This window comes from Ottowia sp. VDI28 (assembly GCF_049532675.1).
Taxonomy (GTDB): domain Bacteria; phylum Pseudomonadota; class Gammaproteobacteria; order Burkholderiales; family Burkholderiaceae_C; genus Ottowia.
Map to the genome: position 1 here is coordinate 912,430 of NZ_CP149820.1, position 57,208 is coordinate 969,637.

The 57,208-nt window shown below is 61.4% G+C and carries 49 protein-coding genes and 1 tRNA gene (2 of these 50 running past the window's edge); 36 read left to right on the forward strand and 14 right to left on the reverse strand.

The features are described 5' to 3' along the window. The 5 genes from rpoB to WJU18_RS04295 all read left to right on the forward strand — a co-directional run. Positions 1-1,599, forward strand: the 3' end of a protein-coding gene (rpoB, locus tag WJU18_RS04275; protein WP_423458902.1) for a DNA-directed RNA polymerase subunit beta. It extends 2,514 nt beyond the left edge of the window; 1,599 of the gene's 4,113 nt are visible here — the last part of the coding sequence; its start codon lies off the left edge, out of view; the stop codon is at positions 1,597-1,599. 21 nt (positions 1,600-1,620) lie between these two features. After that, the gene (gene rpoC / locus WJU18_RS04280; RefSeq protein WP_423458903.1) at positions 1,621-5,859 is read left to right on the forward strand and encodes a DNA-directed RNA polymerase subunit beta'; all 4,239 of its coding nucleotides are present in this window, start codon (positions 1,621-1,623) and stop codon (positions 5,857-5,859) included. Between the two features lie 98 nt (positions 5,860-5,957). Beyond that, positions 5,958-6,581 carry a LemA family protein gene (locus tag WJU18_RS04285; protein ID WP_423458904.1) on the forward strand — a complete coding sequence of 208 codons (624 nt, stop codon included), beginning with the start codon at positions 5,958-5,960 and terminating at the stop codon, positions 6,579-6,581. A 165-nt stretch (positions 6,582-6,746) separates the two neighbouring features. Next, a complete protein-coding gene (soxC, locus tag WJU18_RS04290) occupies positions 6,747-7,994 on the forward strand; it encodes a sulfite dehydrogenase (RefSeq protein ID WP_423458905.1) in 1,248 nt (415 codons plus the stop codon). Beyond that, complete coding sequence (locus WJU18_RS04295) at positions 7,981-8,562, forward strand: c-type cytochrome (protein WP_423458906.1); 582 nt, start codon at positions 7,981-7,983, stop codon at positions 8,560-8,562. Before soxC ends, WJU18_RS04295 begins: the two co-directional genes overlap by 14 nt. A 32-nt stretch (positions 8,563-8,594) precedes the next feature. On the opposite strand, the gene WJU18_RS04300 is transcribed toward WJU18_RS04295, so the two are convergent. From WJU18_RS04300 to WJU18_RS04315, 4 genes are read right to left on the reverse strand one after another with little or no spacing between them, the layout of a single operon-like run. Further along, positions 8,595-10,145 (reverse strand): acyl-CoA carboxylase subunit beta, encoded by a 1,551-nt coding sequence (locus tag WJU18_RS04300; RefSeq protein WP_423458907.1) that lies wholly within the window; start codon positions 10,143-10,145, stop codon positions 8,595-8,597. 51 nt (positions 10,146-10,196) lie between these two features. Beyond that, complete coding sequence (locus WJU18_RS04305; protein WP_423458908.1) at positions 10,197-11,420, reverse strand: CaiB/BaiF CoA transferase family protein; 1,224 nt, start codon at positions 11,418-11,420, stop codon at positions 10,197-10,199. Positions 11,421-11,436: 16 nt separating this feature from the next. Next, positions 11,437-12,870, reverse strand: a complete 1,434-nt coding sequence (gene accC / locus WJU18_RS04310) for an acetyl-CoA carboxylase biotin carboxylase subunit (RefSeq protein WP_423458909.1) — start codon at positions 12,868-12,870, stop codon at positions 11,437-11,439. 8 nt (positions 12,871-12,878) lie between these two features. Continuing rightward, positions 12,879-13,853 (reverse strand): Bug family tripartite tricarboxylate transporter substrate binding protein, encoded by a 975-nt coding sequence (locus WJU18_RS04315; protein WP_423458910.1) that lies wholly within the window; start codon positions 13,851-13,853, stop codon positions 12,879-12,881. A gap of 90 nt (positions 13,854-13,943) precedes the next feature. Between WJU18_RS04315 and WJU18_RS04320 the strand changes: the two genes are divergently transcribed. From WJU18_RS04320 to WJU18_RS04345, 6 genes are all read left to right on the forward strand, one after another. After that, complete coding sequence (locus tag WJU18_RS04320) at positions 13,944-14,165, forward strand: acetyl-CoA carboxylase biotin carboxyl carrier protein subunit (RefSeq protein WP_423458911.1); 222 nt, start codon at positions 13,944-13,946, stop codon at positions 14,163-14,165. Beyond that, the gene (locus WJU18_RS04325) at positions 14,165-14,887 is read left to right on the forward strand and encodes a GntR family transcriptional regulator (RefSeq protein WP_423458912.1); all 723 of its coding nucleotides are present in this window, start codon (positions 14,165-14,167) and stop codon (positions 14,885-14,887) included. The genes WJU18_RS04320 and WJU18_RS04325 overlap by 1 nt, the downstream gene beginning before the upstream one ends. A 225-nt stretch (positions 14,888-15,112) precedes the next feature. Next, a complete protein-coding gene (locus WJU18_RS04330; RefSeq protein WP_423458913.1) occupies positions 15,113-15,685 on the forward strand; it encodes a DUF4390 domain-containing protein in 573 nt (190 codons plus the stop codon). Then, on the forward strand, positions 15,682-18,003 hold the full coding sequence (locus tag WJU18_RS04335) for an ATP-binding protein (RefSeq protein WP_423458914.1): 2,322 nt from the start codon (positions 15,682-15,684) through the stop codon (positions 18,001-18,003). Before WJU18_RS04330 ends, WJU18_RS04335 begins: the two co-directional genes overlap by 4 nt. 35 nt (positions 18,004-18,038) lie before the next feature. Then, positions 18,039-18,746, forward strand: coding sequence for a response regulator (locus WJU18_RS04340; RefSeq protein WP_423458915.1), 708 nt, complete (start codon positions 18,039-18,041; stop codon positions 18,744-18,746). 37 nt (positions 18,747-18,783) lie between these two features. Beyond that, a tRNA-Phe gene (locus tag WJU18_RS04345) sits at positions 18,784-18,859 on the forward strand. A 294-nt stretch (positions 18,860-19,153) separates the two neighbouring features. Here the strand turns inward: WJU18_RS04345 and WJU18_RS04350 are convergent. Then, the gene (locus WJU18_RS04350) at positions 19,154-20,506 is read right to left on the reverse strand and encodes a type II toxin-antitoxin system HipA family toxin (RefSeq protein ID WP_423458916.1); all 1,353 of its coding nucleotides are present in this window, start codon (positions 20,504-20,506) and stop codon (positions 19,154-19,156) included. 3 nt (positions 20,507-20,509) lie between these two features. Beyond that, positions 20,510-20,776: a helix-turn-helix transcriptional regulator gene (locus tag WJU18_RS04355; protein ID WP_423458917.1), complete on the reverse strand. Its 267-nt coding sequence runs from the start codon at positions 20,774-20,776 to the stop codon at positions 20,510-20,512. Positions 20,777-21,622: 846 nt separating this feature from the next. Between WJU18_RS04355 and WJU18_RS04360 the strand changes: the two genes are divergently transcribed. The 10 genes from WJU18_RS04360 to WJU18_RS04405 all read left to right on the forward strand — a co-directional run bounded on the left by WJU18_RS04360 (position 21,623) and on the right by WJU18_RS04405 (position 30,906). Beyond that, entirely contained in the window at positions 21,623-22,756 is a 1,134-nt protein-coding gene (locus WJU18_RS04360) for an ABC transporter substrate-binding protein (RefSeq protein ID WP_423458918.1), read from the forward strand. A 35-nt stretch (positions 22,757-22,791) separates the two neighbouring features. Next, entirely contained in the window at positions 22,792-23,664 is an 873-nt protein-coding gene (locus WJU18_RS04365) for a branched-chain amino acid ABC transporter permease (RefSeq protein ID WP_423458919.1), read from the forward strand. After that, entirely contained in the window at positions 23,661-24,653 is a 993-nt protein-coding gene (locus WJU18_RS04370; RefSeq protein WP_423458920.1) for a branched-chain amino acid ABC transporter permease, read from the forward strand. The genes WJU18_RS04365 and WJU18_RS04370 overlap by 4 nt, the downstream gene beginning before the upstream one ends. Next, entirely contained in the window at positions 24,650-25,450 is an 801-nt protein-coding gene (locus WJU18_RS04375; RefSeq protein ID WP_423458921.1) for an ABC transporter ATP-binding protein, read from the forward strand. Before WJU18_RS04370 ends, WJU18_RS04375 begins: the two co-directional genes overlap by 4 nt. 20 nt (positions 25,451-25,470) lie before the next feature. Beyond that, complete coding sequence (locus WJU18_RS04380) at positions 25,471-26,214, forward strand: ABC transporter ATP-binding protein (protein ID WP_423460932.1); 744 nt, start codon at positions 25,471-25,473, stop codon at positions 26,212-26,214. A 120-nt stretch (positions 26,215-26,334) separates the two neighbouring features. After that, complete coding sequence (locus tag WJU18_RS04385; protein WP_423458922.1) at positions 26,335-27,570, forward strand: FAD-dependent monooxygenase; 1,236 nt, start codon at positions 26,335-26,337, stop codon at positions 27,568-27,570. 15 nt (positions 27,571-27,585) lie between these two features. Continuing rightward, positions 27,586-28,365 (forward strand): maleate cis-trans isomerase family protein, encoded by a 780-nt coding sequence (locus tag WJU18_RS04390; RefSeq protein WP_423458923.1) that lies wholly within the window; start codon positions 27,586-27,588, stop codon positions 28,363-28,365. After that, positions 28,362-29,186, forward strand: coding sequence for an alpha/beta fold hydrolase (locus WJU18_RS04395; RefSeq protein WP_423458924.1), 825 nt, complete (start codon positions 28,362-28,364; stop codon positions 29,184-29,186). The genes WJU18_RS04390 and WJU18_RS04395 overlap by 4 nt, the downstream gene beginning before the upstream one ends. Before the next feature lie 24 nt (positions 29,187-29,210). After that, on the forward strand, positions 29,211-30,293 hold the full coding sequence (locus WJU18_RS04400; protein ID WP_423458925.1) for a 2,5-dihydroxypyridine 5,6-dioxygenase: 1,083 nt from the start codon (positions 29,211-29,213) through the stop codon (positions 30,291-30,293). Then, complete coding sequence (locus tag WJU18_RS04405) at positions 30,286-30,906, forward strand: N-carbamoylsarcosine amidohydrolase (protein ID WP_423458926.1); 621 nt, start codon at positions 30,286-30,288, stop codon at positions 30,904-30,906. Before WJU18_RS04400 ends, WJU18_RS04405 begins: the two co-directional genes overlap by 8 nt. A 27-nt stretch (positions 30,907-30,933) precedes the next feature. Here the strand turns inward: WJU18_RS04405 and WJU18_RS04410 are convergent, their stop codons facing one another. Further along, complete coding sequence (locus tag WJU18_RS04410; protein ID WP_423458927.1) at positions 30,934-31,620, reverse strand: TetR/AcrR family transcriptional regulator; 687 nt, start codon at positions 31,618-31,620, stop codon at positions 30,934-30,936. Positions 31,621-31,873: 253 nt separating this feature from the next. On the opposite strand from WJU18_RS04410, the gene WJU18_RS04415 reads away from it, so the two are divergent. Beyond that, entirely contained in the window at positions 31,874-32,551 is a 678-nt protein-coding gene (locus WJU18_RS04415) for a GntR family transcriptional regulator (RefSeq protein WP_423458928.1), read from the forward strand. Between the two features lie 27 nt (positions 32,552-32,578). On the opposite strand, the gene WJU18_RS04420 is transcribed toward WJU18_RS04415, so the two are convergent. Genes WJU18_RS04420 through WJU18_RS04430 form a run of 3 tightly spaced genes read right to left on the reverse strand, consistent with a single transcriptional unit; the run spans position 32,579 to position 35,068 of the window. After that, complete coding sequence (locus WJU18_RS04420) at positions 32,579-33,556, reverse strand: Bug family tripartite tricarboxylate transporter substrate binding protein (protein ID WP_423458929.1); 978 nt, start codon at positions 33,554-33,556, stop codon at positions 32,579-32,581. A 25-nt stretch (positions 33,557-33,581) separates the two neighbouring features. Then, the gene (locus WJU18_RS04425; RefSeq protein ID WP_423458930.1) at positions 33,582-34,385 is read right to left on the reverse strand and encodes an RraA family protein; all 804 of its coding nucleotides are present in this window, start codon (positions 34,383-34,385) and stop codon (positions 33,582-33,584) included. Next, positions 34,382-35,068, reverse strand: coding sequence for an RraA family protein (locus tag WJU18_RS04430; RefSeq protein WP_423458931.1), 687 nt, complete (start codon positions 35,066-35,068; stop codon positions 34,382-34,384). Before WJU18_RS04430 ends, WJU18_RS04425 begins: the two co-directional genes overlap by 4 nt. 186 nt (positions 35,069-35,254) lie before the next feature. Between WJU18_RS04430 and WJU18_RS04435 the strand changes: the two genes are divergently transcribed. The 5 genes from WJU18_RS04435 (at position 35,255) to WJU18_RS04455 (ending at position 43,491) form a co-directional block, all read left to right on the forward strand. Further along, positions 35,255-35,962, forward strand: coding sequence for a gluconate 2-dehydrogenase subunit 3 family protein (locus WJU18_RS04435; protein WP_423458932.1), 708 nt, complete (start codon positions 35,255-35,257; stop codon positions 35,960-35,962). A 16-nt stretch (positions 35,963-35,978) separates the two neighbouring features. Further along, positions 35,979-37,739 carry a GMC family oxidoreductase gene (locus WJU18_RS04440; protein ID WP_423458933.1) on the forward strand — a complete coding sequence of 587 codons (1,761 nt, stop codon included), beginning with the start codon at positions 35,979-35,981 and terminating at the stop codon, positions 37,737-37,739. 29 nt (positions 37,740-37,768) lie between these two features. Then, a complete protein-coding gene (locus WJU18_RS04445) occupies positions 37,769-38,965 on the forward strand; it encodes an MFS transporter (protein WP_423458934.1) in 1,197 nt (398 codons plus the stop codon). Positions 38,966-39,062: 97 nt separating this feature from the next. Further along, entirely contained in the window at positions 39,063-42,551 is a 3,489-nt protein-coding gene (locus WJU18_RS04450; protein ID WP_423458935.1) for an indolepyruvate ferredoxin oxidoreductase family protein, read from the forward strand. 19 nt (positions 42,552-42,570) lie between these two features. Further along, positions 42,571-43,491: an SDR family oxidoreductase gene (locus WJU18_RS04455; RefSeq protein ID WP_423458936.1), complete on the forward strand. Its 921-nt coding sequence runs from the start codon at positions 42,571-42,573 to the stop codon at positions 43,489-43,491. A 66-nt stretch (positions 43,492-43,557) separates the two neighbouring features. Here WJU18_RS04455 and WJU18_RS04460 read toward each other — a convergent pair whose 3' ends face one another. Beyond that, on the reverse strand, positions 43,558-44,613 hold the full coding sequence (locus WJU18_RS04460) for an AraC family transcriptional regulator (protein WP_423458937.1): 1,056 nt from the start codon (positions 44,611-44,613) through the stop codon (positions 43,558-43,560). Positions 44,614-44,866: 253 nt separating this feature from the next. Between WJU18_RS04460 and WJU18_RS04465 the strand changes: the two genes are divergently transcribed. From WJU18_RS04465 to WJU18_RS04475, 3 genes are read left to right on the forward strand one after another with little or no spacing between them, the layout of a single operon-like run. Continuing rightward, positions 44,867-45,667, forward strand: coding sequence for an SDR family oxidoreductase (locus tag WJU18_RS04465; protein ID WP_423458938.1), 801 nt, complete (start codon positions 44,867-44,869; stop codon positions 45,665-45,667). 13 nt (positions 45,668-45,680) lie between these two features. Further along, complete coding sequence (locus WJU18_RS04470) at positions 45,681-47,225, forward strand: flavin-containing monooxygenase (RefSeq protein WP_423458939.1); 1,545 nt, start codon at positions 45,681-45,683, stop codon at positions 47,223-47,225. A gap of 33 nt (positions 47,226-47,258) precedes the next feature. Further along, positions 47,259-48,485, forward strand: coding sequence for a dienelactone hydrolase family protein (locus WJU18_RS04475; protein ID WP_423458940.1), 1,227 nt, complete (start codon positions 47,259-47,261; stop codon positions 48,483-48,485). Between the two features lie 15 nt (positions 48,486-48,500). Here the strand turns inward: WJU18_RS04475 and WJU18_RS04480 are convergent, their stop codons facing one another. Continuing rightward, a complete protein-coding gene (locus WJU18_RS04480; RefSeq protein WP_423460933.1) occupies positions 48,501-49,499 on the reverse strand; it encodes a Bug family tripartite tricarboxylate transporter substrate binding protein in 999 nt (332 codons plus the stop codon). Between the two features lie 86 nt (positions 49,500-49,585). After that, positions 49,586-51,082 (reverse strand): AMP-binding protein, encoded by a 1,497-nt coding sequence (locus tag WJU18_RS04485; RefSeq protein WP_423458941.1) that lies wholly within the window; start codon positions 51,080-51,082, stop codon positions 49,586-49,588. 118 nt (positions 51,083-51,200) lie between these two features. Here WJU18_RS04485 and WJU18_RS04490 point away from each other — a divergent pair, with 118 nt between their 5' ends. Beyond that, complete coding sequence (locus WJU18_RS04490) at positions 51,201-52,091, forward strand: LysR substrate-binding domain-containing protein (protein WP_423458942.1); 891 nt, start codon at positions 51,201-51,203, stop codon at positions 52,089-52,091. Positions 52,092-52,501: 410 nt separating this feature from the next. Next, positions 52,502-52,795 (forward strand): hypothetical protein, encoded by a 294-nt coding sequence (locus tag WJU18_RS04495; RefSeq protein WP_423458943.1) that lies wholly within the window; start codon positions 52,502-52,504, stop codon positions 52,793-52,795. Between the two features lie 61 nt (positions 52,796-52,856). Here WJU18_RS04495 and WJU18_RS04500 read toward each other — a convergent pair whose 3' ends face one another. Then, positions 52,857-53,786, reverse strand: coding sequence for a LysR family transcriptional regulator (locus WJU18_RS04500; RefSeq protein ID WP_423458944.1), 930 nt, complete (start codon positions 53,784-53,786; stop codon positions 52,857-52,859). 94 nt (positions 53,787-53,880) lie between these two features. On the opposite strand from WJU18_RS04500, the gene WJU18_RS04505 reads away from it, so the two are divergent. The 4 genes in view from WJU18_RS04505 to WJU18_RS04520 are tightly spaced (at most 28 nt apart) and all read left to right on the forward strand, a layout consistent with a single transcriptional unit that may run on beyond the window. Beyond that, entirely contained in the window at positions 53,881-54,525 is a 645-nt protein-coding gene (locus tag WJU18_RS04505) for a VOC family protein (protein WP_423458945.1), read from the forward strand. After that, positions 54,522-54,782: a hypothetical protein gene (locus WJU18_RS04510; protein ID WP_423458946.1), complete on the forward strand. Its 261-nt coding sequence runs from the start codon at positions 54,522-54,524 to the stop codon at positions 54,780-54,782. The genes WJU18_RS04505 and WJU18_RS04510 overlap by 4 nt, the downstream gene beginning before the upstream one ends. A gap of 28 nt (positions 54,783-54,810) precedes the next feature. Next, positions 54,811-55,677: a fumarylacetoacetate hydrolase family protein gene (locus tag WJU18_RS04515; protein ID WP_423458947.1), complete on the forward strand. Its 867-nt coding sequence runs from the start codon at positions 54,811-54,813 to the stop codon at positions 55,675-55,677. Beyond that, positions 55,674-57,208: the 5' portion of a bifunctional 3-(3-hydroxy-phenyl)propionate/3-hydroxycinnamic acid hydroxylase gene (locus WJU18_RS04520; protein WP_423458948.1), read on the forward strand. Its footprint extends 61 nt past the window's final position; only the first 1,535 of its 1,596 coding nucleotides appear in the window; the start codon lies at positions 55,674-55,676; its stop codon lies off the right edge, out of view. The genes WJU18_RS04515 and WJU18_RS04520 overlap by 4 nt, the downstream gene beginning before the upstream one ends.

The window sequence follows — 57,208 nt, forward strand, 5'->3', positions numbered from 1 at the left end:
ATCCACATCGAGGAACTCGTGGTGATGGCGCGCGACACCAAGCTGGGCGCCGAGGAAATCACACGCGACATCCCGAACCTGGCCGAGCAGCAGCTCAACCGCCTCGACGAATCCGGCATCATCTATGTCGGCGCTGAGGTGCAGCCGGGCGACACCCTGGTCGGCAAGGTCACGCCCAAAGGCGAAACCACGCTGACGCCTGAAGAAAAACTGCTGCGCGCCATCTTCGGCGAGAAAGCATCCGACGTGAAAGACACGTCCCTGCGCGTCGACCAAGGCTCGCAAGGCACCGTGATCGACGTTCAGGTGTTTACTCGCGAAGGCATTCAGCGTGACAAGCGCGCCCAGCAGATCATCGACGACGAACTCAAGCGTTACCGCCTGGATCTGAACGACCAGTTGCGTATCGTCGAGGCCGATGCCTTTGACCGTATCGAGAAGCTGCTGAACGGCAAGACTGCCAACGGTGGCCCGAACCGCATCGCCAAGGGTACCAAGATCGACAAGGCCTACTTGGCCTCCGTCGACAAATACCACTGGTTCGACATCCGCCCGGCGGAAGACGATGTGGCTTCCCAACTGGAAAGCATCAAGGCCTCCATCGAGCAGCAGCGCCACAGCTTCGACCTCGCGTTCGAAGAAAAGCGCAAGAAGCTCACGCAAGGCGACGAACTGCCCGCTGGCGTGCTGAAGATGGTCAAGGTGTACCTGGCCGTCAAGCGCCGCCTGCAGCCCGGTGACAAGATGGCCGGCCGCCACGGTAACAAGGGTGTGGTGTCCAAGATCGTTCCGGTCGAAGACATGCCCTACATGGCAGATGGCACTCCCGCCGACATCGTGCTCAACCCGCTGGGCGTGCCTTCGCGCATGAACGTGGGTCAGGTGCTGGAGGTTCATCTGGGCTGGGCCGGTAAAGGCATTGGCCTGCGCATCAATGAAATGATGCAGGCTGAAGGCCGTGTCGCGAAGCTGCGCCAGTTCATGGAAGAGCTCTACAACAGCACGGGCCGCAAGGAAGAGCTTGACAAGCTGAGCGATGACCAGATTCTCGAAATGGCCGGTAACCTGGTGAACGGTGTGCCGTTCGCCACCCCGGTGTTCGATGGCGCTTCCGAAGAGGAAATCCGTGCCATGCTGAAACTGGCCTACCCGGACGACATCGCCAAGGCGAAAGGCCTCACCGCCACGCGCACGCAGGCGAATCTCTACGACGGGCGTACCGGCGAAGCGTTCGAACGCTCCACCACCGTGGGTTACATGCACTTCCTGAAGCTGCATCACTTGGTCGACGACAAGATGCACGCCCGGTCCACCGGTCCATACTCGCTCGTCACGCAGCAGCCTCTGGGCGGCAAGGCGCAGTTCGGCGGTCAGCGTTTCGGGGAGATGGAAGTGTGGGCGCTGGAAGCCTACGGTGCTTCCTACACTCTGCAGGAAATGCTCACGGTCAAGTCCGACGACGTGCAAGGCCGTACCAAGGTGTACGAAAGCATCGTCAAGGGCGAGCACTCCATCGACGCCGGCATGCCCGAGTCGTTCAACGTGCTGGTCAAGGAAATCCGCTCTCTGGGTCTCGACATCGAGCTCGAGCGCTCTTAATTTTTGAAGGGAAAGAGTCATATGAAATCGCTACTCGACCTGTTCAAGCAATTCACGCCGGATGAGCATTTCGATGCCATCCGCATCGGCCTGGCTTCGCCCGAGAAGATCCGTTCCTGGTCTTTCGGTGAAGTCAAGAAGCCGGAAACCATCAACTACCGCACCTTCAAGCCCGAGCGTGACGGCCTGTTCTGCGCCAAGATCTTCGGCCCGATCAAGGACTACGAGTGCCTGTGCGGCAAGTACAAGCGCCTGAAGCACCGTGGCGTGATCTGCGAGAAGTGCGGCGTTGAAGTCACCCAGACCAAGGTGCGCCGCGAGCGCATGGGCCACATCGACCTGGCCGCGCCTTGCGCCCACATCTGGTTCCTGAAGTCGCTGCCGTCCCGTCTGGGCCTCGTGCTCGACATGACGCTGCGCGACATCGAGCGCGTGCTCTACTTCGAAGCCTATGTGGTGACCGACCCTGGCATGACCCCGCTGAAGAAATTCAGCATCATGAGCGAGGACGACTACGACGCCAAGCGCAAGGAGTATGGCGACGAGTTCATGGCCCGCATGGGCGCCGAAGGCATCAAGGAACTGCTGCAAGGCATCGACCTTGACATCGAGATCGAGCGCCTGCGCGGTGACCTTACCGGCTCCGAAGTCAAGGTCAAGAAAAATGCCAAGCGCCTGAAAGTGCTCGAGGCATTCAAGAAGTCGGGCATCAAGCCCGAGTGGATGGTGCTGGATGTGTTGCCTGTGCTGCCACCCGATCTGCGCCCGCTGGTGCCGCTGGATGGTGGCCGCTTCGCCACGTCCGATCTGAACGACCTGTACCGCCGCGTCATCAACCGCAACTCGCGTCTGCGCCGCCTGCTCGAGCTGAAAGCGCCCGAGATCATCGCGCGCAACGAGAAGCGGATGCTGCAGGAAGCGGTTGATTCGCTGCTGGACAACGGCCGTCGCGGCAAGGCCATGACGGGTGCCAACAAGCGTGCCCTGAAGTCCCTGGCCGACATGATCAAGGGCAAGAGCGGCCGCTTCCGCCAGAACTTGCTGGGCAAGCGCGTCGACTACTCCGGCCGTTCGGTCATTACCGTAGGCCCGACGCTCAAGCTGCACCAGTGCGGTCTGCCCAAGCTGATGGCGCTGGAGCTGTTCAAGCCCTTCATCTTCGCCCGCCTCGAGGCCATGGGTATCGCCAACACCATCAAGGCGGCGAAGAAGGAAGTCGAATCCGGCACGCCGGTGGTGTGGGACATTCTGGAAGAGGTCATCACCGAGCACCCCGTGCTGCTCAACCGCGCTCCGACGCTGCACCGCCTGGGCATCCAGGCGTTCGAGCCGATCCTGATCGAAGGCAAGGCCATCCAGCTGCACCCGCTGGTCTGCGCCGCCTTCAACGCCGACTTCGACGGCGACCAGATGGCTGTGCACGTGCCCCTGTCGGTGGAAGCACAGATGGAAGCGCGCACGCTGATGCTCGCTTCCAACAACGTGCTGTTCCCCGCTTCGGGCGAACCCTCCATCGTGCCGTCGCAAGACGTGGTGCTGGGCCTGTACTACACGACCCGCGAGCGCATCAACGGCAAGGGCGAAGGCCTGATTTTCTCCGACATCGGTGAAGTCCAGCGCGCGCTCGATGGCGGTGCAGTCGAGCTCACGGCCAAGATCAGCGTGCGCCTGACCGAGTGGAACAAGGACAAGGCCTCGGGCGAGTTCCTGCCTTCCACCAGCCTGGTCGACACCACTGTCGGCCGTGCGTTGCTGTCCGAGATCCTTCCCAAGGGCCTGCCGTTCGCGCTGATGAACAAGGCACTGAAGAAGAAGGAAATCTCGCGCCTGATCAATGCTTCGTTCCGCAAGTGCGGCCTGAAGGAAACCGTGGTGTTCGCAGACAAGCTGCTGCAGAACGGCTTCCGCCTGGCTACGCGCGCTGGTATCTCGATCGCCATCGACGACATGTTGGTGCCGACCGAGAAGCAGGGCATCATCGAGCGCGCCGAGAAGGAAGTGAAAGAGATCGAGCAGCAGTACGTCTCGGGCCTGGTCACCTCCGGCGAACGCTACAACAAGGTGGTGGACATCTGGGGCAAGGCCGGCGACGAAGTGTCCAAGGTCATGATGGCCCAGCTGGCCAAGCAGAAGACCACCGACCGCAACGGCAAGGAAGTCGATCAGGAGTCCTTCAACTCCATCTACATGATGGCCGACTCCGGCGCCCGGGGTTCCGCGGCTCAGATTCGTCAGCTGGCTGGTATGCGGGGCCTGATGGCCAAGCCTGATGGCTCGATCATCGAGACGCCGATCACGGCGAACTTCCGCGAAGGCCTGAACGTGCTTCAGTACTTCATCTCGACCCACGGTGCTCGTAAAGGCCTGGCCGATACCGCGCTGAAAACCGCCAACTCCGGTTACCTCACGCGCCGTCTGGTCGACGTGACCCAGGATCTGGTGGTCACCGAGATCGATTGCGGCACCAGCGATGGCTCGCTGATGCGCGCCATCGTCGAGGGCGGTGAAGTGATCGAATCGCTGCGCGACCGTATTCTGGGCCGCACGGCTGCGGAAGACCTGGTCAGCCCCGAAACCCAGGAAGTGGTCATCAAGGCCGGCCAGATGCTGGACGAAGATGCCATTGACGAGCTGGAAGCAGCCGGCGTGGACGAAGTGCGCGTGCGCACTGCACTGACCTGCGCCACGCGCTTCGGTATCTGCGCCAAGTGCTACGGCCGCGATCTGGGCCGTGGCGGCCTGGTGAACCAGGGCGAGGCCGTGGGTGTGATCGCTGCACAGTCGATCGGTGAACCCGGCACGCAGCTGACCATGCGTACGTTCCACATCGGTGGCGCGGCGTCGCGTGCGGCGGTGGCCTCCAGCGTCGAAGCCAAGAGCAACGGCCTGATCGGCTTCAACCCCACGATGCGCTACGTGACCAACAGCCGTGGCGAGTTGGTCGTGATTTCGCGTTCGGGCGAGATCATCGTTCATGACGAACACGGCCGCGAGCGTGAGCGCCACAAGGTGCCTTACGGCGCGACGCTGACCGTCAAGGCCGACCAGCAGATGAAAGCCGGCACCATTCTGGCCAACTGGGATCCGCTGACCCGCCCCATCATCACGGAATTCGCCGGTCAGGTGAAGTTCGAGAACGTGGAAGAAGGCCTCACGGTAGCCAAGCAGGTGGACGAAGTCACCGGCCTGTCGACCCTGGTGGTGATCGATCCCAAGCGCCGCGGCTCTGCCAAGATCGTGCGTCCCCAGGTGAAACTGGTGGATGCCGGCGGCAACGAGGTCAAGATCCCCGGTACCGACCACTCGGTGACCATCGGCTTCCAGGTGGGCGCGCTGATCCAGGTGCGTGACGGCCAGGAAGTGGGCCCTGGCGAAGTGCTGGCGCGTATTCCGGTTGAAGGCCAGAAGACGCGGGACATCACGGGCGGTCTGCCGCGCGTGGCCGAGTTGTTCGAAGCCCGCAGCCCGAAAGACAAGGGCATGCTGGCCGAGATCACGGGTACCGTGTCCTTCGGCAAGGAAACCAAAGGCAAGGTGCGTCTGCAGATCACCGATCCTGATGGCAAGGTGTGGGACGACCTGATTCCCAAGGAAAAGAACATCCTGGTGCACGAAGGCCAGGTGGTCAACAAGGGCGAATCCGTGGTCGACGGCCCGGCCGATCCGCAGGACATCCTGCGCTTGCTGGGCATGGAAGAACTCGCGCGCTACATCGTCGACGAAGTGCAGGACGTGTACCGCTTGCAGGGTGTGAAGATCAACGACAAGCACATCGAGGTGATCGTTCGCCAGATGCTGCGCCGCGTCGTGGTTGAAAACCCAGGCGATTCCAGCTACATCGCCGGCGAACAGGTGGAGCGCAGCGAAATGCTCGACACCAACGACGCCCTGCGTGCCGAGGACAAGATCCCGGCCACTTACACCAACCTGCTGTTGGGTATTACCAAGGCATCGCTGTCCACCGACAGCTTCATCTCGGCCGCGTCGTTCCAGGAAACGACCCGCGTGCTGACCGAAGCCGCCATCATGGGCAAGCGCGACGACCTGCGTGGCCTGAAGGAAAACGTCATTGTCGGCCGCCTGATTCCCGCGGGCACCGGCATGGCCTACCATCAGGCTCGCAAAGTGAAGGATCAGATGGACGAGGACGAGCGCCGCTCCATCGCTGAAGCCGAAGCTGCAGAGCTGGCCAGTGCGACCGAAGGCGGCGAAGCCACCGAAGCCGCGCCCGCTGATGAAGGAGCCTCGGCCGCGGATTGATCCGCTCTCACCGTGTGAGAATGACGCCTGCCGCGCTGGTCCAGCGCGGCAGGCGTTTTTTATTTGACTTCATGTGACGGAGAGAGATCCTCGGGGCCATGCTCAGTTCTTCCCTCATATTCTGGCTAGCTTGCGCAGTCACTTTTTTCTGGGCCGTTGGTGCCTACAACCGGCTTGTGCGCCTGCGCGCAGGGGTGCGCAAGGCATTCGCCGCGTTGGATGAGCTGCTTCTGCGGCAGGTGGTCTGGGTGCAGGGCTGCCTGCCGGCTTCCATGCGCAGCGGTGCCATGCCCGAAGAAGACGAAGGGAACGCCGCGATGCCGAGCGAAACCGAGGCCGTCTGGAGCCGGCTGTCCGCTGCCAGCGAACAGTTTTCAGTGGCTTTGGCTCATCTGCGCGCGCAACCGATCGACGGGGTGACCACGGCCAGCCTGGCCATGGCCCACGAGATGCTTCTCGCAGCATGGGATGGCGCCATGGAGAATGCGGTCGCTCCCGATGCCGACCCTTCGGCTGAGCGCCTGAATGCGCGCTGGATGACCTTGTTGCACCAGGCCGTGCCGCCGCAGGAGGCATTCAACTCAGCCGTCAATGCATACAACGGCGCCATCAGACAGTTCCCGGCCATTCTCCTGGCCAAGCTTTTCAGCTTTCGGCCGGCTGGCCAGATTCATCTTCTGAACTCATCTCGTTCGGCCGAGACGATCGGCCCACTGGTCTGAGTTTCACCGAGTTGCGCAGGTTTTCCTGCGGGTTTATCGGGGTTTTAAAAAGTCAACAAAGTTGACTTCATGTGTTAGGCTAATGATCAACCACCCTTCAGGACAAGGATGGGTGGTCGGTTCCTCGGTTCATTCGCTGTGCAACCCAGCTTTCGGAGGTAAGCCTTGAAAGATCATTCCCTGCTCTCGCGCCGAACGATTTTGCGGAGGTCGACTGCCATTCCGGCGGCCTCGATCGCACTCGGAGGTTCGGCATTTGCCCAGTCTTCCAGTTCCCCGCCGGGCATTCCCGAATCCATGAAGATACCGGGCGGCCCCTTTGTCAATCCGCCCTATGGTGTGCCGTCGGCCTTTGAGAAAGATGTGGTTCGCGTGCTGCCAAGCGCGCCGAATCCGTTTCCCACGGGGTCACGGTCTCCTCTGCAGTCGCTCTACGGCATCATCACGCCCAATGGGTTGTTCTTTGAGCGCCATCATGCGGGGGTACCGACGATCAACCCCGATCAGCATCGCCTCATGGTCCATGGCCTCGTGGAGAGGCCTCTGGTCCTGGATATGGAAGACATCGTCCGCTTTCCGTCCGTGAGCAAGATCCACTTTCTTGAATGCTCCGGGAACAGTTCGTCCCAATACGTGGGCCCTTCAGGCAAGACAGCCCAGGAAATACACGGCTTGCTGAGTTGCGGGGAATGGACGGGTGTCAAGCTGTCCACTATCCTGGCGGAAGTGGGTGTGAAGCCGAAAGCCAAATGGATTCTGGCTGAAGGTGCAGACGCCGCTGCCATGACGCGCAGTATCCCCATGGATCTGGCCATGAGCGAAGGCATTCTGGTCTACGCGCAAAATGGCGAGAAGCTGCGCCCGGAACAGGGTTACCCGCTGCGCCTTCTCCTGCCTGGTGTCGAAGGCAACATGAACATCAAGTGGCTCCGCCGACTCAAAGTCGGTGAAAAGCCTTTCTATACGAGGGAGGAAACCTCCAAGTACACCGACATTCTTCCAGATGGAAGCTCTTACGAATTCACATTTGCCATGGATGTGAAGTCGGTCATTCTCTCCCCCTCCGGTGGCCAGAAAATCCGTACTGGCTATCATGAAATCACCGGTGTGGCCTGGACAGGGCACGGGCGCATCAAAGGCGTGGATGTTTCCACGGATGGCGGCCGCACCTGGCGCCAGGCCGTGCTGCAGGAGCCTGTGCTCAGCAAGGCTCTGACGCGTTTCCGGCTGCCCTGGCAATGGGACGGTGCGCCCACCATCATTCAAAGCCGGGCCATCGACGAGGCTGGGCGTATCCAGCCGACCAGGAAGAAACTCGTGGAGCGGCGCGGCCCCAACTACGTGTATCACTACAACGCCATCCAAAGCTGGAAGGTGTCCGATTCTGGTGAGGTGTCCAATGTTCACGCCTGATCGTTTCTTCCATTCCTTCGCGGTCGCCGTCGTGCTGGCTACCGCTGTGGCGTCAGGAAGCGCAAGCGCCCAAACACACTACGGCTTTGGAAAACCCGCCACCCCGGAAGAGATTTCCGGTTGGAACATCGATGTAAGCCCTGATGGATCAGGGCTTCCCCAGGGCTCGGGCAGCGTCGAGCAAGGAAAGGCTCTCTATACCCAACTGTGTCTGTCATGCCATGGCGAGGCTGGCAAAGGCGGCACCGCCCCTGCATTGGCGGGCGGCGAGGGGACCTTGGCAACGCCGAAACCCAAGCGCACCATCGGCAGTTTCTGGCCTTATGCCACCACGGTTTTCGATTACATCAACCGGGCCATGCCTTGGGACAAGCCTCAGTCGCTCAAGTCTGACGAGGTATATGCCTTGACCGCCATGCTGCTGAACGCCAACAAGCTGGTGCCTGACGACGCAGTGATGAACGCTGAAACGCTGCCCAAGGTACGCATGCCTAATCAGAGTGGCTTCAAGAGCGCCAGAAAAGGCGAGAATGTGGTTCAAGGCTCCCGCTGCATGAAGTCCTGCTGATCTTGTCGGCCCCGTGGGGCCGCTCAAGGTCTTCAATAGGTGGACGGCCAAGTCTGCATCAGGTGCTTGCCGACACCGCCGGAGAGGCGGAGGCGGTGTACCTGTAGTGTCCTGATGAGGTAGTCCCGGGTCTGGTGCGGAAGGATCACGTTCTGCACCCCATAGATGGAAGCGATGTCGTAGACGTTGTTTCCTTTTTCCATTTCGGCTAGCTTTTCCTCGAAGCCCGGATCGCCGGGGTTGAGGCCGTGCACGATGTTGACGGCGAAGCTCGGGGTCATGAAACTCACTTCCGCCGTCGGCCATGCGGCGACTTCGTCGGAGTTGCGCCCCCCTCCCATGTTCAGGTAAGCCTGCCCATAGCTCTTCCTCAGGATGATCGAGATCTTCGGGACGGTCACCAACTGCAGGGCTGTCATGAAATTCATGATTTTCCCCGGCGCCCGCTTTCGTTCCGCATCCACGCCGATCATGAACCCGGGTGTGTCTACCAGCAGCACCAGGGGGATATTGAACGAATCGCACATCACGATGAAGCTGGTGATCTTTTCGCAGGCGTCCGTGTCCAGCGCACCGCCCTTGTGCAGAGGATTGTTCGCGATGACGCCCACCGTGTGCCCGTCCAGTTTCGCGAGGGCCGTGACCGCCACTTTGCCGAAGCGCGGTTTCATCTCGAAAACACTGTCCTTGTCGAAGATGGTCTTGACCACCTTGCGCATGTCATACACCTGAGTCCGGTTCACCGGCACGAGATCCAGGATCTTGCTCATGCCCTCGCCAGAGCCTTCCGGCACAGTTGCCACTGGGGGCGCCTCGTTGTGGTGGCTGGGCATGTACGCCAGGTAACGCTTGATTGCCTCAAGGGCCTCTTCGTCCGTATCCACCACCATGTCGACGAGGCCGGTCATATCCGAGTGCAGCTTCCAGCCACCGATCTCCTCAGGATCGATCTGCTCCTTGACTGCCATGGAAACCAGGCGAGGACTGGAGACGGCCATGATCGCGCCTTTGCGCATGACGCTGAAATCACAGAAGCCGGTGTACCAGGTCGAGGAACCATAGCAGTACCCCAGCACCGCGCCTGCCCAGGGTGTTTCACGAAAACGCATGTACTGGGTGGGATCGCTGCCCAGCATGGTGCCCATCCCGCGTGCGCCCATGGTGTCGGGCATCCGCGCACCGGACGACTCGCCCAGGAAGATCAGTGGAAGGCCGCGCGAGGTGGCCGTGCGCTTCATGTGGCTGATTTTCTTCGCGTTGGTGGCGCTGCTGGAGGCGCCCATGACCGTGAAATCGTTCGAGACCACGGCCACGTCGCGATCATCGATGCGAGCATAGCCGACGACCTTGCCATCGCCTGCCGAGCGGTCCCGCATGGACTCAACCACCGACGTGGCGAAGAGCCCGGATTCGATGAAGCTGCCTGGATCAACCAGCTTTTCGATGCGCTCGCGCGCATTCAGCACGCCAGCCGCTTTGCGCTCAGCCAGCTTGGCTTCTCCCCCCATGGCCATCGCCAACGCCTGGCGCTTTTCAAATTCCGCTTGCAGTTCCTCCGCAGCGCTCATCTTTACATCCAACATTTGCTTTCCTTGTCCTTTTTTGCTTGATGGTCCGTGCTTGCCTCGTTTGAATCAGGAGGCGCAATTGACGATGCCGCTTTCTTGAAGCCGCTGAACGCTGGCCGCATCCAGGCCGGCCAGCTCCGTCAAGATGCGCCTGGTGTCTCTTCCCACCGAGCCCCCTGCTTGCCGCAACTGTCCGGGCGTGCGTGAGAGCTTGGGAACCACACCGGCCATCGTCACCTGCTGCAGTGCCTCGTGCGGCACCTCGACAAGCATCTGACGATCCTTGAAATGCCCGTCGGCGAAGATGTCGGCCATCGTGTAGATGCGAGTGGCTGGAACCGCTGCCTTCTGCAGAAGCAATTCGAGATCGCTGAGATCATGCGCTGCTGTCCATTCGGAGATCAGCCGATCCAGATCCTCATGGTGCTCGGATCTGGCACGCGCGGACGCATATTCAGGCTGTTCCATCAATTCGGGACGTCCCATCGCCGCCGCCAGCCGGCGGAACACTGCTTCGCCCATGGCAGTGATATGAATATGGGACCCATCGCGGGTGGGGTAGAGATTGTTCGGTGTGCTGTCCGGGAGCCGCGAGCCGGCCCGGTTGGCGATATAGCCCAGCTTTTCATACGCAGGAATATGTGGTTCCATGAAGCTGAAGGCACACTCATAAAGCGCCGCGTCGACGCATTGGCCCTTTCCTGTGCTCTGCCGCTCCAGCAAGGCCATCACCGCGCCATAGGCGGCGTAGAGCCCCGTGAAGTAGTCGGTGAGAGAAACGGCCGCGCGCGTGGGGGGCCGATCCGGATCTCCCGTCACATGGCGCAGTCCGCCGACTGCTTCGCCGATCACCCCATAACCGGGCCGCTCGCGGTAGGGGCCTGTCTGGCCGAAACCGCTGATACGCACCATCACCAGCCTGGGGTTGATCTCCGACAACTCCTCATAACCCAGTTCCCACTTCTCCAGGGCACCAGGCCGGAAGTTTTCCACCAGCACGTCGCATTGCCTGACGAGCTGACGCACGATGTCGCGGCCTTCCGGGCTCCGAAGATCCAGTGCAACCAGGGACTTGTTGCGCAGGATGCTGGCGGCGTAGAGCGATTCCCCTTCGTAGCGCTTTCCCATCGTGCGCACCGCGTCACCCTCCATGGGCTCGACCTTGATGACCTCTGCACCGAAGTCCGCCATCAGCCGGCCGCAGAAGGGCCCTGCCACGGTCGATCCCAGTTCCAGCACGCGATATCCGGCTAAGGGGCCGAAGGCGGCAGGGCGTTCACTTTCTTTCAATTTCCTTCTCCTGAATCTATGCTTCGGTGGCCGCTGCCTTGGCGGCTTCCGCCTCGGCTCGCAGGCGGGCTTTGCGATCCGGAAGAAAGCGCTGCTCCACCCAGCGCGTCGTGACGCGCGCCTCAATGAACGCGGGGTCTTGAAGCACTTCCTGATGGAACGGGATCGTGCTGGGAATTCCTTCGATACGGAGACTTGCCAACGCTTCTCGCATGCGCTCGATCGCAGTCGAGCGGTCTGGCGCATGCACGATCAACTTGGCCAATAGCGAGTCATAGTTCGGTGGCACCGCGTAGCCTGGATAGCAGTGCGAATCAAGCCTGACGCCGATACCTTCTGGCGAGACCCAGTTCGTAATCAAGCCTGGCTTCGGCAGGAAGTTCTTGTTGAAATCTTCCGCGTTGATGCGGCACTCGATCGCATGGCCCTGCAATGTGACGCCTTCCTGCGCGAACGACAAGGGAAGCCCCTGTGCAACCCGGATTTGCTCTGCCACGAGATCGATTCCAGTCACCAGTTCGGTGACAGGGTGCTCCACTTGGATGCGCGTGTTCATTTCCAGAAAATAGAAGCGGCCTGCGGCCTCATCGAGTACGAACTCGACCGTTCCCGCGCTTGTGTATCCAACGTTGCGCGCCAATTGCACGGCACACCTGCCCATTTCCTCACGCAGCTTTTGTGTGACCACCGGAGAGGGGGACTCCTCGATCAGCTTTTGATGGCGGCGCTGTGTGGAGCATTCGCGTTCGCCTAGGTGAACCACGCTGCCGAACTGGTCTCCCAGCACCTGTATTTCGATGTGGCGTGCATGTTCGATGAATTTCTCGAGATACAACGTCCCGTCACCGAACGCCGCCTGGGCTTCGGCAGAGGCCGACTCCATGGCGGCAGGAAGTTCGGATTCATCGCGCACGATGCGCATGCCGCGGCCTCCGCCACCCGCGGTGGCTTTCATCAGCACGGGGTACCCGATGTCTTGCGCGAGTTCAATGGCCTGCGCTGCGCTGGCCAGCGCGCCGGATCCCGGGACGCGGGGCACGCCGGCGGCCTCTGCCAGTTTCACCGCGGTGATCTTGTCGCCCATCAGCTCGATCGCTTCCGGCGACGGACCGATGAACACAATGCCCGCGCTGGTGCAGGCGCGTGCCAGTGCCGGTCGCTCGGACAGGAAACCATAACCGGGATGGAGCGCATCGCAATCGCTGCGCCGGGCTGCGGCGATGATGCGTTCGATATGCAGATAGCTTTCGCTGGCGGGAGCTGGCCCGATGAGTTCCACGGCGTCGGCGATCCGAGCCGCGAGAGATTCGCGATCTGCCTCCGACACACCGGCCACTGATTCGATGCCCAGCGCCTGGCATGCACGGATGACACGGACAGCGATTTCCCCTCGATTGGCCACGAAGACCCGGCGAATAGAGTGGCCAGATACAGCAGACTGAGACGGCATGGATGACCTCACTTCTGGACCAGTTGCGGCATGGCCTTCGCGACGCCCTGCCAGGAAGCCTGTTCTTTGGCCAGTTGCGCGCGGAATTCGGCTGGGGTGTTATGCCTGGGATTGGCACCTGCCGTGCGAATGGCCTCTACCATGGAGGGGCTGGTCATGATGGTTTTGGTCACCTGAGCCAGCTTGTCGACGATGGGCTTGGGCGTACCTGCCGGCATGAACAGGCCATACCACATGGTCATCTCGAAGTTGGCACCGCTTTCGACAAAAGTGGGCACGTTCGGCAATCCTTCGAAACGTGCCGCCGAAGTCACCGCCAGCGGTTTGAGCTTGCCAGCCTGAATGTGGGGCAGCAACACGGGAACAAGGGCATACACCATGTCCACTTGCCCGGAGATGGCATCCGTGGTGGCTGGTCCGCCGCCCTTGTAGGGAATGAGAAGCAGCTCCATCTCGGCTTTCTTGTTGAGCAACTCCAGCGACAGATCGAGCTGCGCATGCGAGACTGACAGCTTCCTTGGCGCTGCCTTCGCGGCCGCGACAAGTTCACTGCCGTTGTTGTAGGGAGTACGTGGATTGGCGGCGAGCACGAAGGGCATGTCGGCCACGAGGCTCACAGGCTCGAGGGCCTTGAACATGTCGAACCCCGGTTCGGGGCCAAACACGTGGTTGAGCACCTGGAAGATGCTTCCGAGAAGAATGGTGTTGCCATCGGGCTTGGCCTGAGCGACGGATTGAGCGCCGATGCTGGTGGCAGCACCCGGCTTGTTTTCCACGAGGAAAGGCTGCCCCAAGTCGCGCGAAAGACGCTCGCTGAGCTTTCTGGCGATGAGATCCGTTGTGCCGCCTGCTGCATAAGGCACGACCAGCTTCACAGGCCGCGTTGGCCAATCTTCCTGCGCGGCCGAGGCCGCCATACCTGCAAAACACAGCATGGCTGCTGTCAGGCAGCGGCCCCATGAATCGAATCGGGTTTTTCGCATCAAATGTCTCCTTATTAGTCTACATTCAGATTGTTAACAATCTGAATGTAGACTATATTCCGTTTTATCCATTTCAACAAGGAGATCTAAATGGCCATTGAAAAAATTTGCTCTGAAGTCACCGGAAGCGTTTGGAAAATTCAGTCGGTAGTGGGTGACGTTCTGGAAGCTGACGCGGCGATCATGGTGCTAGAGTCGATGAAAATGGAGATCCCCGTGCTCGCGCCCGATGGCGGCCGGATCGTGAAGATCCTGGTCGCCGAAGGCGAAGCCGTCAAAGAAGGCCAGGAGTTGGCTGTCATCGAGAGTTAATGAGACCAACGGCTGCCCCCTACATGCAAGAGCACGATCTTCATCCTGTGGATGAAGGGCGGGAGATTCGATCTGCCTTACGCACATTGCCTGAGCAGATCGCGGAGCGCATTTATTCGGACATAGTCGCCGGGCACTACGAGCCCGGCGAGCGAATCCGCGAAGAAGCTCTGGCTGAATTGTTCGGTGTCAGCCGAGGCCCTGTCAGGGAAGCGCTGCGTATTCTGGAGCGGGATTCCGTGGTTCGTGTGCTTGCGAACAAGGGGGCGCACGTCACAAAGCTTTCAACCAAGGAAGTCAACGACATCTTCCAGATACGGATGCTGCTGGCCGGCGCCATGGTGCGCCGGCTTGCCACCATGCCGCAAACGGTGGTCACACGCTTCGCCCCGGCCGTCGAGACGCTCGAGCGGCTCGCCCTGGTACCGGATGGAGGGGCAGCCTATGTGGCGGCCAGTGTGGAGTTGGCCTTGGGCATGGCCAAGGCTTCCGACAACGAGCGCCTGGCCGAAATCATGAGATCGCTTGCCCGCCAGAGCTGGCGCTACACTCGGCTAGCCCTCCATGAGCCTGTTCGGCGGCAGGAGTCTGCCCGAACCTGGCGCATACTCTTTGATGCATTGCTGGCTGGGGAGGGCGATGTAGCGGGGCGCGCAATGGAAAAACTGGTTGACGATTCGCGCCGTGAAGCGGTGCACCTGCTGGAAAGCGGCCTTGCTTGATCTGCGGCCGGCATAAGGCGGGACCTCCGTCTTTGCAGGTTTTCTGCACCATTTGGTCTCAGGGGGACGTTTGTTGCACACAACAGTGAACCGTTCTTGTACTCTGAGCCTGGGGTTTATTGGCCTTGAAAGGAATCGATGCCCGTTCCCTTGGCGACAATGCGGATTGTGACAACGGTTTCATTCGTATATTGCTGCAAGCGCGGCTGGCTCAGCCGCCTCATCATGGCTTTCGTACTGCTGTGGCCGTTGGCTATGGTCGCCCGCGCGGAAACCCCCGTCACCTTGACGGAATTGCGCGCGGAAAGGGCTCAAGACGGCCTTTATCTGTCCACCCAGCTGAAATTTGATCTGTCTCAGCCGGTAGAAGAGGCTCTGTACAAGGGCATCCCTGTCTATTTCATCGCCGAGGCGGACATCGTCCGTGAACGCTGGTATTGGTCTGACGCACAGGTAGCCTCTGCGCGGCGCTACATGCGGGTGTCCTATCAGCCTCTTACTCGTCGTTGGCGTTTTGCCAGTTCATCGGAGCCGCTTTCCAATGCCGGGCTAGGCGTCAACTTCGGCCAGTACTACGATCAGTTGTCGGATGCCATGGCCGCGGTACAGCGTATTTCGCAATGGAAAATCGCCGACGCTTCCGATCTGGATGTCGATGCCCGGCAGACGCTGCGTTTTCGTTTTTACCTGGATTCGTCCCAACTACCCAGGACCTTCCAGCTCGGGGCGGTGGGGCAGTCTGACTGGCACATCTCGGTTGAACGCCGGATCGACCTGACACGGGAGACCGGCAAGTGAGCGAGCCGGCGCGCGGTGAGCTGCACGCGGATGCGCCCGCCCTGAGCCCGCGCAAGAAGCTGGCGCAGTGGTCGCTGCGCCTGGCCATCGCCGCCATCATCTGTATCGGCCTGACCTTGGTCTTCCTGCTGGTGCAGGCCACCAACAACCGGCTGCTGTACGAGCGTTACTACGCCAAGCTGTTCGTCGTGAACATGGTGGTGGCCGGTGTACTGGCATTGGTGATCATCTGGGGGATCTACCGCCTTATTTCGCGTCTGCGAAGGGGCAAGTTCGGCAGCCGGCTGCTGATCAAGCTGGCGGCGATTTTCGCGCTGGTGGGGGTGCTGCCGGGCTTGCTGATCTACGTGGTGTCTTACCAGTTCGTATCGCGCTCCATAGAGTCATGGTTCGACGTCAAGGTGGAGGGTGCGCTGGATGCTGGCCTCAATCTGGCGCGTACATCGCTGGAAACCCAGGCGCGTGATTTTGGCGCCCAGCTTCGCGGGGGCTCCTCGCAACTGGCCAGCTCGCCCGATTCATTGGCCGCCGTGCCGCTGGAGCAGTTGCGCGTGCAGCTGGGCGCCGTGGATGCCACCCTGTGGAACAGTTCGGGCCGCCTGATCGCCAGCGCCGGGCAGTCCCGCTTCGATCTCAATCCTGAACGACCTCCTGCTCAGATGCTGCGCCAGGCCCGCGCGCAAGGGGTGGCCACCTTGATCGAGGGGATCGACGAAGCGGCGGCTGCCGGGTTGGATGCGCCCGGCAGCTCGGTCCGCATCCGGGCGGTGACGGCGCTCAATGCCCGCTCATTGGGCTTGTTTGACGAGCAACGATACCTGCAAGCGGTCGTGCCGTTGCCTGCGGGGCTGGTGAGCAACGCGTTGGCGGTGCAACAGGCTTACCGGGAGTACCAGGAACGCGCCCTGGGCCGTGAGGGGTTGCGGCGCATGTACATCGCCACGCTGACCTTGAGCCTGTTCCTCGTGGTGTTCGGGGCTGTTCTGATGGCCGTGCTGCTGGGCAAACAACTGGCCACACCGCTGCTGATGATTGCCGACGGCGTGCGCCAGGTCGCGGCGGGGGATCTGACCCCCAAACTTGTGCTGCCCGGCCGCGACGAACTGGTGGGCCTGACCAGATCGTTCGCCAACATGACGCAGCAGCTTGCCGATGCCCGGGCCGCGGTGGATTCGAGCATGCGCGAGGTGGAGGCTGGCCGTGCCAGCCTGCAGACCATCCTCGACAACCTGACGGCCGGCGTCATCGTGCTGGACCGGGAGGGCGTGGTGCAGTCCTCCAACCCTGGCGCCACGCGCATTTTGCGGGCGCCGCTCGCCGCCAGTGGCGGCAAGCCCCTGGGTGCGCTGCCCGGCCTGGAAAATTTTGCCAGCGCTGTGCAGGATCAGTTTGGCGAATTCGAAGGCGAACGCGCCGAGCACGGGCTGGATCACTGGCAGAAATCGTTCGAGTTGTACGGCAACGCGAGCGGCATCAGCTCTGACGCGGTGACGCTGGTGGCGCGTGGCGCAGCGCTGCCTGATGGCTTGCGCCTGCTGGTGTTCGACGACATCTCGGAAATCGTTTCAGCCCAGCGCGCACAGGCCTGGGGCGAAGTGGCCAGGCGCCTTGCCCATGAAATCAAGAACCCGCTGACTCCCATCCAGCTTTCCGCCGAACGGCTCGAATTCAAGTTATCAGGCAAGCTGCCGGAAACAGAACAAGCCTTGCTGACCAAGGCCGTCAAGACCATCGTCGATCAGGTCGATGCGATGAAGCGGCTGGTGAACGAATTCCGCGACTACGCGCGCCTGCCTGCCGCAGACTTGAAGCCGCTTGATTTGAACGAGCTGATCCATGAAGTGCTGCACCTTTACGGCGCGGTGGGCGACGACGGCAAAACCGAAAGCCCCGTGCCATTGCGCTTTGATTGCGATCCCCAGTGCCCGCGCATCATGGGTGATGCGCAGCAACTGCGGCAAGTCATTCACAATCTGGTTCAGAACGCGCTTGATGCCACCGAGCCGCAGGCAGGTGCACAGGAGAAGAGCGATGCTGGCGTGGTGATCAGAACCCAGTGGATGGCATCGGCACATCGGGTCCGCATGAGCGTGATCGATCATGGCCATGGTTTCCCTGAAGCCATCCTGAAGCGTGCCTTCGAACCCTACGTGACCACCAAGGCCAAGGGCACTGGTCTGGGCCTGCCAGTCGTCAAGAAAATTGCCGAGGAGCATGGCGCGCGGCTCGACGTATCCAACCGGATTGTGGACGGCCAAGTGGTCGGTGCGCAAGTATCGTTATCATTCGAACCATCCCCTTCTGGGGAGCGCACTTAAAATCCTGCATATAGGAAGAGGAAACCACACTTCACATGGCCAACATTCTGGTGGTGGACGATGAACTCGGCATTCGGGATCTGCTCTCCGAGATCCTGAACGACGAGGGTCATACTGTCGAGCTTGCCGAAAACGCTGCACAGGCGCGCGCGGCGCGTCAGCGCGCCCGGCCGGATCTCGTTCTGCTGGACATCTGGATGCCGGATACCGACGGCGTCACCTTGCTCAAGGAATGGCGCGGCACCGGCTTGCTCACCATGCCCGTCATCATGATGAGCGGCCACGCCACCATCGATACGGCCGTGGAAGCCACGCGCATCGGCGCGCAGTCGTTCCTTGAAAAGCCGATCACGCTGCAAAAGCTTTTGAAGGCCGTCGAGCAGGGTTTGGCCCGGGAAGGTGCCGGACGCAAGCAGGCGCCCGACGGTATCGATGCTCCCGCCAATACCCTGGCGGCTGCGGAACTGACCGTGGAAGTCGCCATGACTGGCGGCCACCCGCTGCCCAGCGCGGTAGACCTGAGCCCGCAAGGACAGCAGACCTTCGAACTCGACAAGCCCTTGCGCGACGCGCGCGATGCTTTCGAGAAGGCGTACTTCGAGTTCCATCTGGCCAAAGAAGGTGGCTCCATGACGCGCGTCGCCGAGAAAACGGGGCTGGAGCGCACCCATCTGTACCGCAAGCTGAAGCAGCTTGGCGTCGATCTTTCACGAGGCCGTAGAGGAAATGCATCCGCCAGCTAAAAACGGCGAAAGTTGATGCTAGAATACGAGCTTCTCTGGCCCGGTAGCTCAGTTGGTAGAGCAGCGGATTGAAAATCCGCGTGTCGGTGGTTCGATTCCGCCCCAGGCCACCAAATATGACGCCTCAGCACTCGAAAGGGTTCTGGGGCGTTGCTGTTTTTGGATCAAGGGGCTTCCAAAGTGACTGTTTCTAACTCTAAGCCGACCACGGGCACTATTCTTTAAAGCGGTCATTGATTTATACCCCTGGTGTTCGCAGTCCGAAAAGTACCGTTGATCCCCACTCGCCTGTAGACCCGGGCTCAGTCTTCTGTTTTGCGCTTCATTGCGTGCTCCCTTCGAGTCGGCGGCAGAGACCTACCGTTTACTTTGTGGCTTGGGCGCATTCATCGCTGGGAATCCCAAGCTCAGCACTGACCAGCGAGCCTGTCTGCCGCTTCTTGCATGCCACCCAGAATGCTGTCGGCGACTTGTTCAGGAAAGTTCGCGGGTAACCGTGCCTGCACTGCGGCGATCACTCCAGGTGTTCGCGCAACTAGGTCATCCAGAATGAATTGAGCCTGCCGGCCGTCCTCGGTCACGATGCCATGACGGGCGCCCAAGGCGAGCCAATGTCGGCGCAGGATGTCCCGCATTTTCCAGTGCGCGTTCTTCGAGCGCACTGCCATGGCCATCTTGGCTTTGAATGGCGAAATCGTCGAAGATCCCTTGCCAAGTACCGGATAGGCCGACAGCACATCGTAGAGCGGTGTAAGTTGGTAGCGCCCGCCTGGCCGTAGGAACAAGCTGAAGTTCTTCGCGTGGCCGTCTGTCGCGCACAGCATCCAAAACAGTACTTGCGCCTGAAAGAAGGTACGTTGGTCCTGTTCTCGCGTCATTGAGCCTTCGAGCACGCTCAGAATGCGGTCCATGCCGGGGCCACCATCGGCTTCGTACTTCAAGGCCGGAGGTGTACCGGTCGCCTGGCACATATCCTCTTGTGGGAGGCGGACGAGACGGCGGTCGCCCGCCGGACTGTGCCACCACATACGGTCGAAGCGTTCGACCGCCAGGGCCTTCATATCCTCGAACTGCACGGGTGCGCAGGCCGCTACGGGCAGACCGAATTCCCGCAGGATCAACGAACACAGCCATTCGTTCTCGACGGAGTCCCGCATGTCGATCTTCATGCCCCCGATGAGCCCCAGGGGCAATTTGAAAATGTGCGTGGTGGGTGTTCTTTCCCGAGGCATGCACCACTGCCCGTCCCAATGGAGCAATGCCGTTTTTTCCTGGGCACCCGCGATGGAAATACGCAAGTCATCGCTGGCCGCTAGGCCCAAGGTATTGGGTGTCGTGGCACCACGCAAGACTTCCGCGACCTGGGCCTCGCTCAACGGATCGGCCTGCACGGGCATGAGATCCGCGGGGGCTTGGCCTTGGGGCAGGGTTTCCAGTGCGCCTACGCAGTCGCGGCCAATTTCGGCCAAGAGGTCGAAGGCGTCGACGCTGCCGGTCTGGTAGCGGCGTGCGATTCGCTCGCGAATATCCTTGCTGTCAGGCAGCAGGTTCTCGAAATACGCTCGAACCTTGTCGCCCCGATGAGGCGCATTGCCTGGGGTGAAGGGCAGGGACAGGGACAAGGGCCGTCCTTGCTCAGAGAGGGCCCAGGTGGGATCGTATTGCAGCGTGTCGGGTGTGTTCGGAGCCAGACTCCAGGTGCCGACAAAGACGCCATTCATCCAGAGTCCGAGCGAGCGCTTGTGTGAGCGGCGCCCCATCGTTTACCAACTTGGTGTGTTGGTGTCAGCTTTGCCCGATGCCGATGCAGGGGTGGGTTTGCCGAGCACCATCTCCACACCAAGAATGCTGAGCAGTTTCAGCAGACGCGCGGCCCCGACGTTCTCGGCGTTGCGCTCCAGCGCTGAATAGGTTTGCTGAGTTATGCCAAGACGTAACGCCGCTTCGCTCTGCGTCAGGCCGGCTTCCTTGCGAAAGGCTTGGAGAAGGGTGGGCAACTGATCGGCTGTGCGCACGGTGAATCCAGACATACAAATCCTGATTTGTATTGATGGTTTACTTATTATAGGCAGTAATTTAATTTTACAAATGATGACTTGTAAAATGGGCCGCACGATATCGCTTACATGTGATGGCACGTCATGGCGAACGCGGATCCCCCCGCGGACGTATGCCCAACTTCGCGCGCAAGTAGCGGATGAAAAGCCAGATGGATTCGAGCTTTTTACTCAGTACCCTCGTTGGACTGCTTTCCGATAAGGATGGAGCCAATGAGCTCGACGACGATACTCAACGCGATGACGACGCCGGCGGCTGTCGAAGCACCGAGGAAGAGCAGGCCGATCGAGACGACAGTACTGACTGCTGCAAGTATGTGAATCGACCTCATGCTTTTTCCATGGCTAAAGGGCTCGGACAATTCCAAGCACTAATCCAGACACTAGTTGCTTGCTAAAGCCTAGCACACAATTGCCAGTGGTAAGCGCTTGGTGGCTTGATGAAGTGATCCGGCAAACAAGCAATTCAGACGCCTCGCCGCCACTAAGACAAGTCCTGGATCAAGACGGCGCTCTGGCATGTGTCGATGCACGATGAGTGCCCCATTGATGGCGCGCGTGATCTGAGACGGTGCACCACTTGGGGCGAAATGCCACGCCATGGTGCGTATACCCCGATCCCAGCCCGTTCAATGTTGGCATCAAAATTGCTGATCAGTTGTTCAATTAATTTTGCGGGTTAACCCCAGCACGAGATTGATCCGAGAGGGTTATCCTTCGCGCATTAATTAATTGGTCGTTTAATTTATTAGTGCTGGTGCGCGGATGCTGAGTCGATCCGTGTGCCGGGTTTGGGTTTGTCCTCACCTGGAGAATGAAATGAACAAGTGGTCTCAAGTGCTGTCCCTCACGGGCCTCCTCGCTGTGTCGGCGCTGGCCAGCGCGCAGGAGACGGTGAAGATCGGCGTGATCGAGCCTCTCACTGGCTCGGTGGCCTACAACGGCCTGGCGTCGGTCAATGGTGCCAAGCTCGCTGTCGAGCGGCGCAACGCGGCTGGCGGGGTGCTCGGCCGCAAGGTTGAATTGGTGATCGAGGACGGGCAATGCCGCCCTGCCAACTCGGTGAATGCTGCTGAAAAGCTGGTGCAGCGCGATAAGGTGGTGGCACTGCAGGGTGCCTTCTGCAGTTCGGCTACGGCGGCCGTGATGCCGGTGGCCGAGAAGTACAAGGTGCCGTTCGTCACTGGCGTGTCCTCCAAGGCCGATTTGACGGAGAAGGGGATGCAGTACTTCTTCCGTTCCGCCGAAACCGACCGGCTCATGTCCAAGACCTTCAGCAAAATCCTGGCGGACAAGCTGCAGCTCAAGACGGTGGCTTATATCGGGGTGAACGACGACTGGGGCCGCGGCGGTGTGGAAGACTTCTCCAAGGACCTCGAGGCGCTGGGCGTCAAGACCGTGATGAAGGAGTATTTCGACCACGGCGCGACCGACTTCTACACGCTGCTGACCAAGCTGCGCGCCAGCAAGGCCGACGGGGTGTTCGTGGCCGCTGAGACGCAGGACGGCTCGATTCTGGTCAAGCAGTTCAAGGAGTTTGGACTGACGACCAAGATTTTCGGTGTGGGCTCATGGGCCACTGCGGACTTCATCGGCCTGACGGGCGATGCGTCCGAAGGTATCTACGCCGCGGTGCCCTATGCGTCGAGCCTCTCGAACGAGCGCAACAAGGCCTTCGTCGAACAGTACGTCAAGGCTTACAAGGAGAAGCCCGGCAAGTACGGCGCCGCCGGCTACAACGCGATGAACATCATGCTGGACGCCGTGCAGCGCGCCGGCAAGGCCGAGCCTGAGGCCATCCGCGATGCCCTGCGCAAGACTGACTACGCCGCGCCCAACGGCCGCTACCGCTTCACCGACAAGGGCGAGGGCTACGGCTTCGACGTGGTGTTGGTGAAGATCAGCAAGCGCGAGCCGAACGTGGTCGCGCAGGCGGCCACCGAGAAGCCTTGAAGCCCTGACGAGATAGCGAAGCAGGAATTTCCACGATGGAACTACTTTCGCAGTACCTTGCCAACGGGTTGGTGACGGGGTCGTTCTATGCGCTCTCGGCGCTGGGACTGACCCTGATCCTCGGCTTGATGCGAGTGGTCAATTTCGCTCACGGCGAGCTCTACATGCTCGGCGGCGTGATGGGCTGGTGGGCGACCACTCGCCTGGGACTGGACTTCTTCAGTGGTCTGGTCCTCGTGGCGCTGGTGATGGGTGCCTTCGGCTGGCTGGTCGACCGCTTCCTGATCGAGCGCATCCGCGATCAGGGCGAGGAGCCTGGCATCCTGCTGACCATTGGGCTGTCGATCTTCCTGGCCAATACGGCCTTGCTGGCGGTGGGCACCGCGCCGCTGAAGGTCGAGGCGCCAATTTCCGCTGGCCCGATGTTCTTCGGTCCGGTGGTGCTGACGAAGCTGCGCGTGTTCGCGGTGGTCGTGTGCGCCCTGTTGATCGTAGCTGCCTGGTTGGTGATTCACAAGACACGCCTGGGCTGCGCGATGCGCGCCACTTTCCAGGACCCGATGGCCGCACAGCTTGTGGGCGTTCGCACTGCCAACGTGTATGCAGCCACTTTCGCCATGGGGACGGTGATCGCTTCCATGGCCGGCATGCTGCTCGGCTCGATCTATTCAGCGCAGGTGGCCGTCGGCGGGCTGGTCAGCATGAAGGCTTTCGTGGTGGTGATCCTGGGCGGCATGGGCAGCTTCGCGGGAGCCATCGCCGGCGGACTGCTGCTGGGCGTGGTTGAGGCGCTGTGGGGCGGTTACGTGGCCACTGGCTGGGTCGACATCGTCGGTTTCGCGCTGGTGATCCTCACGCTGGTCTTCCGGCCCTACGGTCTCTTTTCCAAGCGGGCGGAGCGCGCATGATGAAATTCGAGAAACACTGTCTTGTGATCCTGATGGCGGTGGCCGCGCTGATGCCACTGGTGGTGCGCGACCAATACGTGCTGCACATCGCCATCATGGTGCTGTTCTACGCCGTGTTGGCCAGCAGCTTGAATCTGGTGGTCGGCTACGTGGGGGAATTCTCGCTTGGCCATACGGCTTTTCTGGGGACTGGCGCTTATACGGCGGCCATCCTTTCCACGCAGTACGGTTGGCCGATGTGGGCCACCATGCCGGTGGCGGGCTTGCTGGCTGCGCTGGTGGGCGTGGTCATTGGCGGCGTGACGCTGCGGCTGCAGGGGCCGTTCTTCGTGATTGTGACGCTCTCCTTCGCCGAGGTGCTGCGCTTGGTGGCCGACAACTGGATTGGTCTTACCAATGGCCCCATGGGGATCGCCGGCATTGCGCAACCAGCGTTGCTGGGCGATGCAGGTAACCTGGGCGCCAAGCAGTTCTACTATGCGGTGGCCTGGGTGTTGCTGGCGATCACGCTCTACCTCAGCTTCCGCTTCGTGCATTCCAATGCAGGCCGCGCCGCGGTGGCGGTGCGGGAGAACCGCTACGTGGCCCAATCCATCGGTATCCGGCCGCTGAGCTACTCGATGCTGGCGCTGGTGCTTGGTGCGCTGCTCTCGGGCATGGCGGGCGGTTTCTATGCCCACTACATCTCCTTTGTCGGACCAGAAGTGTTCCGCTTCGCGTTCATGGTGAGCATGATCATCATGGTGCTCATCGGCGGCAAGGGCACGCTGGTGGGACCGCTGATCGGTGCCCTGTTGGTGACCTTCCTGGAGGAGTACCTGCGCGAGGCCAAGGAGTTGCGGCTGTCGATCTTCGGTCTGGCCGTGATCGCGATCGTGCTCTTCCTGCCGCGTGGCCTGATGGGCTTTGTGGTGCAATGGCGCGAATCGCGCAAGGCCGCATCGCCCAAGCTCGCCGCATCGCCCAAGGCAGAGAGGAGAGCAGCATGAGCGCCACTCACGCCATGAACACGCCGCGCGCACTGGAGGTGCGGGGCTTGGGCAAGTCCTTTGGCGGCATCCATGCGGTCAAGGATGTCAGCTTTGATGTCCACCCGGGCGAGATCGTCGGCCTCATCGGCCCCAACGGCGCAGGCAAAACCACGTGCTTCAACCTGATCACGGGCTTCTACACGCCCAGCGCAGGGCAAGTGCGCTTCGCGGGCATCGACGTGACGGGGAGAAAGCCCTATCACATGGCCCGCATGGGCATCGTGCGCAGCTTTCAGAAGACCAACATTCTGAAGTCGCTCACCGTGTTCGAAAACGTGCTGACCGGTCACTATATGGAGGCGCGCCAGTCTCTGTGGCGCACTTTTTTCCCGGGCCGAGAGGTGCGAGAAACCGAAGAGGCCGTACGAGAGAGTGCGCAGCGCATCGTTCACACGATGGGCTTGGCTCATCGCATGGATACATCGGCCGCGGTGTTGTCGTGCGGCGAACTGCGCCTGCTCGAAGTGGCCCTGGCTCTCGCGTCCAAGCCTGAAATCCTGATGCTCGATGAGCCCGCGGCCGGCCTCAACAGCCAGGAGGCCCGCCAGTTTGGCGAGATCCTCAAGACGCTGCGCGGCACGTTGGTCCAGTCGATCCTGATCGTGGAGCACAACATGAGCCTGGTCATGGGCGTCTCCGATCGGGTGGTCGTGATGCATTTCGGCCAGAAGCTGGTCGAGGGCACACCTGCGCAGGTGCAAGCCGATAGCCGGGTGGTCGAGGCCTACCTGGGTGGTGGAGGAAAGAAGGCATGAGTGCAGTGATGACCCATGAGATGGGTGCAAGCCCCCTGGCTGGCGAGACCGGCTCGCCTGTGCTGGAGTTGCGCGACTTGCACGTGAGCTACGGTAAGACGGCAGCGCTGCATGGCGTGAACCTGAGCGTGATGCCGGGTGAAGTGGTGGCGCTCATCGGTACCAACGGCGCGGGCAAGAGCACGACGCTGCGCGCCATCTCGGGCCTGCTCAAGCCCACGCGCGGCGACATCTTCTTTCAAGGCCAAAGCATTGGCGGCCTCTCGGCAGATCGAGTGGTGGCGCAGGGTATCGCCCAGTCGCCGGAAGAGAGGCACGTGTGGCCAACCATGACGGTGGATGAAAACCTGTCGATGGGCGCATACCTGTGCAAGTCCAAGGGCGAGATCGAGCGCCGCATGGGCCTGGTCTACGAGCGCTTCCCACGGCTGAAGGAGCGGCACAAGCAACTCGCAGGCACGCTGAGCGGCGGCGAGCAGCAGATGCTGGCCATCGGCCGCGCGCTCATGTCCGAGCCGCGTCTGCTGCTGTTGGACGAGCCCAGCCTGGGCCTGAGTCCGCGCATGGCCGAGGAGGTGTTCGAGTTCGTTCGCGAGATCAACGCTCACGGCGTGACGGTGATGCTGGTCGAGCAGAACGTGCATAACGCGCTTTCGGTGGCCACACGGGCCTACGTCTATGAGACCGGGCGCGTGGTGGCTGAGCGTGATGCGGCCGGCCTGCTCGATGATCCGGAGTTGCTCAGCGCCTACCTCGGCGGTTGAGCCTGACAAAAGAGGGTGCCTGCGCGCACCCTCTTTTTGTCTCCATCGATTAATTGAACAACTGTTTAACAAAGGGGAAGGTCTTGGCGCCGGCCCACCAGATCAAGGAGTAGAAAAGACATGAACAAGACATTGAAAATCGGCATCGTTGGTGGCGGCATCGGTGGCGTGGCCCTTGCCCAGGCGCTGCGCTTGCGTGGTATTGATGCCCATGTGTTCGAGCGCGCGAGTGCGTTTGGTGAGATTGGCGCGGGGGTGCAGATGACGCCCAATGCGGCGAAGGTGCTGCGTGCGCTGGGCTTGGGCGATGCATTGGCGCGCATCGGCTTTTTGCCCCGGGCCATGGTCGGACGCAACTGGGACGACGCACGCGAGCTTTTCCACACACCGTTGCGCGAGGTGTGCCCGCGTCTATTCGGTGCCGACTTCTGGCATGTGCATCGCGCGGATCTCCATGCCATATTGTCCGAGGGCATCCCGGCAGACCGCGTGCGTTTCAATGTCTCGTGCACGGGTGTCACCCAGAACGCAGGCCAAGCCATCGCGCACTTCAGCGACGGAAGTCAGTTCGAGGCTGATTTGATTGTGGGCGCCGACGGTATTCATTCGGCGGTGCGCGACTCCTTGTGGGGCAAGACCGCCTCGCAATACACCGGCCACATGTGCTGGCGCGCGCTGGTGCCGGTAGAGCAACACCCCTTGCCATTCGTGAGTCCGGACGCATCCTTCTGGATGGGCCCCAAGGCCCACATCGTCACTTACTACGTCAAAGGCGGGGCGGCGGTGAACATCGTTGCCGTCAATGAGAGCGCCGACTGGGTGACCGAGTCGTGGACCGAGCCGAGCACGCGTGAGGAACTGCTGGCCGCCTATGAGGGATGGCACGAGAACATCATTCGCCTTTTCGAGAAGACCGATGCTCAGCAAATCTTCAAGTGGGGCCTGTTCGACCGGGACCCGATGGCACAGTGGTCGCAAGGTTGCGTGACGTTGTTGGGCGATGCGGCGCATCCGATGCTGCCTTTCCTGTCCCAGGGTGCCGCCATGGCCATCGAGGACGCCTACGTCTTGGCCGCAGCGTTGTCGCACTTCGACGGCAATCTCGACGGCGCCTTGCGGGCCTACGAGGCCGAGCGCCGCCCGCGTACCGCACGCGTGCAGTTGGAGGCTCGCGAACGCGGCCGCACTTACCACCTCTCTACGCCCGAAGAGCAGAAAAAGCGCGACGAGGAATTCCAGAGAGCCCAGGCCAGGGACCCGAACGCCGTCGGCATCAAGGCCGAGTGGGTCTATTCATACGACGCCACCGCCTGCGTCAAGCGCTTTGATGAAAGCGCCGAAGCAGCCGTCGCCTGAGCAAGGAGATCAGAGATGACAAGCAGGAAGACTCAATTTCGTATCGGGCAGATCGTGCCTAGCTCCAACACCACGATGGAGACCGAGATCCCCGCCATGTTGCGCCTGCGCGAGCAGGTGCGGCCCGAGCGTTTCACCTTCCACTCCGCGCGCATGCGGATGAAGCACGTCAACAAGGAAGAGCTGGCGGCCATGGATGCCGAATCCGACCGCTGCGCGCTGGAACTGAGCGACGCACGGGTGGACGTCCTGGGATATGCTTGCCTGGTGGCCATCATGGCCATGGGCCGCGGTTACCACCGGCAGTCGCAGTCGCGCCTGAGCCGCGCTACCGTCAGCAACCACGGCGAGGCGCCAGTCATCACAAGCGCTGGTGCGCTGGTCGATGCGCTCAAGGTGATGGGTGTCAAGCGCATCGCGCTGGTTGCGCCATACATGGTGCCGCTGACGAAGCTGGTGATCGACTACATCGAGCACGAGGGCTTCGAGGTGGCCGATTGGCGTGCGCTGGAGATTCCCGACAACCTGGAGGTTGGCCGCCACGACCCGGCGAAGCTGCCGGCCATCGTGGCCGGCATGAAGACCTCGGACGTGGATGCGATCGTGCTTTCGGCTTGCGTACAGATGCCGTCGTTGCCGGCCATCGCACAGGTGGAGGCGGCCACCGGCAAGCCGGTGGTCACCGCAGCGGTGGCCACCACCTACGCGATGCTCGGCGCGCTGGGCCTGGAGCAGGTGGTGCCGGGAGCAGGTGCGCTGCTCTCGGGCGCGTACTCGAAGGGAGCGCAGGCATGAGTCACTTTCTCTACGGCGCACAGGTGCATGCCAACGGCATCCGTCAGCACTACCTGCGTTATGGTGGCGATTCCGGTGCACGGACGGGGCGCAATGCGGTCGTCCTTATTCCGGGCATCACCAGCCCGGCCGTCACCTGGGGCTTCGTGGCTGAGCGCTTCGGGCGCCACTTTGACACTTATGTGCTCGACGTGCGCGGCCGAGGTCTGAGCGAAGCGTCCGATACGCTGGATTACAGCCTCGATGCGCAGGCGGCCGACCTCAATGCCTTCTGCGCAGCGTTGGGCCTGGGTGGCTATGCCTTCGTCGGCCATTCGATGGGCGGTCGCATCGCCATACGCGCGGCTTCGAAGTGGCCAACCGGCCTCACACGTGTGGTCGCAGTCGATCCGCCCGTCTCCGGCCCAGGCCGCCGGGCCTATCCGGCCAAGTTGCCCTGGTACGTCGATTCGATTCGCATGGCGCGCCACGGCATCAGCCAGGACCAGATGCGGGAGTTTTGTCCCACCTGGAACGAGGAGCAACTGCGCCTGCGCGCTCAATGGCTGCACACCTGCGATGAACGGGCCATTGTGACCAGCTTCGAGGCCTTCCAGACCGATGACATCCATGCCGACCTGCCGCGCATCGCGGTGCCGCTGATGCTGATGAGCGCCGAGCGCGGCGACGTGATCCGCGAGGAGGAGTTGGCCGAGATCCGCGGGCTGGTGCCCGGCCTGCGCGAGGATCGTGTGGCCGGGGCCGGCCACATGATTCCCTGGGACAACGAGGAAGGCTTCCATCGAGCTTTCGGTGACTTCCTCGGCCAGACGCTGGATTGAATCTATTCAACATCGGAGATTGACATGGCCATCAGCGACACTGAACTCATCCGTGCCTGGACACAGGTGCTGACTCTTTCCAAGCTCAAGAGCGGTGACGCCGTCACTGTGCTGACGAGCGATCACACTCATCCACAGACATTGCGTTGCGCAATCACTGCCGCCACCATGCTGGGCGCCTGCGTGAGCCGGTTGGACCTGCCGCCGGTCAACGGGGAGAAGTCTCTCAGCAGGGACACGCTCGCCTATCTAGGCACCACGCCGCTTACAGGCAATCGCGCTGCCATCGCGGCGCTCAAGGCCAGCGACCTGGTGCTGGACCTGATGACGCTGCTGTTCTCGCCCGAGCAGCACGAGATCCTAGCCTCGGGCACGAAGATCCTGCTGGCCGTGGAGCCGCCCGAAGTGCTGGCCCGCCTGGTACCCACCATGGAGGACTACCATCGCGTGCAGGCTGGCGTGGCCTTGCTCAAGGGCAGGCGCGAGATGCACGTGACCTCCGCGGCCGGTACCGACCTGCATCTGCCGCTGGGTGAGTACCCGATCACCGCTGAATACGGTTTCGTCGATCAGCCTGGCCGTTGGGACCACTGGCCCAGCGGCTTCGCCTTCACTTGGCCCAATGAGGGCGGGGCACATGGCCGCATTGTGCTGGCCAAGGGTGACGTGCTGCTGCCCATGAAGAACTATGTGACAGAGCCGATCACGCTCACGGTAAAGAACGGCTTTGTGACCGCGATCGAGGGTGACGCCGAAGCCGAGCTGCTGCGCGAGTACATCGAGTCTTTCCAGGATCCCGAGGCCTATGCCATTTCGCACGTGGGCTGGGGTCTGCAGAAGCGGGCCTTTTGGTCCACGCTGGGCTTGTACGATCGCGAAGCCACGCTGGGCATGGACGCGCGCGCCGTCAGCGGCAACTTCCTGTTCTCGCTGGGCCCCAACAACGAGGCCGGCGGCAGCCGTACCACCGCTTGCCACATCGATATTCCGATGCGGCACTGCAATGTCTTCGTCGATGGCCTGCAGGTGGTGGATGACGGGAAGGTGGTGGAGTCGTTGATGAAGCCGGCTAAGCTCGCGGCGCACAAGGAGGCGGCCCATGCGTGACGAGTCGCAGGTCTACCAGCAGCAGGGTTTTGGTGCCGGCCTTGGCGTTCAGCCCCCCGTTGGTCTGCTGATCGTGGACTTCGTGAACGGCTTTGCCGATCCCGGCACCTTTGGCGGCGGAAACATCCCGGGTGCTATCGACCGCACCGTTGGCTTGCTGGCCGTCGCGCGCGAGCGCGGCTGGCCGGTGGCACACAGCCGCATCGTCTATGCCGACGATGACAGCGACGCCAACATCTTCAGTGCCAAGGTGCCCGGCATGCTGAGCCTTAAGGAGCACTCGCCGGCCAGTGCCATTGTGGACGCGCTCGCGCCTGCGGCCGGCGAGCGGGTGGTGCGCAAGAACGTGCCTTCGGCTTTCTTCGCCACTGACCTTGCCCCCTGGCTCACCCAGCGCGGCGTTCGCACGTTGCTGGTGGCCGGCTGCGTGACCAGCGGTTGCGTGCGCGCGAGCGTTGTCGACGCCATGTGCTGGGGTTTTCGTCCGGTCGTGGTCGAGGACTGCGTGGGCGACCGTGCCATCGGTCCGCATGAGGCAAGCTTGTTTGACATGCGGCAAAAGTACGCCGACGTGATGAGCTTGCAGGCCCTCCTTGGTCAGCTGCCAGCCTAGCCCGAGGGCAGAGCTGCCAAGGCGCCTTCAGGGCGCCTGAAAGCCGCCCACCACGAAGCGCGTGACCTGATCGATCAGCGCTTCGGTGTCCTCTGCGTCGTACAGGCCCTTGGGCGTCATTTCTTCCATGCGGTGCGTGTCCGAGAACGCGTAGAGATACGTACCGACCATCAACGTGACGCGCCAGTAGGCATCCAGTTCGCCCAACTGCGGCAAGGCCAGACGAAAGGCCTCCACATAGCGCTGCGTGGAGGATCCATAGGCGTCCGTACGTACTTTGTACGAGATTTCGGGTGGTTCGGTGTGCAGGCGGGCCTGCAGGCGCAGAAAGGAGCGGCCCTGTGGCGTGGAGCGCAGAGCCAGCGTGGGCGAGAGAAATGCATGCACGATCTCACGCACCGTGGGCTTGCCCTTGTCCAGCAGCGCTTCCAGCAGGTCCACGCGTTGCTTGGAGATGATCTGTCCGCGGCGAAGGAAGGTCTCCTCAAACAACCCGTACTTCGAGCCGAAGTAGTAGCTGATCAGCGCCTGCGTCACATTGGTGGCGGCGGCAATCTCTCGCAGCGTGGTGCCGGCATAGCCCAGTTTGGCGAATTGCGCTTCGGCCGCGTCCATGATCTCGTCGCGGACCGCGCTGGTTCCCTCTGGCCGGCCAGGTTTCCTCTGTTTCACCCGCTTGGTGGCGGTGCGGCTGGCGGTACCCGTCGTCTTCATGTAATTAATCGCTTGACCAATAAGTGAGTATAGGGGCAGTGCTCCCTATCGAGATGCAAAGCACTTGCGATGTAGCGCTCGAACTACGATTGTCTGCAGGATTGCGTCGAGATTGGATGCCGTACTCGGCAAGTCGAACGTCGCTGGGGCAGCGTTTCTCGTCGGATCGCCTTGTCGTTGCCTCGGGTTCTTGTCCATGCAATATTTAGCGCACGTATACGTTTGTGTATTCGCTGAGACTTAGAATGTCGGGATGACGCCTCCCAAGGAACCGCCGCTCCGAGCAGCCGACACTGTTTATGTCACGTTGAGGTCGCGCATTTTGCGCAATCAGCTTTCAGGGGGAAGCCAGCTTCTGGAAGATGCGATCGCAGCGGACCTCGGCCTTAGCCGGACGCCCGTCCGAGAGGCACTTGCACGCCTTGAGTCGGAAGGCCTGGTAGAACCGATTCCTCGTCACGGTTATCGGGTGATACCCATCACCATGGAGGACATCCGAGAAATCTACCAAGTACTGTCACCGCTCGAAACAGTGGCGGCCGAACTCCTCGCGCAGAAGAAGCCAAATTCAGCAGAGGTCAAGGCGCTTCAGGAAACGGTTGACAAGATGGCAGCGGCTTTGAAGGCAGACGATCTCGATGCTTGGGCCGACGCGGACGAGATGTTCCACGCACGACTGGTCGACTTCTGCGGAAACCGGAGATTGGCGAAGGTTGCACATCTGCTGTTTGCACAGTCGCATCGCGTACGGCTATTCACACTGCATCTGCGTGACAAACCCTTGTCCTCTGTGGCGAACCACGGCGCTCTCGTCGATGCGATTCGTAAAGGCCGCCCCGATCTGGCCCGTCAGATCCATGCGGGACAGCGAGACAACTGGACCGTGACAATGGCCCAGCTGCTCGAACGCTTGAAAATCCATCAACTATGAAACGGTACCGATCGTAGGCGTCAAGGGCTAGTCGCCGCGAACACCAGACAGCTCGACCAATTTGCCCCAGCGTTCAATCTCCGTGCCGACAAATTGGCGGAACGCCTCGGGGTTCTTGAAGTTTGCAGTCACACCCGCGTCGGCGAAGGTCTTTTGGACTTGTGGAATCGCCAGCACGGACTGAATCTCGCTGGCCAACCGGTTGACAATGGCGCTTGGTGTCTTGGCGGGCGCGAAGACACCGTACCAGTGCGTGTAGTCGGCATCCGGGTAGCCTTGTTCTGACATCGTAGGCACGTCAGGCAATTGCGGCATGCGTTGCGCATCAATCACCGCGATCGCACGCAACTTTCCTGCCTTGATCTGTGGCAGCGCCGCACCGGTGGTCGAAACGAGCATCGATACCTGGTTGCCCATGAGGTCGGCAATTGCCGGAGGAATCCCCTTGTAGGGCACATGCACCATGTCCAGCTTGTTGCGTGCCTGAAAAAGCGCCGCGATCAGGTGCGCGGTGCTCCCGTTGCCATATGAGGCGTAGCTAAGCGGTGTTTTGCTTTGCTGGCCATATGCAACGAACTCCGCGAGATTTTTGACCGGAGTAGCGGTGTTAACTAGCACGACATGCGGGCCGGTGGCTAGAAGGGCAACGGGCTCGAAGTCTCGCTTCGGGTCGTAGCGAAGTTGCTTGAAGAATGTGGCGTTGATGGCGTGAGTGTTCGTCACCCCGAGCACGAACGTATAGCCGTCCGCGGGAGCTCGTGCCACAAGCTCGGTGCCGATGATGCCGGATGCGCCTGGGCGATTCTCGATGACGAAGGGGTGGCCGAGTCTTTCCTGCAACTTGGTCGCGACCGTACGTGCAATCACGTCGGTCCCTCCGCCGGCCGGCCACGGTACGACCAGAGTCATTGGCTTGGCGGGCCAGGACTCGGCATAGGCATGAGCCAGCGGAAAGGCGGCACAGGCGGCGCTGGCCATCAATTTCAATAGCGATCTCTTCTGCATGTTGTCTCCTTGAACGGCGCGTGGCTCAGTGGCCGCCGTTTGCCTTCAGAACCTCAGCTTCGGATGGAAGCCGCCCATCACTCAAGTAGCGCTCGAACAGCGGTCGGATTGCTGGCGGCATTGGATAAGCCTGGTGCAGCGATAGGCCGTCCAGAAGCAGCGCACGGCAAAACTGTTCCTCTTTGGTGAATATCTCGAACCCGTCTATGACGTCATTTACCCAACGTTCGGGAATGACGATCACACCATCTCTGTCAGCCAGGATCCAGTCACCGGGTACGACCAGTGCGCCGCCGCATTGCACGGGTACGTCAGCTTCCCAGGCCACCAAAGTCGGGGCCGACGGAACAGGGAAGGTGCTTGTCGCAAACACTGGTAGCCCCACACCTTCGAGCCCGACCAGGTCGCGCATCACCCCGTCAGTGGCCACGCCAACGGCACCGTTGATCTTCGCGCGAAGCGCGAGCATGTCGCCAAGGACAGAACCTCTGGGCCAGCCCTGGGCGTCGAAGATCAGAAAATCACCCGGTTGCGTTGCGTCGAGTAGACGGAAGTTGGGCGGTTCGCCAGGTGCCTTGCGGTAATCGACGCGGGTTGGCAGGAAGCGCAGCGTGCGCGCGCGGCCCGCGATGGACCCTTCAAGTGGGAACAGCGTTTTGACGTTTGAGAGCACTAGCTGACAAGGGTCCTGTTCCTTGAGCAGATCCAGCGCTGCCGTTGTCGGGATGCGTGCGAGCGCGCTCCGTATGGTGGCATCGTCCGATCGGTTCAACACCCCCTCGGAGTAGGGCGCGTTCGACGAAACGCGGGCGTGCGAAATGTTGCTCATGCGGACCTCTTCAGCATGTCGTCGTACTTGACTTTCTGGTGGACTTCGATCGGGTCCCCTCCCGCGCGGATGGCCGCGATCACGCCGTCTTCGGTGTCTTTGACGAAGCGGGCGATCTTCAGCACCGCCTCGATCTGCTCGTGTGGTACTACTACCACGCCGTTTTCGTCTCCCACGATCAGATCACCGGGGCGGACGATATTGGTACCGAGTCTGGCCTCGGTGTCATGGCTCACGTAGCCGACACGGCCGCGAACGGACTGATGGATGAAGCCTTTGCCAAATACCGGCAAGCCGAGGGTTTTGTATTCGTCGATGTCGCGCGCGACACCATCGCAAACCACACCGGCCAGGCCGTAGTGGAGGGAGGTTGCACCAGCAACGCCCCCAAACGTATTGAGATCCATGCGGCCGCCGACATCGATCACCAGCACGTCACCAGGTTGCGCATCCATGATGGCCTGCAGCGTGCCCACCACGGTGGTGATCTCCTTGTGCGAATTCTCGAGCGGCGCGAGCGTCAAGGTCATTGCCGGGCCGACGACCTTCTTGCAGCCTTCCCAAAGAGCGCCGATGTGTGTGGGCTCGCAAGGTATGCCAAGCCTGTCCAGCGCATCGCTGACGTTGGATGTGGAAACGGCCATGTAGCCGTGAATGATTGCTTTGCTGACGGGTCTACGCATGAGGCCTCCTGTTGCGTGGTGTCGAAACATGCCACTGAAATTTGCGGCATGCGAGCGCTATTGTACATTTTTATGTATACGTAATACAATACATAAAATCGTACGGAGCGATTGAAGCCCGATCGATTTCTCAAAAGGAGACCACCCATGACAGATCCCTTGCTTCCCCGTTCGCGAAGAATCTTCTTGAAATCCCTTGGTGCCTCGACGGCCGCTACAGCCGCTACAGCCGCTACAGCCGCTGCAGCGGCTTCTGGTTTCGGTGCGGCCCATGCTCAGCCTGCTGCAGCTTCCGCGGGAGCGCTGGGCAGTACGTTGCAGGCCTACACTTTTCTTTTGCCCGACGAAGCCGCCTTCGTCGAAGCGGCTGTGGATGTCTTCATCCCGAAGGACGAGGTGGGTCCGGGTGGGGTGGAAGCTGGGGTCGTCTACTACATCGATCAGTATCTGGCCGGCGCTTTCGGTGTGGGTAGCGGTACCAACCTGCAAGGGCCATTCCTGCCCGGTAGCGCGACGCAGGGTTATCAGTTGCCATTCACACCGCAACAGATCTATCGCATCGCCATTCGTGAAGCCGACATGTACTGCCGGGCCACGTTCGCCGGCAAGCCGTTTCCTGCGCTCTCGCACGACGACCGAAACGGGGTGCTCAAACGCATGCAGCAAGGTGCGATCTCCCTTCCCACGGTGCCGGCGCGGACTTTCCTGCTCGCGCTCTACAACAACACCATGGAGGGGTACTTCGCCGATCCAGCCTACGGCGGGAACCGCGACAAGGCGACTTGGCGGATGCTTGGGTTTCCTGGTGTGGGCTACGTCTACACCGAGGACATCCGCACTTACAGCGGGCGCCGGCAGCAGTTGGAGCCGCAAAGCCTGGCCGACTTTCGTTAATGCACTGGGAGATTGCGTGATGATCACAATGAAACCGGTAGATGCAGTTGTCGTAGGCCTTGGATGGACAGGCAGCATCATCGCCCGCGAACTCGTCGATGCGGGAATAGGTGTCGTCGCACTTGAGCGTGGGGGGCATCGCGAATCACAGGAGTTCAGCTATCCGCAAAAGGATGACGAACTCAAGTTTGTGCAGCGCAATGCGCTCATGACGAGGCTGGCACTGGAAACGCTGACCTTTCGCAACCGCTCGAGCGAAACAGCGCTGCCGATGCGCAACCACGGCTCCTTCCTGGTCGGAGACGGGGTCGGCGGTTCAGGCACCCACTGGGGCGGAGTGACATGGCGCTGGATGCCGTGGGACCACGAGCCGCGCCGCCGGCTGGACGAGCGGTATGGCCGCAAGTTCGTGCCCAAGGACATGACCATTCAAGACTGGGGAATCACCTACGACGAGCTCGAACCCTGGTACGCGAAGGTGGAGTCTGACTGGGCGGTGTCGGGGAAGGCGGGCAACATCGGGGGGAAGCGCATCGAAGGCGGCAATCCCTTTGAAGGCCCGCGCAGCGGTGAATACGTGAATCCGCCTCTTGCGCCATCCAACATGATGCTGGAAATGGAGCGTGCCGCGCGTTCGCTGGGATTGCACCCCTTCATCACGCCGGCAGCGATCTCCTCGCGTGCCTACACGAATGCCGACGGCATCCAGTACGGGCAGTGCCACTACAACGGATTCTGCGAACGTTTCGGCTGTCCATCCAACGCCAAGGCGAGTCCAGTCAACACGCTGCTGCCACTGTTGGCCAATAAATCGAACTTCGAGCTGAGAGCCAACTCGCGCGTGATGAAGGTGAACCTGGATGACTCGAAGCGTAAGGCGATCGGGGTTACCTATGTCGATGCGCTGGGGCGCGAAGTCTTCCAACCCGCGGAACTGGTCATTCTCTCCGCCTATGGCCTTGGCAATGTGCATCTGATGCTGTTGTCGGGCATCGGCAAGCCCTATGACCCAGCAACAGGCCGGGGCACGATAGGCAAGAACTACGCCTATCAGTGCCAAGGCGGAGTTACGGTCTTTCTTGATGAGGACAAGTGGCTGAACCCATGGATGGGTTCCGGCGGGCTGCAGATGGCGCTCGACGATTTCAATGTCGAGACGAACGATTTCGGGAAGCTGGGCTTCATCGGAGGTGCGACTATCGCGACGGCCTCCAATGGAGCGCGCCCCATTGCTTTCCGGCCCGTTCCGCCAGGAACCCCTTCCTGGGGAACGGAGTGGAAGCGCGCTGTAGTCAAGCACTACCAGCACACCTTGCCGATCAATGCGCAGGGCGGGGGTATGGCGTATGCGAGCAATTATCTTGATCTCGACCCGACATACCGCGATGCGTTCGGGCGGCCGATGTTGCGCATGACCTTTGATTTCAACGACAACGAGCAACGCATGGCGAACTACGCCATCGATCAATGCGAGCGTATCGGCAAAGCCACCGGCGCCAAAGTAGTCGCGAAGCGTGGCGCCCCGAAGCAATACGACATCGTGCCTTATCAAAGCACGCACAACACCGGCGGAGCCATCATGGGGGCTGATCCGAGCGAGAGCGCGCTCAACAACTACCTGCAAAGCTGGGATGTTCCAAACGTGTTTGCGGTAGGCGCGAACGCCTTCCCGCAAAACGCAGGGAAGAACCCGACAGGCCCATTGGCCGCACTGTCGTATCGGGCCGCCCACGCGATCCGCAACCGATATCTCAAGGCACCGGGCCTGATCGGCTAGGACTCCCGTCACCATTCAACAAACGATCCATGCAGCATGAACACTGGAAGCGCAACCTTGCGGTTTGCATGATCGGAAGCTTCACGACCATCATTGGCATGACCGTAGTGCTTCCTTTCTTGCCTCTCTATGTCGCCCAGCTCGGAGTGCAAGGACATGCCGAGATCGTGCAATGGTCTGGAATTGCCTTTGGCGCCACGTTTCTCAGTGCGGCACTTGTTGCGCCACTGTGGGGCCGTTTGGCAGATCAGTATGGCCGCAAGCTCATGCTGATCCGCGCGAGTCTTGGCATGACGGTCGCGACGGCACTCATCGGAATGGCTCAGGATGCATGGCAACTGGTGGTATTGCGTCTGTTGACGGGACTGTTGGGAGGCTATGCCTCCGGCTCGATAGCGCTGGTTGCAGCACAGACGCCCAAGGAGCGTTCTGGATGGGCGCTCGGCATGCTGTCCTCGACCATCATGGCCGGCAATCTGGCGGGGCCGCTGCTCGGTGGCGGGTTGCCCGCTCTGATCGGCATTCGCAACACCTTCTTCGCTTCCGCTGCGCTCATCGGTCTCGCGTTCATTGGCACATCTGTCTTGATTCGCGAAGATCATCATCCGCGCAAGCTGGCCGATCGCAAGGAGGTCTCGGCGGCCAAGCTTTCATCCGCGCAGAAGCGAGCTGTGATTGCGATGCTTGCGACGGGTGTATTGCTCATGTTTGCCAACATGTCAATCGAGCCCATCATCACGGTGTACGTGGCGGAGCTGAGCAATGACCAGGGGAGTGTGACGATGATGGCCGGCATCGTGATGTCAGCGACCGCACTCGGGGCCATTTTGTCTGCTGCCTTCTTGGGCAGAGTGGCGGATCGTGCCGGGCACCCCAGGCTCATCGTAAGTTGCCTGGCACTCGCTTCCGCGCTGCTTCTGCCGCAGGCGTTCGTACATGAGACCTGGCAGCTTGTCGTGCTGCGCTTCCTGATGGGGTTGTCGCTCGGCGGGTTGCTCCCTTGCGTGGCGAGTGTGATCCGGCACAGTGTTCCTGAGAGGGCTGTTGGCCAATTCCTGGGCTATTCCACGTCGGCCCAGTATGCCGGCCAAGTGTTGGGCCCTGTCTTGGGAGGCCTTGTCGGTGGACGGATCGGCATGGGGGCTGTTTTCATAGGCAGTGCCCTCCTCATGGGGCTGGGGGCCGTTTTCAACTATCAAACATTCCTCAAGCGCCGGCCGGCATGAGTTCATGCAACCGCGCGCCAGTGTCTCCCGCTCGTCATCCGATGTCTGGAAGCGATTGAGGGGCAACCCCTATTCAACTCAAAAGAAGAAACCCGCCATGGAACTGAAAGCAGTCGAACTGGATGACAAGTACACCCTCAAGAAGGGCCGCATCTTTGTCACCGGCACGCAGGCGCTGGTCCGCCTGCCGTTGACCCAACAGGAAAGAGATCGCCAGCAAGGACACAACACTGCGGGCTACATCAGCGGGTACCGAGGGTCGCCGCTGGGTACCCTGGACGACCAGCTTGGCAAAGCCAGGAAACACCTCCAGGACCACAATGTCGTCTTTGTGCCTGGGGTCAATGAAGACTTGGCGGCGACGGCTGTCTGGGGCTCGCAACAAGCGGAGATCGGCGGCGAAGGCAAGTACGACGGGGTATTCGCGCTTTGGTACGGCAAAGGTCCCGGCGTCGATCGAACTGGCGATGCATTCCGCCACGGCAATCTGGCCGGGACATCCAGGTTCGGAGGTGTTCTGGCGCTCATGGGAGATGACCACACCTGTGAATCTTCAACGACCTGCCATCAGAGCGAGTTCGCGATGGTTGATGCCATGATCCCGGTGCTCAGCCCTGCCGGTGTTCAGGAGATTCTGGACTTTGGCATCCTGGGCTGGAGTTTGTCGCGCTACAGTGGCTGCTGGGTGGGCATGAAGTGCGTGAAAGACACGGTCGAGGCCACGGCCTCCATAGATGTGGACATTAATCGGGTTGAGGTCCGGATTCCTGACGGGTTGCACTTGCCAGCGGACGGCGTCAATATCCGCCAGCCCGACACCCCGCATGCTCAGGAGGCTCGGCTGCATCGCCACAAACTTCGTGCGGTGCGTGCTTTTGCGCGCGCCAACCGTATCGACCGTACGATCATCGGCGGTTCGGACGCCAGGTTGGGCATCATTACGCATGGCAAGAGCTATCTCGATGTGCTGCAAGCGCTCGACACTCTGAATCTGTCGGAGGAGCGCGCCGCTGAGCTTGGTTTGCGTTTGTACAAGGTCGGCATGACGTGGCCACTTGAGCCCGAAGGCGCCTTGGAATTCGCGGCGGGTCTGTCGAAGATCCTTGTCGTCGAGGAAAAGCGAAGTCTTATCGAGTTCCAACTGAAGGAGCAACTTTACGGCCAGCGTGACGGCCCTGTCATCGTCGGAAAATATGATGAGCAAGGTGGCGTTCTTTTTCAATCCGAGATGTCGCTGGATTCGAATCAAGTGGCGATTGCCATCGGCGAGCGCTTGCTGGAGTTGAATGGGAATGAAGCGCTGCGCAAGCGTATCGAGGAGATCCGTTCCTTCCATGCACCGAAAGGGATCGTGGACAGTCTTTCGCGCAGCTTTTACTTCTGCAGCGGTTGCCCCCATAGTTCCTCCACCGTACTTCCCGAGGGAAGCAAGGGTTACGCCGGTATCGGCTGCAGCTGGATGGCGCAATCCATGGACCGTTCCACTACCGGCTACACGCAGATGGGCGCCGAGGGTCTGTCCTGGGTTGGCGAGGCGCCATTTTCACGTCGCAAGCACATGTTCCAGAACATCGGCGACGGGACCTATTTTCATTCGGGTTTGCTGGCCATTCGTGCTGCTGTCTCGGCCAGGACAAATATCACTTACAAGATACTATTCAACGATGCCGTGGCCATGACCGGCGGACAGCGGCATGACGGCCATTTGGACGTGCCAACGATCGCACATCAGGTTCGTGCCGAAGGCGTTGGGCGAATCGCTGTGGTCTCCGATGAGCCCTCGAAGTACAAGGTGGGCACTTTGTGGCCTTCGGGCGTGACGATCCATCATCGCGACGAGATCAACGAAGTCCAACGCGAACTCCGGGAAGTCGAAGGTGCCTCGGTGCTGATCTATGACCAGACCTGCGCAGCGGAAAAGCGCCGCCGCCGAAAGCGGGGGACCTTCCCCGACCCGGCAAAGCGCATCCTGATCAACGATCTGGTATGCGAAGGCTGCGGCGACTGCGGTGTCAAATCGAACTGTGTCTCAGTGCAGCCGCTTGAGACGGAGTTCGGCCGTAAGCGCACGATCGACCAGTCGTCCTGTAATAAGGACTATTCTTGCATCAACGGATTTTGCCCGAGCTTTGTTACCGTTCTCGGGGGCGAGTTGCGCAAGCCTGAACGCATCACGGGTGCCGCGGCTTCGTCGGATCTGGCGGAACCCGTGCTGCCTTCGATCGAGGGCCGGGTGTACAGCATTCTGGTGGCTGGCATGGGGGGTACCGGCGTGGTCACCATCGGCGCGATCCTGGGGATGGCAGCGCATCTTGAAGGCCGTGGCTGCGGACTGCTGGACATGGCGGGATTGGCGCAGAAAGGCGGTTCGGTGTGGAGTCATCTGCGCTTTGCTTCGACGCCCGAGGCCATCAAGACGATTCGTATCGCGTCTGGCGGCGCTGACTTGGTGTTGGGGTGCGACATGATCGTGGCCGGCCACTCGAAAACCCTGGCCGCCACGAGGCTGGGCCTGACCAGGATGGTGGTCAACACGCAGGAGACGATGCCGGGCGATTTCACCCGCCAGGCCGACATGCAGTATCCGGGCCACAGCCTGCGCAGTAACATGACCGGCGCTGTGGGTGACGACGGTGTGGAGTTCGTCGATGCGGGGCGTATTGCAACAGCGCTCACAGGCGATGGCATCGCCGCGAATATGTTCATGCTGGGATTTGCCTATCAGCGCGGTCTCATTCCGATTTCAGCAAAGTCCATTGACGCCGCGATCCTGCTCAACGGTGCGGCGCAGGAGATGAACAAGGCGGCTTTTCTGTGGGGGCGGCACACCGCTGCCGACCCCGGCATGGTCGAACGGTTATTGGCGTCCAAGGGAGCATCCCGAAGAGCAAGCGTATCTCCCGCACCTGTGGAGGATATCGAAAGCGCCATTGAGAACCGCAGGAAATTCCTGACTGAATATCAGGATGCGGCTTATGCGCAGCGCTACATCGGCCTTGTGGCGCGCGTGCGGGAAGCGGAACAGCGGACCTTCGCCGGGCGCACATCACTGACCGAGGCTGTAGCGAAGTACTACTTCAAGCTTCTGGCGATCAAGGACGAGTACGAGGTGGCTCGTCTACACACGACGAGTGGCTTCCTGGAGAACGTATCGCGACAATTCGAAGGTGACTACAAGCTGGTTTTCAGTCTCGCGCCGCCGCTGTTGTCCAGGCGTGATGCTTCGACAGGTCAACTGAGGAAGCGTGAGTTCGGCGCATGGGTCATTCCTGTGTTCCATGTTCTCACCAAGCTTCGTTTTCTTCGGGGTACCGCGTTCGATATGTTCGGCTACACCAATGAACGCCGGATGGAGCGTTCGCTGATCACTCAGTACGAGACGAACGTCGGCATCGCGTTGTCGGTGCTGGAAACAACGAAAGAGCTCTCGCACCATGATTGCGCTGTGGCTCTGGCGTCGCTGCCGGAGCACATCCGCGGTTACGGCCATGTCCGCGAGCGGCATATCGAGCAGACGCGCAAACGCGAGCGAGAGTTGCTCGAGACCCTGCAGCGGCGGGTGATTCCGCTCAAGGCAGCGGCATGACCTCATTGGAAGTTGCACGATGATTCAAAGTCTTGAAGGAAAAACGGCTGTGCTTACAGGCGCGGGATCTGGTTTCGGGCTTGAGTGCGCACGTCTCGCGGCTACGCATGGCATGAAGCTGGTGCTGGTAGATGTGCAGCAGGACGCACTTGACCGTGTGGAGGCCGAATTGACGGCGGTTGGTGCATCCGTACTGGCTCAGAAGGTTGACGTGTCAAACGCTGAGCAAATGGAGGGATTGGCCGCCGCGGTGCACAAGCGCTTTGGTGCTCCTCATTTGCTGTTCAATAATGCAGGAGTCATCTCTGGCGGTCTGGTTTGGGAGAGCAGCGTGCCCGATTGGGAATGGGTGCTGGGCGTCAACCTCTGGGGCGTCATCCACGGCGTGCGCGTGTTCGTGCCGATGATGTTGAACGCTGCCGCGCGAGATGCCTCGTATCGCGGGCACATTGTGAACACTTCCAGTATGGCGGGCCTGCTTGCGCTGCCCAATATGGGTATCTACAACACGACCAAGGCTGCGGTTGTGAACTTCACAGAGACACTCTTTCATGATCTCAATCTAGTGACGGAGCAGATCGGCACAAGCCTGTTGTGTCCTTATTTCGTGCCTACAGGGATTGCGTCCAGCCAGCGCAACCGGCCGGAGCAGTTGCTTGCCAGCAAACCTACTGCGAGCCAAATGATCGGCCAAGCCATGGCTGAAAAGGCAGTCGAAAGCGGAAAAGTCACGGCCTCGGATATCGCAAGAAAAGTATTCGATGCTGTTCATGCCAACCAGTTCTACGTCTTCAGCCATCCGGATGCACTGGGCAGTGTGAGGAGCCGTATGGACGGCATTGTTTCCGGCACGAACCCAGCCGATCCCTTTTTGCGCAGGCCTGACATCGCGCGGCGGTTGCGCGACGAATTGCGCGCGGCGGTCAACTCGATGCCCTAACAGAAGGTTGGTCTTCGTCTTACCGCGACACAAGCGTGGCCTCACTATTGAAGCTCGCTGGGGGCTTTAATAGGAGGTGCTTGGCCCACCCTTACTTTGTCGCTGCCGAGTATCGGACGGTGTTTCCCCAAAGCGCTTGCGGTAGCTCTCGGCAAAGTGACCGAGATGGAAAAACCCATAGCGCGCGGCGATATCCGACACCTGCGGTGCGCGCTCCAAGGCGGTAGGCTGTTGCAGTGCCGCACGCACAGCGTCGAGCCGCAGGTCGCGCAGGAAGCTCATGGGGCTCTTGCCTGTGCACTGAGCAAAGCTTTGCTGCAACGAGCGAGCGCTGACACCCACGTGCGCGCACACATCAACCAACGTGATGGGCTGCTCCAGCTGTCCGCGCATGAACTCCTGCGCACGCTTCACCGCACGCGGCAGGACTACCGGGGCCGCACCAGGGGTAGAAGCCTTCGCCGCAAGAGCAGCCGAGTAGTTGTGTTGCGTGGATAGAAGCAAGTTGGTGAGCAGATGGTTCTCGGCTTGCTCGGCCAGCACCGGGTGGCCCAGCAGAATGGCGTTGGTCTCCGCGGCCGAGCGCAAGTACGCGATGAAGCTGGCCATGCCCATGAGTGCGGGGTGGGCCAGGTCGACTCCCAGGTCGAACACCAGAGGTTGCGGCACAGGCGCCTGCAGCAAGGCCGACAGCCGGTTGTGCAGGGCCTCTCGCTCTATCTTGACGATGAACTGTGGGCTGTCCTCGTGCCAGCGCATCGATAGCGGCTCGGTCGGCGAGGGCAGAGATGCCATGAGCGGGTGCGATTCCAGCGTTTGGCTGCCGCAGCGCACCGTGGCGCCGCCGCGCAACGGGATCTGCAGCAGGTAGAAGCCGCCCAAATGGCCCGGTTCTATGCGCACAGCCGGCCCGTACTGTACGTAGTTCAGGCTGGTATCGCGGTGCAGCGGCACGCTGTGGTGGCAGGCATCAAGCTCCGTGCCGGGATGCAATGTGGCCAGAACATGCGGGCAGAACACGCGGCCCACGAACTCGCGCGCTTCATCCAGGTCGTGGCTGTCGAACAGGCGAAAGCGTTCCAGCGGGAGCCGCTGCGCGTTGCTCTGTAGGGCCATGTCCATGGGCGATGCCTGAAGGGGGTGGGTAAACACTAACCGCGCCTTATCAGGGCGCGAAAACATGCGTTTGCGGGATAAGCCATGCGCATTCGGGATGTGTATGCGCAATTTGCCTTCCTATTCTTGCGCATGCCCCGGTCGATGCGCAAGAGCGTTATCCCGGCATATGGCGCGGCTGTGACGGCGTGTTACCGCTGCTGCAGTGCAGCAAACGGGTGCTGGCCTATCGCCAGGCCCACCACGAACAGGAGACAACATGGCCCAGGGATTTGAAGGAATGCGAGGCAAGAGCGCGATCGTGACTGGCGGCGCTACGCTTATCGGCGCCGGAGTGGTGCGTGCGCTGCACCAGGCTGGGGTGAAGGTCATGGTGGCCGATATCAATACCGAGGGCGGGCAGGCGCTGGCCGATGAGCTGGGGACCGGTGTGGTGTTCCGCCATACCGATATCACCGATGATGCCGAGGTAGCGGCTTGCGTGGCCGAAGCCGCGGAGCGCCATGGCGGGGTCAACTACCTGGTGAACCTGGCCTGCTCCTATCTGGATGACGGCATCGCCTCGCCGCGCGAGGACTGGCTGACTTCGCTCAACGTCAACCTGGTCAGCGCGGTGATGATGCTCAAGGCCGTGCGTCGGCACTTCCAGAAGGCGGGAGGCGGGGCGGTGGTCAACTTCACCAGTATCTCCTCGGGTGTGGCACAGACAGGGCGCTGGCTTTATCCCGTGAGCAAGGCGGCCATGGTGCAGCTTACGCGCAATATGGCCATGGATTTGGCGGGCGAGGGCGTGCGTGTGAACAGCGTCTCCCCAGGCTGGACCTGGTCGGCCATCATGGATCAGTTGACCGGCGGCGATCGCGCCAAGACCGACCGGGTGGCCGCGCCCTTCCACCTTCTGCGCCGCGTGGGGGATCCGGCCGAGGTGGCCAATGTGGTGCTTTTCCTGTGTTCGGATCTGGCCAGCTTCGTGACCGGTGCCGACTATGCCTGTGACGGCGGCTACTCGGCCATGGGGCCAGAGTCCTACGAGCCCGCCATTCCCAAACTCATGTCCTGAAGGAGCTGACATCATGACCAGAACAGTGGGCACTATCGGTGCCGGCTTTGCCGGACTTTCCACCGCCAAGGTATTGCGTGCCTTTGGCTTCGAGGTCACGGTGTTCGAGAAGGAGCCCGACGTGGGCGGGGTATGGGCCGCCTCACGCCGCTACCCAGGCTTGACCACACAGAACCCGCGTACTACCTATGCGCTGTCGGATTTTCCGATGCCAGCGCATTATCCTGAATGGCCTTCGGGCCAGCAGGTGCAGGCCTACCTGAAGTCGTATGCCGAACACTTTGGCCTGGTGCCGCATCTGCGCATGTCCACCACCGTGGAGAGCGCGGTGTTGGATGAGGCCGCCGGCGTCTGGACGGTGAAGGCGCGCAGGGCCGCGGCCGGGCAAGGTGGGGCCTCGTCGGTCGAGGTGCACCGTTTCGACTACCTGGTGGTGTGCAATGGCATCTTCAGCGAACCTGCCGTGCCGCATTACCCGGGCGTGGAGAGCTTCGTGGCCGAAGGCGGGCGGGTGTGCCACACCAGCCAGTTCAACAACGCCAGCGATGCGCGTGGCAAGCACGTGCTGGTGGTGGGCTACGGCAAGTCGTCCTGTGACGTGGCTAATGCCATTGCGGCAGACAGTGCCAGCACCACGGTGCTGGCGCGGCACCTGATCTGGAAAATCCCCAAGAAGTTCATGAACGTGCTGAACTTCAAGTATCTGCTGCTCACGCGCATGGGCGAGGCCTTGTTCAAGTACATCGAACCCAAGGGTTTTGAGAAATTCCTGCATGGTGCGGGTCTGCCAGTGCGCAATTCCATGCTGGGCAGCGTGGAGTCGGTGGTCACCCGTCAGCTGAAGCTGCGCGAGATCGGCCTGCACCCTGGAACGCCGCTCGAAACCATTGCCCGCAGTACCGTGAGCCTGGTCACCGATGGCTTCTACGAAAAAATTGCCGCGGGCACTCTGGGCGTGCGCAAAGGCGTGAGCATCAGCAAGCTCCAACCCGGCCAGGCCGTGTTAAGCAATGGTGAAACGGTGCCAGCGGACATCGTGGTGTGCGGCACCGGCTGGAACCAGCAAGTGCCTTTCTTCGATGCCAGCGTGCTGCAGCGTGTGACTGATCCACAGGGCAACTTCCGCCTGTACCGCTCCATCATGCCCGCGAGCATGCCGCGCCTGGCGTTCAACGGGTATAACTCTTCGTTCTTCAGTCAGCTCAACTGCGAGATCGGTGCCCTATGGTTGGCTAACCATCTGCGCGGCGGCCTGCAGTTACCTGAACCGGGGGAGATGAATGCCCACATCGACCGGCGTTTGGCCTGGATGGAGGAGCGCACAGATGGCAAGCACTCCAAAGGGACTAACATCATCCCGTTTTCGGTGCACAACATCGACGAGCTGCTGCAGGATATGAAGTTGCCGCTGGGTGCGTTCACGCGCTTCAGGCAGTGGCTGGGGCCGGTCAATCCCGCGGATTACGCGGTGGTGACCCGGCAATTGCTGGCGCGCCATGCGGGTGCATCGGCAGCTGTGCCCCAGGCGCAGCAGGCGGCTGCGCATCAGGGTTTTTAGGTATTGGTTTTCCCACAAGAGAAGGATCACGACATGGCAGGACAATGGATCACTCTGGACGCTGCGGACGGCAGTGGCCACTTTCGCGCCTACCTGGCTACCCCGGCGGCAGGCGGTGGCCCGGGGCTGGTGCTGGCGCAGGAAATCTTCGGCGTCAACCAGACCATGCGCGATGTGGCTGACTATTACGCGGAGGAAGGCTACACCGTGCTGGTGCCCGATCTGTTCTGGCGCCAGGAGCCAGGGATTGAGCTGGATGCCGCTACTGACATGCCGCGTGCCTTTGCTCTCTACCAGGGCTTTGACGAGGCCAAGGGCATGGCCGACGTGCAGACCGCCATCACGTCCCTTCGGGCGAGGCCTGAGGTACAAGGACATGGCGGCAAGGTCGGGGTGCTGGGATTCTGCCTGGGCGGCAAACTGGCTTACCTGGCGGCCTGCCGTACCGACGCCGACGTGGTAGTGGGTTACTACGGGGTCGGTATCGAAGCGGCTTTGGCGGAGGCCGCGAATATCCGCTGCCGTCTGGTGCTGCACATTGCGGAGCTCGATGGCTTCTGCCCGCCCCCGGCGCGCGAAGCCATCGTGCAGGCCTTGTCGGGCCGGGAAAGCGTGGAGCTTTATGTGTACCCTGGTGTCGACCATGCTTTTGCGCGCGTGGGCGGCGACCACTTCCACAAACCATCTGCTCTTATGGCGCACCAGCGCAGCGTCACGGCGCTGCGGCGCGAAATGGGGCCGAACTACGATCTGTCAGCCCTGTGGGACAAGCACTGCGAATACGAGTTCGGCACCCGCGACGTGGACGCCACCATGTCCACCATGGTGGCAGAGCCTTACGTGAATCACATTCCCACCATGACGGGCGGAGTGGGCTATCGCCATCTGCATGACTTTTATACGCGCTACTTCGTCAACAGCAACCCGCCCGACACCAGCCTGACCCCGATTTCACGTACGGTGGGCGCCACGCAGGTGGTCGACGAGATGCTCTTCTGCTTTACCCACACCACCGAGATCCCATGGATGCTGCCGGGCGTTGCGCCCACGGGCCGGCGCGTGGAGATCCCGTTGCTGGCCGTGATCAAGTTCCGAGGTGACAAGCTCTACCACGAGCATATCTACTGGGACCAGGCCAGTGTGCTGGTGCAGGTGGGGCTGCTGGATCCGAAGGGGCTGCCCGTGGCGGGGGTGGAGACGGGGCGGAAGCTGCTGGATGAGACGCTTCCTTCCAACGAATTGATTCGGGGCGGCAACTGACTCAGGCTGACGACCTCAATCAAGCTTCACGCCTGACTGCTTGATGAGGCGCTCCCACGCAGGCCGGTCTTTCCGGAACGCTTGCGCAAAGACTTCGGGCGAGCTGTTGTTCAACGGCTCGAACCCCATGCCGGCAATGCGTTGATTGACCTCTGGCAACTGCACGGCCTTGCGCACTTCGTCGGCAATGCGGTTGACGATAGCCGGCGGCGTCTTCGCCGGTGCAGCGATTGCCAACCAGCCGGTGAGGCGATAGGTATCGTCGTTCAAACCCTGTTCGATCAACGTGGGCACCTGGGGCAGGGCGCTCATGCGGCGCTCACCGCTGACGCCGAGGGCGCGCAACTTGCCGGCCTCGATGTGCGGCTTGGCCACCAGGGCGCTCGCGAAAGCCAGCTGGATCTGGCCGCTCAGCAAATCCTGCAGCATGGGGGCCTCGCCTTTGTAGGCCACGTGGCTCATGTCTGCGTTCTGCGCTGTGCTCATGTGCGCTCCTGCCAGATGCGGATAGGCTCCCAGACCATAGGAGCCATACGCCAGTTTGTCCTTGTTGGCTGCGGCGTACTTGAGCAACTCGGGCGCGGTCTTGACGGGCAGGCTGGGATTCACGACCAGCACCAGCGGTGCCATCGCAATCTGGTAGACCGGTGTGAGGTCGCGTTCGGGGTGATAGGGCAGTTTCTCGTAGAGGAACTGGTTGGTCAGCAGGGCGTTCGAGAGCGACAGTGTGAGCGTATAGCCATCAGGGGCTGCCTTGGCCACGGCATCCGTACCGATGATGCCGGCCGCGCCGGGCTTGTTGTCCACGATGACGGGTTGACCCAGGCTGGCGCCGAGCTTCTTACCGATAAGCCGGGCCAGGACGTCTGTGGCGCCACCCGCCTGGAAAGGGACAATCAGCTTGATGGGCCTGGCGGGGTAGTTCTGTGCGAGGGCAGGCAAAGCCATGCTGCAAGCCAGTGCCGAGAGCGCAAGCACGCTGTAGCGGCGTGAAGCAAAGGCGGCGAGGGGCATCAGTGTCTCCTGGTGGTTCAAGAAGCGATGAAGACGCAGGGGGCGGATCAGCTGTTTCACGGTTTGTCTCCTATGGGTTTTCTAGCTCATACGCGGCGGGCTTGGCCCTGCCAGTGCTGGTCACGGAGTTTTCGCTTGGCAATCTTTCCGTTGTCGTCGCGCGGCAAGGGCCCGATCTCGAAGTGCCTCGGCACCTTGAAGGACGACAAGGCGTCCTGTAGCCAATGACGCAGTGCTTCGGTTTTCAGTTGAGCACCGGGTGCGGGCTCGACCACAGCGTACAGCTGTTCACCATACTCCGCATCGGGTACGCCGAAGACCGCGCAGTCGGCCACACCGGGGCAGGTCAGCAGGCGGTGCTCGATCTCGGCGGGGTAGATGTTCACACCGCCGGAAATCACCATATCCGAGGCGCGATCGCACACATAGAGGTAACCATCTTCATCCAGGTAGCCCATGTCGCCCAGGCTGATCAGCCCATCGCGTTCGATGGCGCGGCGCGCGGCCTCGTTGCCGCGGTAGCTGAAGTCCGGATAGGCCGGTTGGCGCACGTGGATCAATCCCACTTCGCCCGCAGGCAACAGATGGCCTGTCTCACTCAGAATACGGACTTGCGCGTCGAGAATGGGCCTTCCGGCGCTGCTAGGCCGCTTGAGGGCTTCAACGGCGTTGATCGCCGTGATCATGCCGGCTTCGCTGGAGGCATAGGTCTCATTTATCACGGGGCCCAGCCAGTTGATCATGGCGCGCTTCACGTCGGGTGCGCAGGGCGCACCGGTAGAGGCTACGAACCGCAGCGAACTCAGGTCATAGCGTTGCCGGACTTCTTCAGGCAGGCGCAACAGCCGCACATACATGATGGGCACGAGATACACCACGTCGATGCGGTGGGCCTCGATGGTGGCCAGGAGCGCTTCGGGGTCGAAGCGGGTGGTGAGTACCAGCCGCTCGGCCAGTTGCAAGGCATTCTGTGCGATCACGCTGGGCGCGCTGTGGTACAGCGGCGCAGGCAGCAGGACACGGCAACCTTCGCGCAGGCCGAAGCTGGCCTCCACCACCGCGCGGATGCGGGCCATGCGCTCGTCGAGTTCAGCCACGGGAATGGGTGCACGCAGGACTCCTTTGGGGCGCCCGGTGGTGCCTGAGGTGTAGGCGATGTGCGCGCGAGGCGATACGCGTGGGCCGCTATAGGGCTCCTGCAGTGCGAGCCAGCTTTCATAGTCTTGCGCGCGCTGGTGTTTGCTCTGGCCTACTGCGAGCAACGGAAGCTCAGCTGGCATGACCGAGGCCACTGCATCCAGCAGGTCGCCGTGCGCGATCAGCGCGCGGGCGCCACTGTCTTCGACGAGAAATCGCACTTCCTCGGCAGTGAAATGCCAATTGATGGGGCAGTAGGCAATGCCTGCTTCACGGCCGGCATGGATCGCATCGATGCAAGGCAAGTCATTGCGAAGCAACACCGCCACTACATCCCCCTCGCGCAAGCCCAACCGATATAACCCGCCTGCCAGGCGCAGGCCACGCTCAGCCTGTGTCGCTGCGTCGATGCTTCGCGTATCCAGGATCAGTGTGGCGCTGTTCATGCTGCGGGTTTTGGATGGTTGATGGATTGGTTGGGTACTTTATCGTTGCCAAGAATCAATACAAACTAGAGAATTTGACTCAATCTGTTTCCAGTGAGTTGACAATTAATCAAGCATCATGGACTTGAACCTGATTCGCACCCTGGTGGAGATCGTCGATGCGGGTAATCTCAGCGAGGCCGCGCGGCGCCGCAATGTCACCCGCTCGCAGATCAGCAAGGAGCTCAAGAGCCTGGAGCGCCAGATTGGCGCCACGCTACTGAGGCGAACCACACGGCGGCTGGCGCCCACCGATGCAGGGCTGGCCTTGCATGAACACGGTCTGCGCATGTTGGCCGAGGTGGACGCGGCGCGCGCCAGCATCGATAGCCTGGGCCGCACCGCGCGGGGCCACGTGCGTTTGAGCGTACCCACGGGCTTGGGGGAGTTGCGGCTGGCGAGCGGCCTTCTTGAGTTTCAGGAGCGTCATCCGGAAATCTCGTTGCGAGTGCTTTTTTCCAACCGGGTTTTCGACCTGATCGCGGCCGAGATCGACGTGGCTGTGCGGGTCACTTCCGAGCCCCCGCTCGATCAGGTGGCGCGCCGCTTGCGCAAGGTGAGCTGGGGGCTCTATGCGGCGCCGGGCTATCTCCAGGGGCGCCCTCCTGTGCAAGACCCTGAAGACCTTCATCAGCATCGCATCCTGTGCACGCCTGGTCCGGAGCCCTTGTTCAAGCTGCTGATTCAGTGGGGCAGCGACAGGCGTGAGGTGCGCTTGAAACCTCACCTGCGTTGCGAGCATTTCCCGTTTCTGTACAACGCCATGCGGGCGCATGCGGGTATCGCATTGCTGCCCGACTATGCGGTGGGTGAGGATTTGAGAGCCGGGCTTGCCGTGCAAGTACTCCCGTCTTGGCAGGCGCAGGGCCTGGGTGATGCGCTATATGTACTCACCATGCCCGACCGCCATCCTTCGCATGCGGTGCGGGTGCTGATCGATTACCTCTACGAAACCTTGGGTGAAGCGTAGTCTGCTGAGGGAAAAAAACAGTAGTTTCAGTGGTACTTAAGATCTCTTTTCCAGGCAATTGGTGTTTATTTGTACCTTTGCGCCGGGAAGCTTTTGTGCAAATTAACCACTCTTCAATCGTCCTGCGGGCCCTGAGTTGAGGCTGACGGCCAATCTCGCCGGCAGGTGCGAAACACGGCGGCACAGAGTGAGAGCGCCATGATTTTCCAGTGGTTTGAAGCCATATGACCGCTCGTATGCCCTTGGGGCCGGCTGGGCGGGTAGCGTCGGTGGTGTGCCTCAGATCCCATCTGATGGCCCCTAGATTTTTTACATATGCAGTTCCAAGCCTTTCTAGACTGCCTGCGAGAAGCCGGAGTGGTTCTGGGTTGGCCCAGTTCTGGTTTGACCATCAAGCAGGAGAAACGGTAGTGACTGCGAATCCAATTCCACGTCTTCAAGGCGACCTCGGTAGCGCCGAATCTGCTTCGAGCTGGCGTGCGTATTGCAGCCAGTTCGGGCAGTTGTTGCAATTCGATCTGCTGCCGGCCCGCTACCGTGGTGCGACGGAGGCGCTCTGCTTTGTTCGTTATGAGGCCGAGCACGCCGCACGCCGGCTGATGCAGGCCGCAGGCGCCGTGCAGCACGGCGGACAATTGGTGTTTGTGGTCAACGCCACGATGGGCCCCCATGGCGAAACCGTTCGCGCTGCGCCCGTGAACTGACTTTTCAGCTTGCCAGCTAAGCCAAGCGGTCTTTGCTGGCTGGTGGTGCGATCCGCAGACTTCATACCGCGGGAAGCCGCATGCCCAGATCCCGGCGATTGACCTCGTAGAACAATCCTCTCAGCCACCGGCTCGCAGGATCGTTCAGCATCCGCCGATGCCAGAACTGCTGCACCTGCAGTTGTGGCGGGCGGAAAGGCAACTGTATCTCGCGTAGCGGAATGTGCCGGCCGACGGCCGTCACGATGTCCTGCGGTACCGTGGCGATCAGGTCGGTACCAGGCAGCAGCGCCAGCAGGCTCATGAAGTGCGACAGTTCCAGCGTCACGTGGCGCTGCCATCCCTTGTCGTCCAGGAACTTGTCCAGCAGATGCTCGCGCCCATCCGGGCGAACTACCACGTGGCGCGCGGTCAGGTACTGTTTGAGTGTCATGCGTTCACCTACCGTGGTGTTGTGCGCGCAAGTGACGCACTCGTAGGTATTGGTGAACAGCGCTTGCTGGAAGTAGCCCGCTTTCTGCAAATCTGGAAAGAAGCCGACGGCCAGGTCGGCTTCGCCTTTTTCCAGGGCATCTCCTGCCACCGAACGCGGACGGGATACCGCGCGCAGCTGTACTCCCGGGGCCTCATGCTGAAGGCGCCTCAGCACGCCGGGCAGGAAGGCGACCTCGCCAATATCCGGCGTGAGGATGGTGAAGCTGCGCTGTGCCTGCGCGGGGTCGAACTCGGGAGGCTGAAGGATTTCTGACTGGATCGTCTGTACGACTCGGTGCACTACAGGGGCCAGCTGCAAGGCACGAGGCGTGGGCTCCATCGTGGACGCGGTGCGCACGAAGAGCGCGTCGTCGAATGTGGCGCGTAACCGGGCAAGGGCTCCGCTGGTGGCCGACTGGCTCAGGCCAATGGCTTCGGCGGTCTTGTTCACGCTGCGTGTCTTCATCAGCGTATCGAACAGGATGAGCAGGTTCAGGTCGAGTGAATGAATATCCATGAAACCGATTTTATGGATCTGTGAAATCGTCTGTACAGAGTTGATCGTCATCCCTACCATGCGCTTCGGAGACATGATTCAAAAGAGATACCCCATGAGTTCACCCTGGATCGAAGGCTTGCGCAGCGTGGCGCTGTATGTGCCCGACCTCGTCAAGGCCGAGGATTTCTATACCCGTACCTGGCGGCTCGATGTGGCGCACCGCGGTGAGAACGTGCTGTACTTGCGGGGCACCGGCCAGGACGAATATCTGTTGGCACTCCATCAGGGCGGCGAGGTGCCCCAGGTCCGGCAGGTCACGTTGCGCGCGCGCCACCGTGAGGCCCTCCATGTGATACAGGAGCGCGTGGCGGCCGCGGGCGGCACGCTGATCACCGCCGTGCATGAACTCACCCGCGATCCGGCGGGCGGCGCCGGCCTGAAGTTCAAGGACCCGGATGGCCGGGTGTTCCAGGTGGTGCATGGCGATGTACGCCGCAGCGCTGCTCCGCCGGTCAAGGACAAGCCGATCCGCCTCACACATGCGGTGCTCAACACGCATGCGGTGGACGAGACGCAGGTCTTCCTGCAGGAAACGCTGGGTTTCCGGCTTGCGGACCGCACGGGGATCATGGCCTTCATGAACTGCGACCGGGACCATCACACCCTTGCGCTCGGCATTTCCGACAACGATGCGCTCAACCACATTGCCTTTCTCATGCCTGATGCCGACTCGGTGATGCGGGGGGCGGACGCATGAAGGATGCGGGCTTTCCGATCCAGTGGGGGCCGGGCCGGCACGGACCGGGAGACAACCTTTTCAACTATTTCATTGATCCCTTCGGCATCGTCATCGAATACACGGCCGAGGTGGAGCAGGTCGATGAGAGCTATGTCTCGAACGGGCCCGAGTACTGGAAGTGGCCTCCCGGCCGCTCCGACCAGTGGGGTATTTCCGCACCGCCCGCTGCCGTGCTCAAGGAAGCGCAACGGCGCGTCCTGTTCGCACCTGCCTGATCCCGGTTCATAGAAGCAGAAACCATCCATGAAATTCACGACCTACCTGCGCGATGGCGCACCTCGCCTGGCCCTCGTTGAAGGCGATCAGCTGATCGATTTGAATGACATTGATTCGGGCATTCCGGCGGATCTTCGCCAGGCGCTCAGATCAGACATCAATCTGCCAGCCGCGGCCCGGGCCGCCGCCGGGAGGGCTGGCCGCCGTTCGAGCCTGAGCAGCGTGAAGCTGGCGCCGCTCGTGCCCGAGCCTGGCAAGACGATCTGCCTGGGTCTTAATTATTTCGATCACGCGAAGGAGGGTGGGCGAGAGAAGCCCGACTACCCGTGGTTCTTCTTTCGCGGCGCCAGCTCGCTGATGGCGCATGGCGAGCCCGGTGTAGTGCCTCGCGTGTCTTCCCGCTTCGACTACGAGGCAGAACTGGCGGTGGTGATCGGCCGTAAGGTGCCACGCCATGTCAAGGAGACCGAGGCGCTGCAGTACGTTTTCGGTTATGGCTGTTTCAATGACATGAGTGTCCGTGACTATCAGAAGCGCACGCCGCAGTGGACCATCGGCAAGAACTTCGACGGCACAGGCGGCTTCGGCCCGGTGTTGGTGACGGCTGACGAGCTGCCATCCGGCGCAGCGGGCTTGCGGATCCAGAGCCGCCTGAACGGTCAGGTGATGCAGGATGCCAACACCGCCGACATGATCTTCAGCGTGGCCGAGACGATCGTACTGCTCTCGGAGGTGCTCACGCTGGAGCCGGGAGATGTGATCGTGATGGGGACACCCGCCGGGGTAGGCCAGGCACGCACGCCGCCGGTGTGGATGAAGGCGGGTGATACCTGCGAGGTGGAGATCGAGCGCATCGGCACGCTGGTCAATCCGATCGTGGCGGAAGCAACATGAGCGCAGCGCCGGGCTCGAACCGGAGTGCGCAGCACGAAGGTACTTCGGTGAATGAACAGGTGCTGTATGACGTGGCCATCGTCGGCTATGGGCCGGTGGGGCAGGTGGCTGCGGGCCTGCTGGGCCAGCAGGGGCTGAAGATCCATGTGGGCGAACGGTTGCGAGGGGTCTACGAGATCCCGCGTGCCATTGCGCTGGACCACGAGATCATGCGTGTGTTTCAGCAACTCGGTGTGGCGGATGAGGTGGAGCGGTTCACCGAACCCTTTTCGAACTCGGAGTATTTCGGCGTCGACGGCCAGCTGATCCGCCGTATGACGATGCTCCCGCCGCCCCATCCCCAGGGGTACACGCCGTCTCTGGTGTTCACTCAGCCCCCCGTGGAGCGGGCATTGCGGGCGCGGGTGGCACAGATGTCCAACGTGACGGTCGAGCTTGGCGTGGAGATGACGCGAATCACGCAGGACGAACATGGTGTAGCGCTGACCCTGGAGCGTGAGGGCACGACGCATCAGATTCGTGCGCGGTACGCCATCGCCTGCGATGGAGGCTCCAGTGCGGTAAGGACGCAACTGGAAATGCCGCTCGAGGATCTGGATTTCGACGAGCCATGGCTGGTGGCCGACGTGCTGGTCAACGAAAAGGGACTTGCCAAGTTGCCGCGAGCGAGCGTGCAGTATTGCGAGCCGCGCCGCCCCTGCACCTTGGTATTAGGGCCCGAGAACCACCGTCGCTGGGAGATTTCCCTGATGCCGGGCGAGGATCCGAAGAAAGCCGCCACTGAGGAGGGGACCTGGAAGCTGCTCTCGCGCTGGATTGGCCCTGAAGACGGCCGGCTATGGCGCCAGGCGAGCTACAGGTTCCATGCGCTGGTGGCCGCTCAATGGCGCCGGGGCCGAGTCTTTCTGGCTGGAGATGCGGCGCACATGCAGCCCCCTTTTCTTGGGCAGGGCATGTGTCAGGGTATCCGGGATGCGGCCAATCTCAGCTGGAAGCTCGCCGCCGTCTTGGCCGGCGAGGTGCGGGGCGATGCCGCGGAGGCGCTGCTGGACAGCTATGGCCATGAGCGCAAGGCGCACGTGCGTGAACTCACCAGTCGTATCAAAGGCGTGGGGGCCGTGATCTGCGAACGCGATGAAGCGACGGCACGCGCGCGCGACGCAAAGCTGCTGGCCGACTGCGGCGGTCAGGTGCAGGACACGCCGCGCCAGGACATCCTGCCATGCCTTGAAGAGGGCCTGCTTTCACAAAGGAACGGCACGGCGCGCGGCACGTTGTTTCCGCAGCCGTGGCTGCGGACGCCGCAGGGCGATCGCCGCATGGATGAAGTTTTCGGCCGCGGATGGCGTCTCGTTCAGGTCGCTGGCGGATCGGACGAGATGGGCTTCGCGGGGCTGCGGCGGATCGATCTGGTCCGTGCGCCTGAAACGGAGGGCGTGGTAGCGGATTGGATGAGCCGCCATGGATGCATCGCGGCGCTTGTGCGGCCTGACCATTACGTCTTTGGCGTGGCCGAAACCCAGCCAGCCAT

What these genes read in the sequence shown, in the direction of transcription:
- rpoC (WP_423458903.1), top strand. Translation starts at nt 1,621, where the DNA reads ATGAAATCGCTACTCGACCTGTTCAAGCAATTCACGCCGGATGAGCAT.
- WJU18_RS04285 (WP_423458904.1), top strand. Translation starts at nt 5,958, where the DNA reads ATGCTCAGTTCTTCCCTCATATTCTGGCTAGCTTGCGCAGTCACTTTT.
- WJU18_RS04295 (WP_423458906.1), top strand. Translation starts at nt 7,981, where the DNA reads ATGTTCACGCCTGATCGTTTCTTCCATTCCTTCGCGGTCGCCGTCGTG.
- WJU18_RS04300 (WP_423458907.1), bottom strand. Translation starts at nt 10,145, where the DNA reads ATGTTGGATGTAAAGATGAGCGCTGCGGAGGAACTGCAAGCGGAATTT.
- accC (WP_423458909.1), bottom strand. Translation starts at nt 12,870, where the DNA reads ATGCCGTCTCAGTCTGCTGTATCTGGCCACTCTATTCGCCGGGTCTTC.
- WJU18_RS04315 (WP_423458910.1), bottom strand. Translation starts at nt 13,853, where the DNA reads ATGCGAAAAACCCGATTCGATTCATGGGGCCGCTGCCTGACAGCAGCC.
- WJU18_RS04320 (WP_423458911.1), top strand. Translation starts at nt 13,944, where the DNA reads ATGGCCATTGAAAAAATTTGCTCTGAAGTCACCGGAAGCGTTTGGAAA.
- WJU18_RS04325 (WP_423458912.1), top strand. Translation starts at nt 14,165, where the DNA reads ATGAGACCAACGGCTGCCCCCTACATGCAAGAGCACGATCTTCATCCT.
- WJU18_RS04330 (WP_423458913.1), top strand. Translation starts at nt 15,113, where the DNA reads ATGGCTTTCGTACTGCTGTGGCCGTTGGCTATGGTCGCCCGCGCGGAA.
- WJU18_RS04340 (WP_423458915.1), top strand. Translation starts at nt 18,039, where the DNA reads ATGGCCAACATTCTGGTGGTGGACGATGAACTCGGCATTCGGGATCTG.
- WJU18_RS04350 (WP_423458916.1), bottom strand. Translation starts at nt 20,506, where the DNA reads ATGGGGCGCCGCTCACACAAGCGCTCGCTCGGACTCTGGATGAATGGC.
- WJU18_RS04355 (WP_423458917.1), bottom strand. Translation starts at nt 20,776, where the DNA reads ATGTCTGGATTCACCGTGCGCACAGCCGATCAGTTGCCCACCCTTCTC.
- WJU18_RS04360 (WP_423458918.1), top strand. Translation starts at nt 21,623, where the DNA reads ATGAACAAGTGGTCTCAAGTGCTGTCCCTCACGGGCCTCCTCGCTGTG.
- WJU18_RS04365 (WP_423458919.1), top strand. Translation starts at nt 22,792, where the DNA reads ATGGAACTACTTTCGCAGTACCTTGCCAACGGGTTGGTGACGGGGTCG.
- WJU18_RS04370 (WP_423458920.1), top strand. Translation starts at nt 23,661, where the DNA reads ATGATGAAATTCGAGAAACACTGTCTTGTGATCCTGATGGCGGTGGCC.
- WJU18_RS04375 (WP_423458921.1), top strand. Translation starts at nt 24,650, where the DNA reads ATGAGCGCCACTCACGCCATGAACACGCCGCGCGCACTGGAGGTGCGG.
- WJU18_RS04380 (WP_423460932.1), top strand. Translation starts at nt 25,471, where the DNA reads ATGGGTGCAAGCCCCCTGGCTGGCGAGACCGGCTCGCCTGTGCTGGAG.
- WJU18_RS04385 (WP_423458922.1), top strand. Translation starts at nt 26,335, where the DNA reads ATGAACAAGACATTGAAAATCGGCATCGTTGGTGGCGGCATCGGTGGC.
- WJU18_RS04390 (WP_423458923.1), top strand. Translation starts at nt 27,586, where the DNA reads ATGACAAGCAGGAAGACTCAATTTCGTATCGGGCAGATCGTGCCTAGC.
- WJU18_RS04395 (WP_423458924.1), top strand. Translation starts at nt 28,362, where the DNA reads ATGAGTCACTTTCTCTACGGCGCACAGGTGCATGCCAACGGCATCCGT.
- WJU18_RS04400 (WP_423458925.1), top strand. Translation starts at nt 29,211, where the DNA reads ATGGCCATCAGCGACACTGAACTCATCCGTGCCTGGACACAGGTGCTG.
- WJU18_RS04405 (WP_423458926.1), top strand. Translation starts at nt 30,286, where the DNA reads ATGCGTGACGAGTCGCAGGTCTACCAGCAGCAGGGTTTTGGTGCCGGC.
- WJU18_RS04410 (WP_423458927.1), bottom strand. Translation starts at nt 31,620, where the DNA reads ATGAAGACGACGGGTACCGCCAGCCGCACCGCCACCAAGCGGGTGAAA.
- WJU18_RS04415 (WP_423458928.1), top strand. Translation starts at nt 31,874, where the DNA reads ATGACGCCTCCCAAGGAACCGCCGCTCCGAGCAGCCGACACTGTTTAT.
- WJU18_RS04420 (WP_423458929.1), bottom strand. Translation starts at nt 33,556, where the DNA reads ATGCAGAAGAGATCGCTATTGAAATTGATGGCCAGCGCCGCCTGTGCC.
- WJU18_RS04425 (WP_423458930.1), bottom strand. Translation starts at nt 34,385, where the DNA reads ATGAGCAACATTTCGCACGCCCGCGTTTCGTCGAACGCGCCCTACTCC.
- WJU18_RS04430 (WP_423458931.1), bottom strand. Translation starts at nt 35,068, where the DNA reads ATGCGTAGACCCGTCAGCAAAGCAATCATTCACGGCTACATGGCCGTT.
- WJU18_RS04445 (WP_423458934.1), top strand. Translation starts at nt 37,769, where the DNA reads ATGCAGCATGAACACTGGAAGCGCAACCTTGCGGTTTGCATGATCGGA.
- WJU18_RS04450 (WP_423458935.1), top strand. Translation starts at nt 39,063, where the DNA reads ATGGAACTGAAAGCAGTCGAACTGGATGACAAGTACACCCTCAAGAAG.
- WJU18_RS04455 (WP_423458936.1), top strand. Translation starts at nt 42,571, where the DNA reads ATGATTCAAAGTCTTGAAGGAAAAACGGCTGTGCTTACAGGCGCGGGA.
- WJU18_RS04460 (WP_423458937.1), bottom strand. Translation starts at nt 44,613, where the DNA reads ATGGACATGGCCCTACAGAGCAACGCGCAGCGGCTCCCGCTGGAACGC.
- WJU18_RS04465 (WP_423458938.1), top strand. Translation starts at nt 44,867, where the DNA reads ATGGCCCAGGGATTTGAAGGAATGCGAGGCAAGAGCGCGATCGTGACT.
- WJU18_RS04470 (WP_423458939.1), top strand. Translation starts at nt 45,681, where the DNA reads ATGACCAGAACAGTGGGCACTATCGGTGCCGGCTTTGCCGGACTTTCC.
- WJU18_RS04475 (WP_423458940.1), top strand. Translation starts at nt 47,259, where the DNA reads ATGGCAGGACAATGGATCACTCTGGACGCTGCGGACGGCAGTGGCCAC.
- WJU18_RS04480 (WP_423460933.1), bottom strand. Translation starts at nt 49,499, where the DNA reads ATGCCCCTCGCCGCCTTTGCTTCACGCCGCTACAGCGTGCTTGCGCTC.
- WJU18_RS04485 (WP_423458941.1), bottom strand. Translation starts at nt 51,082, where the DNA reads ATGAACAGCGCCACACTGATCCTGGATACGCGAAGCATCGACGCAGCG.
- WJU18_RS04490 (WP_423458942.1), top strand. Translation starts at nt 51,201, where the DNA reads ATGGACTTGAACCTGATTCGCACCCTGGTGGAGATCGTCGATGCGGGT.
- WJU18_RS04500 (WP_423458944.1), bottom strand. Translation starts at nt 53,786, where the DNA reads ATGGATATTCATTCACTCGACCTGAACCTGCTCATCCTGTTCGATACG.
- WJU18_RS04505 (WP_423458945.1), top strand. Translation starts at nt 53,881, where the DNA reads ATGAGTTCACCCTGGATCGAAGGCTTGCGCAGCGTGGCGCTGTATGTG.
- WJU18_RS04510 (WP_423458946.1), top strand. Translation starts at nt 54,522, where the DNA reads ATGAAGGATGCGGGCTTTCCGATCCAGTGGGGGCCGGGCCGGCACGGA.
- WJU18_RS04515 (WP_423458947.1), top strand. Translation starts at nt 54,811, where the DNA reads ATGAAATTCACGACCTACCTGCGCGATGGCGCACCTCGCCTGGCCCTC.